The organism is Burkholderia sp. MSHR3999, from assembly GCF_000833595.1.
In the GTDB taxonomy this organism is placed as follows: Bacteria; Pseudomonadota; Gammaproteobacteria; order Burkholderiales; family Burkholderiaceae; genus Burkholderia; species Burkholderia ubonensis.
The window spans coordinates 677598-733103 of sequence record NZ_JRFO01000006.1 but is presented as its reverse complement, the minus strand read 5'-3'; the positions used below and the strand labels follow the sequence as shown (position 1 = coordinate 733103).

The 55506-nt window shown below is 68.2% G+C and carries 53 protein-coding genes (2 of these 53 running past the window's edge); 39 read left to right on the top strand and 14 right to left on the bottom strand.

The genetic code is table 11. From position 1 onward, the window contains the following. The 6 genes from KY49_RS20630 to ptsP (KY49_RS20605) all read left to right on the top strand — a co-directional run. Positions 1-1431 carry the 3' portion of an ammonium transporter gene (locus KY49_RS20630; protein WP_042586395.1) on the top strand. Its footprint begins 81 nt before the window's first position, so the window shows 1431 of its 1512 coding nt (coding positions 82-1512); its start codon lies beyond the left edge, outside the window; the stop codon is at positions 1429-1431. 242 nt (positions 1432-1673) lie between these two features. Continuing rightward, positions 1674-2963 carry a glutamate--cysteine ligase gene (gene gshA / locus KY49_RS20625; protein ID WP_042586394.1) on the top strand — a complete coding sequence of 430 codons (1290 nt, stop codon included), beginning with the start codon at positions 1674-1676 and terminating at the stop codon, positions 2961-2963. Between the two features lie 36 nt (positions 2964-2999). Continuing rightward, the gene (gene gshB, locus KY49_RS20620; RefSeq protein ID WP_042586393.1) at positions 3000-3956 is read left to right on the top strand and encodes a glutathione synthase; all 957 of its coding nucleotides are present in this window, start codon (positions 3000-3002) and stop codon (positions 3954-3956) included. 229 nt (positions 3957-4185) lie between these two features. Next, the gene (locus KY49_RS20615; RefSeq protein WP_010090584.1) at positions 4186-4656 is read left to right on the top strand and encodes a PTS sugar transporter subunit IIA; all 471 of its coding nucleotides are present in this window, start codon (positions 4186-4188) and stop codon (positions 4654-4656) included. Positions 4657-4727: 71 nt separating this feature from the next. Continuing rightward, positions 4728-4997 carry an HPr family phosphocarrier protein gene (locus KY49_RS20610; RefSeq protein ID WP_010090585.1) on the top strand — a complete coding sequence of 90 codons (270 nt, stop codon included), beginning with the start codon at positions 4728-4730 and terminating at the stop codon, positions 4995-4997. Between the two features lie 201 nt (positions 4998-5198). Beyond that, entirely contained in the window at positions 5199-6968 is a 1770-nt protein-coding gene (ptsP, locus tag KY49_RS20605; protein ID WP_042586884.1) for a phosphoenolpyruvate--protein phosphotransferase, read from the top strand. A gap of 62 nt (positions 6969-7030) precedes the next feature. Here ptsP (KY49_RS20605) and KY49_RS20600 read toward each other — a convergent pair whose 3' ends face one another. The 3 genes from KY49_RS20600 to gpmA all read right to left on the bottom strand — a co-directional run bounded on the left by KY49_RS20600 (position 7031) and on the right by gpmA (position 10720). Continuing rightward, entirely contained in the window at positions 7031-7783 is a 753-nt protein-coding gene (locus tag KY49_RS20600) for a HesA/MoeB/ThiF family protein (RefSeq protein WP_042586392.1), read from the bottom strand. Positions 7784-8250: 467 nt separating this feature from the next. Continuing rightward, positions 8251-9780 carry a S41 family peptidase gene (locus KY49_RS20595; protein WP_042586391.1) on the bottom strand — a complete coding sequence of 510 codons (1530 nt, stop codon included), beginning with the start codon at positions 9778-9780 and terminating at the stop codon, positions 8251-8253. A gap of 193 nt (positions 9781-9973) precedes the next feature. Then, positions 9974-10720 (bottom strand): 2,3-diphosphoglycerate-dependent phosphoglycerate mutase, encoded by a 747-nt coding sequence (gene gpmA / locus KY49_RS20590; protein ID WP_010090589.1) that lies wholly within the window; start codon positions 10718-10720, stop codon positions 9974-9976. 135 nt (positions 10721-10855) lie between these two features. On the opposite strand from gpmA, the gene KY49_RS20585 reads away from it, so the two are divergent. The 5 genes from KY49_RS20585 (at position 10856) to KY49_RS20565 (ending at position 13736) form a co-directional block, all read left to right on the top strand. After that, the gene (locus KY49_RS20585) at positions 10856-11278 is read left to right on the top strand and encodes a rhodanese-like domain-containing protein (protein WP_042586390.1); all 423 of its coding nucleotides are present in this window, start codon (positions 10856-10858) and stop codon (positions 11276-11278) included. Beyond that, the gene (gene grxC / locus KY49_RS20580) at positions 11275-11535 is read left to right on the top strand and encodes a glutaredoxin 3 (RefSeq protein WP_010090591.1); all 261 of its coding nucleotides are present in this window, start codon (positions 11275-11277) and stop codon (positions 11533-11535) included. The genes KY49_RS20585 and grxC overlap by 4 nt, the downstream gene beginning before the upstream one ends. A gap of 100 nt (positions 11536-11635) precedes the next feature. Then, positions 11636-12118: a protein-export chaperone SecB gene (gene secB / locus KY49_RS20575; RefSeq protein WP_010090592.1), complete on the top strand. Its 483-nt coding sequence runs from the start codon at positions 11636-11638 to the stop codon at positions 12116-12118. A gap of 26 nt (positions 12119-12144) precedes the next feature. After that, positions 12145-13143, top strand: a complete 999-nt coding sequence (locus KY49_RS20570; protein ID WP_042586389.1) for an NAD(P)H-dependent glycerol-3-phosphate dehydrogenase — start codon at positions 12145-12147, stop codon at positions 13141-13143. Between the two features lie 68 nt (positions 13144-13211). Further along, positions 13212-13736 (top strand): O-acetyl-ADP-ribose deacetylase, encoded by a 525-nt coding sequence (locus KY49_RS20565; RefSeq protein ID WP_042586388.1) that lies wholly within the window; start codon positions 13212-13214, stop codon positions 13734-13736. Positions 13737-13772: 36 nt separating this feature from the next. Here the strand turns inward: KY49_RS20565 and trmL are convergent, their stop codons facing one another. Together trmL and KY49_RS20555 are read right to left on the bottom strand one after the other, a co-directional pair. Beyond that, positions 13773-14243 carry a tRNA (uridine(34)/cytosine(34)/5-carboxymethylaminomethyluridine(34)-2'-O)-methyltransferase TrmL gene (gene trmL / locus KY49_RS20560; protein WP_010090595.1) on the bottom strand — a complete coding sequence of 157 codons (471 nt, stop codon included), beginning with the start codon at positions 14241-14243 and terminating at the stop codon, positions 13773-13775. A gap of 109 nt (positions 14244-14352) precedes the next feature. Then, complete coding sequence (locus KY49_RS20555) at positions 14353-15114, bottom strand: phosphoribosyltransferase family protein (RefSeq protein ID WP_042586387.1); 762 nt, start codon at positions 15112-15114, stop codon at positions 14353-14355. 80 nt (positions 15115-15194) lie between these two features. Between KY49_RS20555 and KY49_RS20550 the strand changes: the two genes are divergently transcribed. From KY49_RS20550 to KY49_RS20515, 8 genes are all read left to right on the top strand, one after another. Beyond that, positions 15195-16160 carry a methyltransferase domain-containing protein gene (locus tag KY49_RS20550; RefSeq protein ID WP_042586386.1) on the top strand — a complete coding sequence of 322 codons (966 nt, stop codon included), beginning with the start codon at positions 15195-15197 and terminating at the stop codon, positions 16158-16160. Positions 16161-16355: 195 nt separating this feature from the next. Next, the gene (locus tag KY49_RS20545) at positions 16356-16880 is read left to right on the top strand and encodes a DUF2244 domain-containing protein (protein ID WP_088501136.1); all 525 of its coding nucleotides are present in this window, start codon (positions 16356-16358) and stop codon (positions 16878-16880) included. Positions 16881-16929: 49 nt separating this feature from the next. After that, positions 16930-18513 (top strand): cytochrome c oxidase subunit II, encoded by a 1584-nt coding sequence (gene coxB / locus KY49_RS20540; protein ID WP_042586384.1) that lies wholly within the window; start codon positions 16930-16932, stop codon positions 18511-18513. 43 nt (positions 18514-18556) lie between these two features. Beyond that, a complete protein-coding gene (gene ctaD, locus KY49_RS20535; RefSeq protein ID WP_042586383.1) occupies positions 18557-20164 on the top strand; it encodes a cytochrome c oxidase subunit I in 1608 nt (535 codons plus the stop codon). A 75-nt stretch (positions 20165-20239) separates the two neighbouring features. Further along, on the top strand, positions 20240-20380 hold the full coding sequence (locus KY49_RS38220; protein ID WP_042586883.1) for a cytochrome oxidase small assembly protein: 141 nt from the start codon (positions 20240-20242) through the stop codon (positions 20378-20380). Positions 20381-20403: 23 nt separating this feature from the next. Continuing rightward, positions 20404-21006, top strand: coding sequence for a cytochrome c oxidase assembly protein (locus KY49_RS20525; RefSeq protein WP_042586382.1), 603 nt, complete (start codon positions 20404-20406; stop codon positions 21004-21006). Between the two features lie 16 nt (positions 21007-21022). Next, entirely contained in the window at positions 21023-21223 is a 201-nt protein-coding gene (locus KY49_RS20520) for a DUF2970 domain-containing protein (RefSeq protein ID WP_010090605.1), read from the top strand. Positions 21224-21361: 138 nt separating this feature from the next. Beyond that, entirely contained in the window at positions 21362-22219 is an 858-nt protein-coding gene (locus KY49_RS20515) for a cytochrome c oxidase subunit 3 (protein WP_010090606.1), read from the top strand. A gap of 178 nt (positions 22220-22397) precedes the next feature. On the opposite strand, the gene KY49_RS20510 is transcribed toward KY49_RS20515, so the two are convergent. After that, positions 22398-22607, bottom strand: coding sequence for a twin transmembrane helix small protein (locus KY49_RS20510; RefSeq protein WP_010090607.1), 210 nt, complete (start codon positions 22605-22607; stop codon positions 22398-22400). Between the two features lie 84 nt (positions 22608-22691). Between KY49_RS20510 and KY49_RS20505 the strand changes: the two genes are divergently transcribed. From KY49_RS20505 to KY49_RS20485, 5 genes are all read left to right on the top strand, one after another. After that, on the top strand, positions 22692-23402 hold the full coding sequence (locus tag KY49_RS20505) for an SURF1 family protein (RefSeq protein WP_042586381.1): 711 nt from the start codon (positions 22692-22694) through the stop codon (positions 23400-23402). Positions 23403-23510: 108 nt separating this feature from the next. Beyond that, positions 23511-24101 carry an SCO family protein gene (locus KY49_RS20500; protein ID WP_042586380.1) on the top strand — a complete coding sequence of 197 codons (591 nt, stop codon included), beginning with the start codon at positions 23511-23513 and terminating at the stop codon, positions 24099-24101. A 25-nt stretch (positions 24102-24126) separates the two neighbouring features. Continuing rightward, positions 24127-25239, top strand: coding sequence for a COX15/CtaA family protein (locus tag KY49_RS20495; RefSeq protein ID WP_042586379.1), 1113 nt, complete (start codon positions 24127-24129; stop codon positions 25237-25239). 8 nt (positions 25240-25247) lie between these two features. Next, positions 25248-26150 carry a heme o synthase gene (cyoE, locus tag KY49_RS20490; protein ID WP_042586378.1) on the top strand — a complete coding sequence of 301 codons (903 nt, stop codon included), beginning with the start codon at positions 25248-25250 and terminating at the stop codon, positions 26148-26150. Positions 26151-26168: 18 nt separating this feature from the next. Beyond that, complete coding sequence (locus tag KY49_RS20485) at positions 26169-26786, top strand: SCO family protein (RefSeq protein ID WP_010090612.1); 618 nt, start codon at positions 26169-26171, stop codon at positions 26784-26786. Positions 26787-26900: 114 nt separating this feature from the next. On the opposite strand, the gene KY49_RS20480 is transcribed toward KY49_RS20485, so the two are convergent. Further along, positions 26901-27191, bottom strand: a complete 291-nt coding sequence (locus KY49_RS20480; protein WP_042586377.1) for a YciI family protein — start codon at positions 27189-27191, stop codon at positions 26901-26903. Positions 27192-27383: 192 nt separating this feature from the next. Here KY49_RS20480 and KY49_RS20475 point away from each other — a divergent pair, with 192 nt between their 5' ends. After that, positions 27384-28973 carry a methyl-accepting chemotaxis protein gene (locus KY49_RS20475; RefSeq protein ID WP_042586376.1) on the top strand — a complete coding sequence of 530 codons (1590 nt, stop codon included), beginning with the start codon at positions 27384-27386 and terminating at the stop codon, positions 28971-28973. Positions 28974-29127: 154 nt separating this feature from the next. Then, on the top strand, positions 29128-29943 hold the full coding sequence (locus KY49_RS20470; protein ID WP_042586375.1) for a MetQ/NlpA family ABC transporter substrate-binding protein: 816 nt from the start codon (positions 29128-29130) through the stop codon (positions 29941-29943). Between the two features lie 73 nt (positions 29944-30016). Here the strand turns inward: KY49_RS20470 and KY49_RS20465 are convergent, their stop codons facing one another. Beyond that, a complete protein-coding gene (locus tag KY49_RS20465) occupies positions 30017-30322 on the bottom strand; it encodes a VF_A0006 family four-cysteine protein (protein ID WP_042586374.1) in 306 nt (101 codons plus the stop codon). A gap of 212 nt (positions 30323-30534) precedes the next feature. Here KY49_RS20465 and KY49_RS20460 point away from each other — a divergent pair, with 212 nt between their 5' ends. The 11 genes from KY49_RS20460 (at position 30535) to nagE (ending at position 46566) form a co-directional block, all read left to right on the top strand. Further along, positions 30535-31500, top strand: a complete 966-nt coding sequence (locus tag KY49_RS20460) for an ABC transporter substrate-binding protein (RefSeq protein WP_042586373.1) — start codon at positions 30535-30537, stop codon at positions 31498-31500. A 141-nt stretch (positions 31501-31641) separates the two neighbouring features. Continuing rightward, entirely contained in the window at positions 31642-32538 is an 897-nt protein-coding gene (locus KY49_RS20455) for an ABC transporter permease (RefSeq protein WP_042586372.1), read from the top strand. 1 nt (position 32539) lies between these two features. Then, positions 32540-33334 (top strand): ABC transporter ATP-binding protein, encoded by a 795-nt coding sequence (locus KY49_RS20450; RefSeq protein WP_042586371.1) that lies wholly within the window; start codon positions 32540-32542, stop codon positions 33332-33334. 159 nt (positions 33335-33493) lie between these two features. Next, a complete protein-coding gene (imuA, locus tag KY49_RS20445; protein WP_042586370.1) occupies positions 33494-34201 on the top strand; it encodes a translesion DNA synthesis-associated protein ImuA in 708 nt (235 codons plus the stop codon). Continuing rightward, positions 34134-35612, top strand: coding sequence for a Y-family DNA polymerase (locus tag KY49_RS20440; protein ID WP_042586369.1), 1479 nt, complete (start codon positions 34134-34136; stop codon positions 35610-35612). Before imuA ends, KY49_RS20440 begins: the two co-directional genes overlap by 68 nt. A 6-nt stretch (positions 35613-35618) precedes the next feature. Further along, the gene (locus KY49_RS20435; RefSeq protein WP_042586368.1) at positions 35619-38822 is read left to right on the top strand and encodes an error-prone DNA polymerase; all 3204 of its coding nucleotides are present in this window, start codon (positions 35619-35621) and stop codon (positions 38820-38822) included. A 320-nt stretch (positions 38823-39142) separates the two neighbouring features. Then, the gene (locus tag KY49_RS20430) at positions 39143-39877 is read left to right on the top strand and encodes a GntR family transcriptional regulator (protein WP_042586367.1); all 735 of its coding nucleotides are present in this window, start codon (positions 39143-39145) and stop codon (positions 39875-39877) included. A gap of 98 nt (positions 39878-39975) precedes the next feature. Next, a complete protein-coding gene (gene nagA / locus KY49_RS20425; protein WP_042586366.1) occupies positions 39976-41079 on the top strand; it encodes an N-acetylglucosamine-6-phosphate deacetylase in 1104 nt (367 codons plus the stop codon). Beyond that, positions 41072-42088 (top strand): SIS domain-containing protein, encoded by a 1017-nt coding sequence (locus tag KY49_RS20420; protein WP_042586365.1) that lies wholly within the window; start codon positions 41072-41074, stop codon positions 42086-42088. The genes nagA and KY49_RS20420 overlap by 8 nt, the downstream gene beginning before the upstream one ends. Positions 42089-42104: 16 nt before the next feature. Continuing rightward, positions 42105-44702 (top strand): phosphoenolpyruvate--protein phosphotransferase, encoded by a 2598-nt coding sequence (gene ptsP / locus KY49_RS20415; protein ID WP_042586364.1) that lies wholly within the window; start codon positions 42105-42107, stop codon positions 44700-44702. A gap of 106 nt (positions 44703-44808) precedes the next feature. After that, positions 44809-46566 carry an N-acetylglucosamine-specific PTS transporter subunit IIBC gene (gene nagE, locus KY49_RS20410; RefSeq protein WP_042586363.1) on the top strand — a complete coding sequence of 586 codons (1758 nt, stop codon included), beginning with the start codon at positions 44809-44811 and terminating at the stop codon, positions 46564-46566. Between the two features lie 433 nt (positions 46567-46999). On the opposite strand, the gene KY49_RS20405 is transcribed toward nagE, so the two are convergent. The 6 genes from KY49_RS20405 to rpoH form a co-directional block, all read right to left on the bottom strand. After that, the gene (locus KY49_RS20405) at positions 47000-49483 is read right to left on the bottom strand and encodes a family 20 glycosylhydrolase (RefSeq protein WP_042586362.1); all 2484 of its coding nucleotides are present in this window, start codon (positions 49481-49483) and stop codon (positions 47000-47002) included. A 564-nt stretch (positions 49484-50047) separates the two neighbouring features. After that, positions 50048-50173 carry a cytochrome bd-I oxidase subunit CydX gene (cydX, locus tag KY49_RS34835; protein WP_042586361.1) on the bottom strand — a complete coding sequence of 42 codons (126 nt, stop codon included), beginning with the start codon at positions 50171-50173 and terminating at the stop codon, positions 50048-50050. A gap of 53 nt (positions 50174-50226) precedes the next feature. Next, on the bottom strand, positions 50227-51363 hold the full coding sequence (cydB, locus tag KY49_RS20395; RefSeq protein ID WP_042586360.1) for a cytochrome d ubiquinol oxidase subunit II: 1137 nt from the start codon (positions 51361-51363) through the stop codon (positions 50227-50229). A gap of 31 nt (positions 51364-51394) precedes the next feature. Then, positions 51395-52975 (bottom strand): cytochrome ubiquinol oxidase subunit I, encoded by a 1581-nt coding sequence (locus KY49_RS20390; RefSeq protein WP_042586359.1) that lies wholly within the window; start codon positions 52973-52975, stop codon positions 51395-51397. Beyond that, entirely contained in the window at positions 52965-53237 is a 273-nt protein-coding gene (cydP, locus tag KY49_RS20385; RefSeq protein ID WP_059719449.1) for a cytochrome oxidase putative small subunit CydP, read from the bottom strand. The genes KY49_RS20390 and cydP overlap by 11 nt, the downstream gene beginning before the upstream one ends. A 301-nt stretch (positions 53238-53538) precedes the next feature. Beyond that, the gene (rpoH, locus tag KY49_RS20380; protein WP_042586358.1) at positions 53539-54474 is read right to left on the bottom strand and encodes an RNA polymerase sigma factor RpoH; all 936 of its coding nucleotides are present in this window, start codon (positions 54472-54474) and stop codon (positions 53539-53541) included. A gap of 361 nt (positions 54475-54835) precedes the next feature. Between rpoH and KY49_RS20375 the strand changes: the two genes are divergently transcribed. Together KY49_RS20375 and KY49_RS20370 are read left to right on the top strand one after the other, a co-directional pair. Then, a complete protein-coding gene (locus KY49_RS20375; protein WP_042586357.1) occupies positions 54836-55402 on the top strand; it encodes an acyloxyacyl hydrolase in 567 nt (188 codons plus the stop codon). Between the two features lie 45 nt (positions 55403-55447). Then, on the top strand, positions 55448-55506 hold the start of the coding sequence (locus tag KY49_RS20370; RefSeq protein ID WP_042586356.1) for a nuclear transport factor 2 family protein. Its footprint extends 325 nt past the window's final position; the window shows 59 of its 384 coding nt (coding positions 1-59); the start codon lies at positions 55448-55450; its stop codon lies off the right edge, out of view.

Sequence of the window (55506 nt, the reverse complement as noted above, 5' to 3'; positions counted from 1 at the left end):
GCGTCGGCCGCTTCCGCGCCGGCTGTGTCGGCTCCGGCCGACGCTTCGGCCGCTGCCGCCGCCCCGGCCGCTTCGGCGCCGGCTGCGTCGGAGGCCGCCGCTTCGGCGGCAGCGACCGCGCCGGCTTCGGGCGCCGAGGCATCGGCCGCCGCCGCCGCGTCGGCTCCGGCCGCGCCCGCCGCGCCGACCGCGCCGTTCTCGGTCGATTCGTCGAAGATCAGCGCGGGCGACACCGCGTGGATGCTGACGTCCACCGCGCTCGTGCTGTTCATGACGGTCCCGGGCCTCGCGCTGTTCTACGCGGGCATGGTCCGCAAGAAGAACGTGCTCGCGACCGTGATGCAGAGCTTCGCGATCACGGCGCTGATCACGGTGCTCTGGACGGTGGTCGGCTACAGCCTCGCGTTCACGCCGGGCAATGGCTTCATCGGCGGCCTGTCGCGCGTGTTCCTGCACGGGATGAACTACATCAAGGGCGACAAGGCGACGACGCTGACCGTCAGCCATCTGGCGACGACGATTCCGGAATCGGTCTACTTCGTCTACCAGATGACGTTCGCGATCATCACGCCGGCGCTGATCTGCGGCGCGTTCGCCGACCGCATGAAGTTCTCGGCGATGCTCGTGTTCATGACGCTCTGGTCGCTGATCGTCTACGTGCCGATCGCGCACATGGTGTGGGAGCCGAGCGGCTGGCTGTCGGCCGACGGCGTGCTCGACTTCGCGGGCGGCACGGTGGTGCACATCAACGCCGGCATCGCGGGCCTGATGTCGTGCCTCGTGCTCGGCAAGCGCATCGGCTACGGCCGCGAATCGATGGCGCCGCACAACCTGGTGCTGACGATGATCGGCGGCTCGATGCTGTGGGTCGGCTGGTTCGGCTTCAACGCGGGTTCGGCGGTCGCGGCTGACGGCCGTGCCGGCTTCGCGATGCTGACGACGCAAGTGGCGACGGCCTGCGCGGCGCTCGGCTGGATGTTTGCCGAATGGATCGCGAAGGGCAAGCCGTCGGTGCTCGGCATCGTGTCGGGCGCGGTCGCGGGTCTCGTGGCGATCACGCCGGCCGCCGGCTTCGTCGGCGTGGCGGGCGCGCTCGTGATCGGCATCGCGGCGGGCGTGATCTGCTTCTGGTCGGCGACGTGGCTCAAGTCGAAGCTCGGCTACGACGATTCGCTCGATGCGTTCGGCGTGCACGGCGTGGGCGGGATTCTCGGCGCGCTGCTGACCGGCGTGTTCGCGGTCAAGGACATCGGCGGCGCCGACGGCAGCCTGCTGCTGCAGGCCAAGGGCGTGCTGATCACGCTGGTCTACAGCGGCGTGCTGAGCTTCGTGCTGCTGAAGCTGATCGACCTGACGATCGGCCTGCGCGTGACGGAAGAGGAAGAACGCGAAGGCCTCGACGTGATCCTGCATGGCGAGCACGTCGAATAAGCGGGAACGATGGACGGCGGGCGGCCGCGACGCCGCCCCCGCTACGAATGAGCGCAGCGACTTCGGCCCGCCTTCCCGGCGGGTTTTTTTTCTCCTGCGACGGGGGCCGGCAGCGGATAACCCTGCGCGCTATCGGGTCAATAGCCAGAAACTTCCTCCAAATCCTTGCGATCCCGGGAACAATCCCCAAATGGGCAATGCAATTGCTCTACAATCTTCATTCTCCCGCTCGCGAGTGATTCATGGTTCCCCACCTCGTTACGGCGTTAAACGGTCCGCTGCTTGAACTCGAGCAGAAGATCCTCGACGCCACGCCTGCGATCGAACGCTGGTTCAGGCTCGAATGGCAGGAGCACACGCCGCCGTTCTACTGTTCGGTCGACCTGCGCAACGCCGGCTTCAAGCTGGCGCCCGTCGACGCCAACCTGTTTCCCGGCGGCTTCAACAACCTCCCGTCCGAAGTGCTGCCGCTCGCCGTGCAGGCGGCGATGGCCGCGATCGAGAAGATTTGCCCGGACGCGAAGAACCTGCTCGTGATTCCCGAGCTGCCGACCCGCAACGCGTTCTATCTGGAAAACGTCGCGCGGCTCGCGACGATCATGCGCCAGGCCGGCCTCAACGTGCGCTTCGGCTCGCTCGACCCGAGCATCACCGACATCACGCCGATCACGCTCGCCGACGGCCAGAAGATCGTGCTGGAGCCGCTCGAGCGCACGCCGCGCCGGCTCGGCCTGAAGAATTTCGACCCGTGCTCGATCCTGCTGAACAACGACCTGTCGGCCGGCATCCCGCCCGTGCTGGAAAACCTGCACGAGCAGTACCTGCTGCCGCCGCTGCACGCGGCCTGGGCGGTGCGCCGCAAGTCGACGCACTTCTCCTGCTATGACGACGTCGCGAAGAAGTTCGCGAAGATGGTCGGCGTCGATCCATGGATGGTGAATCCGTATTTCGCGCACGTCGAGGGCGTCGACTGGCAGGGGCATGAAGGCGACCAGGCGCTCGCCGACGCGATCGACGGCGTGCTGAAGAAGATCGCGCGCAAGTATCGCGAGTACGGCATCAGCGAGAAGCCGTACGTCGTCGTGAAGGCCGATGCCGGCACCGCCGGGCGCGGCGTGATGACCGTGCACGACGCGGCCGAGATCGGCCGGATGTCGAAGGCCGAGCGCGCGCAGATGGCCGAGTCGAAGGCCGGGGTCGCGGTGCGCGACGTGATCGTGCAGGAAGGCGTGTACACGTTCGAGCGGATCGGCGACGAGGTCGCGGAGCCGGTCGTCTACATGATCGACCGCTACGTGGTCGGCGGCTTCTACCGCACGCACGGCGGCCGCGAGCGCGACCAGAACCTGAACGCGCCGGGCATGCACTACGTGCCGCTCGGCTTCGAGCACACCGCGCTGCCCGATGCCGGCGCCAAGCCGGGCGCCGCGCCGCCGAACCGGTTCTACATGTACGGCGTCGTCGCGCGGCTGTCGCTGATTGCGTCGTCGATCGAACTGGAAAAGACCGATCCGGAAGCCATCCAGGTGTAACGGCCGCGCTGCCGGCACCGCAAAGACAGGACCCGCATGGACATTCTCTTTATCGCCGACCCGCTCGAGCGCTTCAAGATCTACAAGGATTCGACCTACGCGATGATGGCGGAGGCCGCGCGGCGCGGGCATGCGATCTACGCGTGCGAGCCGCACCAGCTCGCGTGGACGGGGTCGGGCGTCGAGGCGGACGTGCGGCGCGTGACGATCGTCGGCGACGCGGCCGACCTGCACCGTCATCCGTGGCACGAGGCGGCCGCGCACGCGTCGCGCCTGCTGACGTCGTTCGACGCGGTGCTGATGCGCAAGGACCCGCCGTTCGACATGGAGTACGTGACGGCCACGTGGATGCTCGAGCTGGCCGAGCGCGCCGGCGCGCGCGTGTTCAACAAGCCGCAGGCGATCCGCGATCATTCGGAGAAGCTCGCGATCGGCGAATTCCCGCAGTTCGTCGCGCCGACGCTCGTCACCCGCGATGCCGCGCGGCTGCGCGCATTCCATGCCGAGCACGGCGACGTGATCGTGAAGCCGCTCGACGGCATGGGCGGGATGGGCGTGTTCCGCGTGAAGGCGGACGGGATGAATCTCGGCTCGATCATCGAGATGCTCGGCCACGACGGCACGCGTTCGCTGATGATCCAGAAGTTCATCCCCGAGATCAAGGCGGGGGACAAGCGCATCCTGCTGATCGCGGGCGAGCCCGTGCCGTATTCGCTCGCGCGGATTCCGCAGGGCAGCGAGGTGCGCGGCAATCTCGCGGCGGGCGGCGTCGGCGTCGCGCAGCCGCTCACCGCGCGCGATCGCGAGATCGCCGAAACGCTCGGTCCGGTGCTGGCCGCACGCGGCCTGCTGCTGGTCGGACTCGACGCGATCGGCGACTGGCTGACCGAGGTGAACGTCACGAGCCCCACGTGCTTTCGCGAGATCATGGAGCAGACGGGCTTCGACGTCGCCGCGATGTTCGTCGACGCGCTGGAGCGCGCGGCCGCGTAAGCCGCGCGATTCACGCAACGCCGGCGGCGGCCGCGCAGGCCCCCCGCCGCCGGAATGGCTCGGCCGGACAGGCCGACCGGCCTGCTACAATGCCCGCTCGCCCGGCGCCGCGATTCGACGCGCCGCAGGCCCGGCGGCCGGGCCGAACCGTTGCAAGGCTTGAACATGAACCGACCCACTCGATCGCGTTGCTCGTTGCCCGGCTCGGGGCGAACAGGCGGGTGCTGACATGGCAGGGATTCTGATCATCGCGCACGCCCCGCTCGCGACCGCGCTGCGGGACTGCATCGCGCACATCTACGGCGGCGTGCCCGCCCGCATCGGCTGCATCGACGTGCAGGCGGACAGCGATCCCGTCCAGGTGATGGCGTTCGCGCACGCGGAGCTCGCGCGGCTCAAGGAAGAAAACGGCGCAATCGTGCTGACCGACATGTACGGCGCGACGCCTGCGAACATCGCCGGCCAGCTCGCGAAGGTCGCGGACGTGCGGGTGCTGGCGGGCGCCAACCTGCCGATGCTGGTGCGCGCGGTCTGCTACCGCACGCTGCCGCTCGACAAGCTCGTCGACAAGGCGCTGTCCGGCGGCGCGAAAGGCGTCCACGAAGTCGCGGCGGGCACGCCGCCGCCGCCGTCCGAGGTCGGCTGCGGCGCATGCGCGCCGATTCCGCCGGAGCCGTGCCCGCGCACCCGGTCGACGTGACCGGATTGCGTTCCCCGTTTTAGACCCGTTCGCCGGCGCTGGCCGCCGGCGGCCTCGACCGACCGAGAACCATGCTTCAACAAGAAACCACCATCGTCAATAAATTGGGGCTGCATGCGCGCGCATCGGCCAAGCTCACGCAACTGGCCGGCAATTTCCAGTCCGAAGTCTGGATGTCGCGCAACGGGCGCAAGATCAACGCGAAAAGCATCATGGGCGTGATGATGCTCGCGGCGGGCATCGGCAGCACGGTCACGATCGAGACCGAAGGGCCGGACGAGAATGAAGCGATGGACGCGCTGCTCAAGCTGATCGCCGACAAGTTCGGCGAAGGGCAGTGACCCGCAGCACGGAATCGTTGCCGTTTCCAGTGAGAATGCCGCGCCTATCGCGGCATTTTTTTCGCAGGCACGATTGATGCGATCCGCGCAATGCTGCGCTGCACGCAGTCAGCGGCCACGTGTGGAATTTATAATCGCTATCGGGGTCATAAGCGCATCGCAGCGGTGCGCCGCGGCTGTTCATGTAAAGAGGAGGTGCGCGTGTCGTTCACGCTGCATGGCATTCCCGTCTCACGTGGTATCGCGATCGGTCGTGCGTATCTGATCGCGCCGGCGGCGCTCGACGTCGCCCATTACCTGATCGAGGCGAATCAGATCGACGCCGAGGTCGAGCGCTTCCGCGCGGCGCTCGCGGCCGTGCATCGCGAGCTCGAAGCGCTTCGCGCGGACCTGACCGACGATACCCCGACCGAAGTGGGCGCGTTCATCGACGTGCACGCGATGATCCTGAGCGACGCGATGCTCGTGCAGGAAACCATCGACCTGATCCGCACGCGCCGCTACAACGTCGAATGGGCGCTGACCGAGCAGCTCGACCTGCTCACGCGCCATTTCGACGACATCGAGGATGAATACCTGCGCGAACGCAAGGCCGACATCGAGCAGGTGGTCGAGCGCGTGCTGAAGGCGCTCGCGGGCGCGCCGTCCGCGTCGCAGGCGCTCGACGGCGCCGCGAAATCCGGCACCGACGAGATGATCGTCGTCGCGCACGACATCGCGCCGGCCGACATGATGCAGTTCAAGAGCCAGTCGTTCCAGGCGTTCGTCACCGATCTCGGCGGGCGCACGTCGCATACGGCGATCGTCGCGCGCAGCCTCGGCATTCCGGCCGCGGTCGGCGTGCAGCACGCGAGCACGCTGATCCGCCAGGACGACCTGATCATCGTCGACGGCGACCAGGGCATCGTGATCGTCGACCCGGCGCCGATCGTCCTCGAGGAATATTCGTACCGCCAGTCCGAAAAGGCGCTCGAGCAACGCAAGCTGCAGCGTCTCAAGTTCTCGCCGACGCAAACGTTATGCGGCACCAAGATCGACCTGTACGCGAACATCGAGCTGCCCGACGACGCGAAAGTGGCGGTCGAGGCAGGCGCGGTCGGCGTCGGGCTGTTCCGCTCCGAATTCCTGTTCATGCACCAGAAGGCGATGCCGGAGGAAGAGGAGCAGTTCGCCGCTTACAAGCGCGCGGTCGAATGGATGAAGGGCATGCCGGTGACGATCCGCACGATCGACGTCGGCGCCGACAAGCCGCTCGAAGCGCTCGACGAAGGCTACGAGACCGCGCCGAACCCGGCGCTCGGCCTGCGCGCGATCCGCTGGAGCCTGTCCGAGCCGCAGATGTTCCTCACGCAGCTGCGCGCGATCCTGCGCGCGTCCGCGTTCGGGCAGGTGAAGATCCTGATCCCGATGCTCGCGCACGCGCAGGAGATCGACCAGACGCTCGACCTGATCCGCGAGGCGAAGCGCCAGCTCGACGACGCGGGGCTCGCCTACGATCCGAACGTGCGGATCGGCGCGATGATCGAGATTCCGGCCGCGGCGATCGCGCTGCCGCTGTTCCTGAAGCGTTTCGATTTCCTGTCGATCGGCACCAACGACCTGATCCAGTACACGCTCGCGATCGACCGCGCGGACAACGCGGTCGCGCATCTGTACGACCCGCTGCATCCGGCGGTGCTGCACCTGATCGCGTACACGCTGCGCGAAGCGAAGCGCGCCGGGGTGCCGGTGTCGGTGTGCGGGGAGATGGCGGGCGATCCGGCGCTCACGCGCCTGCTGCTCGGCATGGGACTCACCGAGTTCTCGATGCAAACGAGCCAGCTGCTCGTCGTCAAGCAGGAGATCCTGCGCGCGCACCTGAAGGCGCTCGAAAAGCCGACGGCCGACGTGCTCGCGGCGTTCGAGCCCGAGGAAGTGCAGTCGGCGCTGCAGCGCCTGTCGACCGCCGAGCCGCACGCGGACGCGGCCTAGGGCGTGAACACGCCCTAGCCTGTTCTCGCCCACGTTCCCGCACGCGGGGCGTGGGCCGCGCGTCAGTGCCGTCCGCCGCACACCGGGCAGTCCGCCTGGCGCGCGATCTTCATCGTCGTCCATTCCATCCGCAGCGCGTCGAGCATCATCAGCCGGCCGTTCAGCGTTGCGCCGATGCCGCCGATCACGCGCAGCGCCTCGGCCGCCTGCATCGCGCCGATGATGCCGACCGTCGGCGCGAACACGCCCATCGTCGCGCACGCGACTTCCTCGAACGGCTGGTCCTCCGGAAACACGCACGCGTAGCAGGGCGCGTCGGCGCGCCGGAAGTCGAACGTGCTGATCTGGCCGTCGAAGCGCAGCGCCGCGCCCGACACGAGCGGCACGCGGTGCGCGACGCACGCGCGGTTGATCGCGTGGCGGGTCGCGAAATTGTCGGTGCAGTCGAGCACGACGCTTGCCTGCGGCACGTGCGCGTCGAGCCACGCGCCGTCGACGCGCTCGGCGACCGCGTGCACGGTCACGTCGGGGTTGAGCTGCGCGAGCGTGTCGCGCCCCGATTCCACCTTCCTGCGGCCGACCGATGCGGTCACGTGCAGGATCTGCCGCTGCAGGTTCGTGAGATCGACCGTGTCCGCGTCGACGAGCGTGATCGTGCCGACGCCGGACGCCGCGAGGTACATCGCGGCGGGCGAGCCGAGCCCGCCCGCGCCGACGACGATCGCGTGCGCGTCGAGAAAGCGCTGCTGCGCCTCGATGCCGATTTCGTCGACGAGGATGTGGCGGGAGTAGCGGAGAAGTTGATCGTCGTTCATGTGCGGAGGGTGGGCGCAGAGCGGGGCGGACCTGCTTATTCTAGGGTCTGTTTACATACGGAACGCACATGCGTTGCCACGAGAACGGCCGCTCGCGAGGCGTGCGACGCCGCGAATACTGGACGTATTCGCAAGAAGCACAACGCGGCGAGCGGCCGTTCTCGTGGCAACCCCAAATTAAAAAATTCATTCCAGGGGAATGCCCGAAATCGCCCGCATGGCGGCGTCGCGCGTCGCTTGTTTGGCTCGGCCAAACGGCGCTCCTTCCTCCTTGCCCTGCGGGCGATTTCGGGCATTCGCATGTGCGTTCCGTATGTAAACAGACCCTAGGGCCTGCCCGCACGGGCGGCGGGCAGGCGAACGTGCTGTGCCGGCCTGGGCGGCATCGATCCGTGCGCGGTGGCGCGCCCAAACGAAACGGGCCATCGCGGGGTTGCCGCGATGGCCCGTCGGGTGCCGGCCGGCGCTTACTGCGGCGCCGACGCCGGCTTGGCGGCGGATGCCTTCGGCGCCGGCTTCGCAGCCGCCTTGCCGGCCGGGGCCTGCGTGCTCTCGGCGAGCAGCGACTTCGAGGCTTGCACCGGCTTGCCTTCGAGCTTCGCGAGCGCTTGCTGCATCATGAAGTCTTCCGTGCTACCGAACTCGATCGGCTTGCGATCGCGGTCCTTCTGGCGCTGCTCCGGCGTCTTCTTGTCGTTCTGCTCCTCGAGAACGCGGAGCTGGTCCATCCGGCGCTGCTCGCGCTCTTCCTGCTCCTTCTTCTCGTTCGGATCCTGCGTGTTCGCGAGGTGGTTCGTGTAATCGACCTCGCGCGTCACGAGCACGTCGTCCGGATCGCCGTCCGCGTACTGGTCGACCGGCACGTCCGGCGTGATGCCCTTGTTCTGGATCGAGCGGCCGCTCGGCGTGTAGTAGTAGGCGGTCGTCAGGCGCAGCGCGGTATCGGCCGTCATCGGACGGACCGTCTGCACCGAGCCCTTGCCGAACGTCGTCTTGCCCATGATGGTCGCGCGCTTCGAATCCTGCAGCGCGCCCGCGACGATTTCCGACGCGGAAGCCGAATACGCATTCGTCAGCACGACGATCGGCACGGTCTTGAAGACCGGCGGCAGGTTCTTCAGCGGATCGCCGTCGAACGACGGCAGGCGGTAATTGTCGTAGGTATCGCGGTAGACCTGCTTCGAATCGGGGATCTGGCCGTTGGTCGACACGACGACGGAATCCGGCGGCAGGAACGCGCCCGCGACGCCGACCGCGCTCTGCAGCAAGCCGCCGCCGTTGTTGCGCAGATCGAGGATCAGGCCCTTCACGTTCGGCTGCTGGCGCGCGATGTCCTGCAGCCTTGCCGCGAGATCGGGCGTCGTGCGCTCCTGGAAGCTCGTGATGCGGATGTACGCGTAGCCCGGGTCGAGCATCTTCAGCTTCACGCTCTGCACGCGGATCACCGCGCGCGTGACCGTGATCGGGAACGTGCGGTCATCGCTCTTGCGGAAGATCGTCAGCGTGACCTTGGTGCCCGGCTCGCCGCGCATCTGCTTGACCGCCTTGTCGAGCGTCATGCCGCGCACCGGCTTGTCGTTGATGCGGGTGATCAGGTCGCCCGGACGGATGCCGGCGCGAAATGCCGGGGTGTCCTCGATCGGGGAGATCACCTTGACGAGGCCGTCTTCCTGCGAGATCTCGATGCCGAGACCCGCGAAGCGGCCCTTCGTCTGCTCCTGCAGTTCCTCGTAGTCGGTCTTGTCGAGGAACGACGAGTGCGGGTCGAGGCTCGACACCATGCCCTTGATCGCCGCCGTCAGCAGCTTCTTGTCGTCGACCGGCTCGACATACTCGCGCTTGATCTGGCCGAACACCTCGGCGAACAGGCGCAACTGGTCGAGCGGAAGCGGCGCCGTGACGGTCTGTTCGGCCGACGCCGAGATTTGCAGCGTGGCGAACACGCCCGTGGCAAGGCCCGCGGCAATCAGGCCGATGTTCTTCAATTTCATACGCATAGAGATCTGGTGCGGTCGGGAAGCGCGTGGCGGTAGCGGAGATCGAGCGGACAAGTATAACTGTTCGTCCGGCGGGGCAGTGGAATGGACCGAAACCGGTTCGACCGTGCCCGGGCGAAGAGGTTCGCGCGAGCGCTAGGGGTTCGCGCAAGCGCCCGCCGCGCCGGCGCGGGGCCGGCGCGGCGGGGCGGGATCAGCCCGCCTTGCCCTGCTTCGCGACGGCGGCCTGCGCCTTCGCGATCGCGTCCTGGTCGCCGAGGTAATAGCTCTTGAGCGGTTTCAGGTTTTCGTCGAGTTCATAGACGAGCGGCACGCCGTTCGGGATGTTCAGGCCGACGATGTCGCTGTCCGAGATGCCGTCGAGATACTTGATCAGCGCGCGCAGCGAGTTGCCGTGCGCGGCGATCAGCACCTGCTTGCCGCCCTTGATCGCCGGCGCGATCGATTCGTTCCACAGCGGCAGCACGCGCGCGACCGTGTCCTTCAGGCATTCGGTGAGCGGCAACTGCTCGCGCGGCACGCGCGCGTAGCGCGGGTCCGCGTACGGCGCGCGCTCGTCGGTCGGCTCCAGCGCGGGCGGCGGCGTGTCGTAGCTGCGGCGCCAGACCAGCACCTGCTCGTCGCCGAACTTCGCGGCCGTTTCCGCCTTGTTCAGGCCCGACAGCGCGCCGTAGTGGCGCTCGTTGAGGCGCCACGAGTGCACGACGGGCAGGTACATCAGGTCCATGCGGTCCTGCACGTGCCACAGCGTGCGGATCGCGCGCTTGAGCACGGACGTGTACGCGATGTCGAACGTGTAGCCGGCTTCCTTGAGCAGTTCGCCGGCCTGGTAGGCCTCGTTGCAGCCTTGCTCGGTCAGGTCGACGTCGACCCAGCCGGTGAAGCGGTTTTCCTTGTTCCACGTCGATTCGCCGTGGCGGATGAGGACGAGCTTGTACATAGATGCTTGCGGTCGGTAGTGAAGGAAGCGGTGCGCGCCGCACGGCGCCCGGGACGGGCCCGCCATCGCGCAAGACGGTTATTTTATAATGGCCGGATTGTCCTTTTCCGATTTCTCTCTTTCCGGCGGAATTCCGTGAGTTTCTTTACCGATTACACGAACCTGGCCCTCGTCGCGATCCTGCTGGTGTCCGGCGGCCTGCTTGCGTATCCCGCGCTGCGCCGCGGCCGCGGCGGCCTGTCGGCCGCGGAGGCGACCCAGCTCATCAATCGCCGCAACGCGGTCGTGATCGACGTGCGTCCGGCGTCCGAGTTCGCCTCCGGCCACCTGCCGTCGGCGCGCCAGGTCGAAGCCGGCGAGATCGGCGCGAAGATCGCGCAGGTCGCGAAGAACAAGAGCACCCCGGTGCTGCTCGTGTGCCAGAACGGCCAGCAGTCGCAGAAGGCGGCGCGCGCAGTCGAGGCGGCGGGCTACGCCGAGGTGCACGTGCTCGAGGGCGGCGTCGCCGCGTGGCAGCAGGCCGGGATGCCGGTCGTCAAACAAGGAGTGGCGAAGTGAACAAAGTGGTCATGTACAGCACCCAGGTGTGCCCGTATTGCATCCAGGCCGAGCGGCTCCTGAAGCTGCGCGGCGTCGAGCAGATCGAGAAGGTGCTGATCGACAAGGATCCGGCGCGCCGCGAGGAAATGATGTCGCGCACCGGCCGCCGCACGGTGCCGCAGATCTACATCGGCGACACGCACGTCGGCGGCTACGACGACCTGTCGACGCTCGACCGCGCCGGCGGCCTCGTGCCGCTTCTGCAAGCCGCCTGATTAGGGCAGAATGGCCGCCGGTCGCGCGGCCACGCGCGCAGGATCAACCGGGGCGGCCGGCGCAGGCCGGCCGCCTTGTCACCACATTTAGGGAAACAACATGTCCGACGTCGAAAACCAACCGTTCTTCAACATCCAGCGCGTCTACCTGAAGGATATGTCGCTCGAGCAGCCGAATTCGCCGGCGATCTTCCTCGAGCAGGACATGCCGTCGGTTGAGGTCGAAGTCGACGTGAAGGCCGAGCGTCTCGCCGAAAGCGTGTTCGAAGTCGTCGTGTCGGGCACCGTGACCGCGAAGGTGAAGGACAAGGTCGCGTTCCTGATCGAGGCGAAGCAGGCTGGAATTTTTGACATTCGCAACATTCCTGACGAACAGCTCGACCCGCTCGTCGGCATCGCCTGCCCGACGATCCTGTTCCCGTACCTGCGCTCGAACATCGCCGACGCGATCACGCGCGCGGGCTTCCCGCCGATCCACCTCGCCGAGATCAACTTCCAGGCGCTGTACGAGCAGCGTCTCGCGCAGCTCCAGCAGCAACAGGCTGGTGCGGCCGGCGCGCCGAACGGCTCGGCGCTGAACTGAGGAACGAGCAAGGACCGGTGCTGGGTATGAAAGTAGCCGTTCTCGGCGCCGGTGCCTGGGGCACCGCGCTCGCGGGCCACCTGGCCGCGCGGCACGACACGCTTCTGTGGGCGCGCGACGCCGCGCTCATCGCCGGGCTGCAGGCCCGGCACGAGAATTCCCGCTATCTCGACGGCATCGCGCTGCCCGACGCGCTGCGCTACGACGCGGATTTCGCCGCGGCGCTCGCGCACGGCGCCGCGGACGACGCGCTGTGCGTGATCGGCGCGCCCGTCGCCGGCCTGCGCGCGCTGTGCCGCGCGATGCGCGACGCGGGCTGCGTGCCCGCGCACGTGATCTGGGTCTGCAAGGGCTTCGAGGCGGACACGCATCTGCTGCCGCATCAGGTGATCGCCGCCGAGCTGCCCGAACAGCACAGCAACGGCGTGCTGTCGGGCCCGAGCTTCGCGCGCGAGGTCGGCCAGGGGCTGCCGGTCGCGCTGACGATCGCGAGCGCGTCGGCAGCGTGCCGCGAGCGCACGCTTTCGGCATTCCATCACGGCGCGATGCGGATCTATACCGGCGACGACGTGGTCGGCGTCGAGGTCGGCGGCGCGGTGAAGAACGTGCTGGCGATCGCGACCGGCATCGCCGACGGCCTCGGCCTCGGCCTGAACGCGCGCGCCGCGCTAATCACGCGCGGCCTCGCGGAAATGTCGCGGCTCGGCGTCGCGCTCGGCGGCCGCGCGGAAACCTTCACCGGCCTCACGGGCCTCGGCGACCTGATCCTCACCGCGACGGGCGACCTGTCGCGCAACCGCACGGTCGGCATGCAACTGGCCGCGGGCCGCTCGCTGAACGATATCCTCGCCGCGCTCGGCCACGTCGCCGAAGGCGTGCGCTGCGCGCAGGCGGTGCTCGCGATCGCGCGCGAGCACGCGATCGAAATGCCGATCACCGAAGCCGTGTGCGGCGTGCTGTTCGACGGCGTCGCGCCGCGCGATTCGGTCAGCGGGCTGTTGCGGCGGGACGCGCGCGCGGAGTAGCGCGGCGGTCGCATCGCCGCGCAAAGCGGATTACGCTTGAACCATCTCCGGCATTCGAGGAGGCCGTCATGCTGCAGATCGGTTCCACCACGCTCGACGCGCAGGTCGTCGACATCACGACGCTCGCGGTCGACGCGATCGTCAACGCGGCGAACAGCTCGCTGCTCGGCGGGGGCGGCGTCGACGGCGCGATCCATCGCGCGGCCGGCCCGGGCCTGCTCGCCGAATGCCGCACGCTCGGCGGCTGCCAGACCGGCGACGCGAAACTCACGCGCGGCCACGGGCTGCCGGCCCGATACGTGATTCATGCGGTTGGCCCGGTGTGGCACGGCGGCACGCAGAACGAGGCCGAGATGCTCGCGTCGTGCTACCGCCGCGCGATCGAGCTGGCTGAAGAGGTCGCGTGCACGTCGATCGCGTTTCCGGCGATCAGCTGCGGGGTCTACCGTTATCCGGCCGCGCAGGCAGTCGACATCGCCGTCGATACGGTCGTCGACATGCTGCCGCAGGCGCCGAACCTCGCGCGCGTGGTGTTCGCGTGCTTTTCTCCCGACATATACGAGCTGTATCGCTTGCGGCTCGCGCGTCGCTGACGCACGTTCGCGCGAACGACGGTCGATGGTCGACGCTCAGGCGCCGCCTTCGAAGCCGGCCTGGCGCCACGCCTCGAACACGACCACCGCGACCGTGTTCGACAGGTTCAGGCTGCGGTTGCCCGGCCGCATCGGCAGGCGCACGCGCTGCGCGTTCGCGAACCGCTCGAGCAGCGGGGCGGGCAGGCCGCGCGTTTCCGAGCCGAACACGAACCAGTCGCCCGGCTGGAACGCATGGTCGTGGAAGCGGCCCGAGCCGCGTGTCGTGAACGCGAACATCCGCGCGGGATCGGGCGTCTCGGCCGCGACGAACGCATCCCAGTCCGGATGCACGCGCATTTCCGCGTATTCGTGATAGTCGAGGCCCGCGCGGCGCATCTTGGCGTCGTCGAGCGGAAAGCCGAGCGGCTCGATCAGGTGCAGCCGCGCGCCGGTATTCGCGCACAGGCGGATCACGTTGCCGGTGTTCGGCGGAATTTCGGGGGCGACGAGGACGACGTTGAACATGTTTCGGTTTCGGATGGCGGTTTCCGGCGCGGCCCCGCTGCGGGGCGGCGGCCGGACCGGCCGGTTTGTCACGATCGCGGCCGCGGGCGGGCGGCCGGCTTCTCACTAATTAATCCCTGGCGGTGCGCAGCGCAACCAGATTCGTCACGCGCGCGGCGCCCGCCGCCTTCAGCGCATGCGCCGCGGCGGCCAGCGTCGCGCCCGACGTCATCACGTCGTCGACGAGCGCGACATGGCGACCCGCAACGTCGCGCGCGACCGCGAAGGCCGATGCGACGTTGTCGCGCCGCGCGCGCCGGTCGAGCCGCGACTGCGGCGCCGTTTCCACCACGCGCGCGAGCAGCGTCGCGTCGGCCGGCACGCCGAGCCGGCGCGCGAGCGGTCGCGCAATCGCCCACGCCTGGTTGTAGCCGCGCGCGGCGAGCCGAGCATGCGCAAGCGGCACCGGCGCGATCACGTCGAAGCCGCCGCCCGCGCCGTGCGTGTCGGCGAGCAGCCGGGCGAGCCGGCCGGCGAATTCCGCGCCGAGCGCGAGCCGCGCGTGGAATTTCAGTCCGCGCGCCAGGCCGTCGAGCGGCGCCCGGTAATCGGCGAGCGCGAGTGTCGCATCGAACGGCGGCGGCGTGGCGCGGCATGCGTCGCACCGGTAGCCGGCCGCGCGCCGCGCGTGCCCCGGCGCGAGCGGCGCCGCGCAGACCGCACAGCGCAGGCGCGCTTCGTTCCAGTACGCGGCATCGCATCCGGCGCAGATCACCGTATGTGACATATTGCCGCACAGTGCGCAGCGGTTCGGTAGCGCGATTGCCGCGATCTGCGCGAAAGCCTGCGACATAACGACGCGGATCGACTCCGGAAACGGACGGCGAATCATCGGCAGGCTCCTCAATATGGCCTCAATGAAGCTTCCGGGGCGAGCGAGTATACTTCGGGCTCTTCGCCAGTTTGCCCGACATGTCCCCACCTTCGACCCTCTCCGGCCGTCCGGCCTATGACGCGAGGCGCCTGCGTCGGATCTTCGACCGCCGCGCGGCCACGTTCGACGCGGTTGCGTTCCTGCCGCGCGAGATTGCACACCGGATGTGCGAGCGTCTCGAATACATCAAGGTGAGCCCCGCCGCCGTGCTGGACGCGGGCTGCGGCGCGGGCGACGACCTGCCGGCGCTGCGCACGCGCTTTCCCGAGGCGCCGGTGTTCGGCGTCGACCTGTCCGGCGCGATGCTCGCGCGGGCGGGGCAGCGCGAGGTCGAGCAGACGAGCTGGCGCCGCTGGCTGCCTGCGTCGCTGGGCAAGGCGCTCGGCCAGCGCGGCCCGCGCGTCGCGCAGGCGGACTTCTCGGCGCTGCCGTTCGCGGCGGGCGCATTCGACCTGATCTGGTCGAATCTCGCGCTGCACTGGCATTCCCGTCCCGACACGGTGCTGCCCGAGTGGCAGCGTGTGCTGCGCGTCAACGGCCTGCTGATGTTCAGCACGCTCGGCCCCGACACGCTGCGCGAGCTGCGCGCGGCCTGCGGCGAGGCCGAGGCCGCGCTCGGCATGGCGAGCGCCGCGCCCCGCGTGATCGATTTCGTCGACATGCACGACCTCGGCGACATGCTCGTCGAGAGCGGCTTCGAGATTCCCGTGATGGACCAGGAAGTGCTGACCGTCACCTACAAGTCCCCCGATTCGCTGCTGGCCGACGTGCGCCGCTGGGGCGCCTATCCGTTCGAGCGCGCGGCGCCGCAGCGCGCGACGCGGCGCTTTAGGCAGGCGCTCTGCGACGCGCTCGACGCGCGCCGGCGCGCGGACGGCACGATCCCGCTGACCTTCGAGGTGATCTACGGCCACGCGTGGAAAGCCGTGCCGCGCACGACCCCGGAAGGGCACGGCATCGTCCGCATCGAGGACATCGGAAAGGGGCGTCCGAAGAATCGGTAAAGCGGTAAAGAGGGGTTTTGTTATGTCTGAAATTAGCAGCGCAAGGCCGGGTCAAAATTGCCCCGAAAATGGCCGGAAAGCTTGTCGCGCTTGGCTCGCGGGGCGATAGGCGTTTGCTTGTGGATGCCATTGAACCCGCCTATAATGCGTCAGCTTGTCGCCCCGGGGTCCCCGCAATACGGGGTGGCGAGTCCGATGCAGGCATGCATCGCATGCCATTCGCGTGAGGCGGCGATGGAAGCAGCGTGTGTTTCGACTGATGCGGCGGATGCGGAACCTGTCCTCGAGGACTGGCTCATGAAGCGCAACTGTTCGATGTCGCCGCGCCAGTTCGTGCTGTTTTACGCGTCGCTCGCAGGCTTTTCGCTGGCGATCGCGGCAATGCTGATGTGGCAGGGGGCGTGGCTCGTCATGCCTTTCACCGGAGTCGAGCTGCTGGCGGTAGGCGTCGCGTTTGCGATCTACGCGCGGCATGCGGTCGATTACGAGCGCATCAGGCTGTTTCCGCACCGGCTCGTGATCGAGCGGATGAATGCGGAGCAGCTCACGCAGATCGAATTCAACCCGCGCTGGGTGCGGGTCGAGCCGGGTGCGACGCCACGCGATCCGATTCGGCTGGTATCGCGCGGGCAGACCGTCGTGATCGGGCAGCATCTCGCGCAGTACAGGCGCGCACAGTTCGCCGACGAACTGCGCGCGGCGCTCCGGCGCTGCGGCTGAGCAGGTAGGCCGGCGCAGCGCAGGCGGCTGGCGACGGGGGAGGGTTTGAATGGAAATTTTGGGTAAGGATGCTATGAAAACAATCAAGCGAGCCCTCACGGGCGTGCTGGCATGCAGCGGACTGCTCTTTGCCGGTGCCGCTCTGGCGGTCGGTGACAGCCCGGGCGGTCCCCGCGTCAACGAGATCAACTTTCAGCCGCCTGTCACGAAGATCGCCGAGGAGCTCTACGACCTCCACACGATGATGCTGATCCTCTGTACGGTGATCTTCGTCGGCGTGTTCGGCGTGATGTTCTATTCGATCTTCGCGCACCGCAAATCCAAGGGCCACAAGCCCGCCAATTTCCATGAAAGCACGACCGTCGAAATCATCTGGACGATCGTGCCGTTCATCATCGTCGTGCTGATGGCGCTGCCGGCCACCAAGGCCGTCGTCGCGATGAAGGACACGACGAACGCCGATCTCACGGTCAAGGTCACCGGCTACCAGTGGAAGTGGGGCTACGACTACGTGAAGGGCCCGGGCGAGGGCATCAGCTTCCTGTCGACGCTGTCGACCCCGCGCGACGCGGTGATGGGCAAGAAGCCGATCAGCGACACCTACCTGCAGGAAGTCGACAACCCGCTCGTCGTGCCGGTCAACAAGAAAGTCCGCATCATCACGACCGCGAACGACGTCGTCCACTCGTGGTACGTGCCCGCGTTCGGCGTGAAGCAGGATGCGATTCCGGGCTTCGTGCGCGACACGTGGTTCAAGGCCGACAAGGTCGGCACCTTCCGCGGCTTCTGTACCGAACTGTGCGGCAAGGAGCACGCGTACATGCCGGTCGTAGTCGAAGTGCTGTCGGACGAAGACTACGCGAAGTGGGTCAGCGCGCAGAAGGCCAAGCTGGCCGGCGCGGCAGTCGACCCGAACAAGGTTTACACGATGGCCGAGCTGGTGTCGCACGGCGAGGAAGTCTACAAGGCGAACTGCGCGGCCTGCCACCAGCCGAACGGCAAGGGCGTCGGCGCGTTCCCGGCGATCGACGGCGGCAAGATCTCCAACGGCCCGATCGCCGGCCACCTCGAGCAGGTGCTGAAGGGCAAGGGCGCGATGCCGTCGTGGGCGTCGCTGTCGGACCTCGACATCGCGTCGGTCATCACCTACGAGCGCAACTCGTGGAGCAACCACAAGAACGACCTGCTGCAACCGAAGCAGGTGGCGGACGCGCGTAACGGCAAGCTGCCGGAAGACGCCGCGAATACCGCGGACGCAGCGCCGGCGCAAGCGGCTTCGGCGCCGGAGCAGGCGGCCTCGGGCGCAGCCGCGCCGGCGGCCGCGCTGTCGACGATCTATTTCGAAACGGGCAAGGGCACGCTGCCGGCCGACGCACAGTCGGCGATCGCGGCGGCGGCGGACTATGCGAAGGCGCATCCGGACGCGAAGCTCGCGCTGTCGGGCTTCACCGACAAGTCGGGCTCGGCCGGCGCGAACGCCGAACTGGCCAAGCGCCGCGCGCAAGCCGTGCGCGACGCGCTGAAGGCGGCGGGCGTGGCGGAAGACCACATCATTCTGAAGAAGCCGGAAACGATCACGGGCGGGGCGGACGCGAAGGAAGCCCGGCGTGTCGAGATCGGCCCGGCGGCCTGACGTGTCGCTGTGTTTGTCGACGTATTCGCATTAGGAGATTCTCATGTCTAGCATCGGGCACGACGTAGCCGCGGGCCACGCGCACGACGACCACGCGCACGAAACCCCGCACGGCTGGCGGCGCTGGCTGTTCGCCACCAACCACAAGGACATCGGTACGCTGTACCTGCTGTTCTCGTTCATCATGTTCCTGTCGGGCGGCGTGATGGCGCTCGCGATCCGCGCCGAGCTGTTCGAGCCCGGCCTGCAGATCATGCGTCCGGAGTTCTTCAACGAGCTCACGACGATGCACGGCCTGATCATGGTGTTCGGCGCGATCATGCCGGCGTTCGTCGGCTTCGCGAACTGGATGATCCCGCTGCAGATCGGCGCATCCGACATGGCGTTCGCGCGGATGAACAACTTCAGCTTCTGGCTGCTGCCGGTCGCAGCCGTGCTGCTGGTCGGCTCGTTCTTCGCGCCGGGCGGCGCGACGGCCGCGGGCTGGACGCTGTATGCGCCGCTGTCGACGCAGATGGGCCCGGGCATGGACTTCGCGATCTTCGCGGTGCACATCATGGGCGCGTCGTCGATCATGGGCGGCATCAACATCGTCGTGACGATCCTGAACATGCGCGCGCCGGGCATGACGCTGATGAAGATGCCGATGTTCGCGTGGACGTGGCTGATCACCGCCTACCTGCTGATCGCGGTGATGCCGGTGCTCGCAGGCGCGATCACGATGGTGCTGTTCGACCGCCACTTCGGCACGTCGTTCTTCAACGCGGCAGGCGGCGGCGACCCGGTGATGTACCAGCACATCTTCTGGTTCTTCGGCCACCCCGAGGTGTACATCATGATTCTGCCGGCGTTCGGGATCGTGTCGCAGGTGATCCCGGCGTTCGCGCGCAAGACGCTGTTCGGCTACAGCTCGATGGTGTACGCGACGGCTTCGATCGCGATCCTGTCGTTCATGGTCTGGGCGCACCACATGTTCGCGACCGGCATGCCGGTGACGGGCCAGCTGTTCTTCATGTACGCGACGATGCTGATCGCGGTGCCGACGGGCGTGAAGGTGTTCAACTGGCTCGCGACGATGTGGCGCGGCTCGATGACCTTCGAAACCCCGATGCTGTTCGCGATCGGCTTCCTGTTCGTGTTCACGTTCGGCGGCCTGACGGGCCTGATGCTGGCGATGGCGCCGCTCGACATCCAGTACCACGGCACCTACTTCGTGGTCGCGCACTTCCACTACGTGCTGGTGGCGGGTTCCCTGTTCGCGCTGTTCGCGGGCTGGTACTACTGGTCGCCGAAGTGGACGGGCTGGATGTACAGCGAGACGCGCGGCAAGATCCACTTCTGGGCGTCGATGATCTTCTTCAACCTGACGTTCTTCCCGATGCACTTCGTCGGTCTCGCGGGCATGCCGCGCCGCTACGCGGACTACCCGGCGCAGTTCACGGACTTCAATCAGGTCGCGACGATCGGCGCGTTCGGTTTCGGTCTCGCGCAGGTGTACTTCCTGTTCGCGGTCGTGCTGCCGGCCTACCGTGGCGGCGGCGAGCTGGAGAAGGCGTCCGACAAGCCGTGGGACGGCGCGACGGGCCTCGAGTGGACGGTGCCGAGCCCGGCTCCCTTCCACACGTTCGAGCAACCGCCGCACGTCGAGTAATTCGTTTCACCGGATGTTCCGCCAATGCCCGCCGCCGCAGGCGGGCGAGGCGGAACGTTCCACAGCAGGTTTCAGATGAACCGGAATCCACAACAAAGACGCACGCCCGAGCAGATCCGCGCGGGCAACAAGCGGCTCGGCCTGATTCTGCTTGCGATCGCCGCCGTCTTTTTTGTGGGTGTCGTGATCAAGCAGTGGTGGCTGTCCACTCACTGACGCAGTAGCGAGGAAGTTGTCGTATGTCGAAGCCGGAAGCGGAGCACACGGACCGCGGGTTCAACCGTTCGATGCTGGTGAAGCTCTTCGTCGTGGCCGGGCTGATGTTCGGCTTCGGTTTCGCGCTGGTGCCGATGTATCGCGCGATCTGCCAGATCACCGGCATCAACAACCTCGTGCAGCGCGACGTCAGCGAGCGCGAGGCGAAGAACACGCAGGTCGACAAGAGCCGCACCGTGTCGGTCGAGTTCGACGCGAACGCGCGCGGCCCGCTGGGTTTCAAGCCGGAGCATAACAGCCTCGACGTGCATCCGGGCGAGTTGACGACGATCGTGTACGACGTGACGAACGGCCAGAGCCGTCCGGTCGTCGCGCAGGCGATCCCGAGCTACGCGCCGAAGCAGGCGACGGAGTTCTTCAAGAAGATCGAGTGCTTTTGCTTCACGCAGCAGACGCTGGCCGCGAACGAGTCGCGCAAGATGCCGGTGGTGTTCGTGATCGATCCGAAATTGCCGAAGGACGTGAAGACGATCACGCTGTCGTACACGTTCTTCGAACTGAATACGCCGGCCCAGGCGGCAGCCGGTGCGGCGAAGCAGTCCGGCTCGACGAAGCCGGGCGCATGATGATGGAGGCAGGGCGATGACGGAGGTCAAGCGTAGCGGCTCGTTCGGCCAGGCGTTGAAGGCGGTGCTGTGGTCGTTCTTCGGCGTGCGCAAGCGGCGCGACCTGGAAGCCGACGCGACGCAACTGAATCCGCTGCACGTGCTGATCGTCGCGCTGATCGCGGCCGGCGTGTTCATCGGCGTGCTGATCCTGATCGTGCGCGCCGTCGTGGGCTGAGGCCCGCGGCAGCAACGGAATGCAAGCGGCGCGCCCCTGGCGGGCCGCGAAGGAAAGAGCGGCGGCCGTCGCGCCGCGCGAGAAATAAAGCCGGAGTGGTTTCCGGGACACAAATTGGACTGAAGTGGAGAATCAAGCATGAGCGGTCAAAACCAGACCCCGTACTATTTCGTGCCGCATCCGTCGCAGCATCCGATCAGCGCGGCCGTCGGCCTGCTGGTCATGCTCGGATCGTTCGCACTGTGGATCAACGGTCACGACTGGGCGCCGTATACCGCGCTGCTCGGCCTGCTGTGGTTCCTCTTCACGCTGTACCACTGGTTCGGCGATGCGATCGCCGAGTCCGAAGGCGGGATGTACGGCAAGCGGGTCGACGTGTCGTACCGCTGGAGCATGAGCTGGTTCATCTTCTCCGAAGTGATGTTCTTCGGCGCGTTCTTCGGCGCGCTGTTCTATGCGCGTGAAATTGCGCTGCATCAGCTCGGCAGCCTCGACTACAAGCTGATCTGGCCGGATTTCTCGGCCGTGTGGCCGAACGAAGGCCCGGCCGCGCTCGCCGGCCACTTCAAGACGATGGGCCCGTGGCCGATCCCGACGCTGAACACCGCGCTGCTGCTGTCGTCGGGCGCGACGCTGACGATCTCGCACCACGCGCTGCGCGACGATCACCGCCGCAAGGCGATCGCGTGGCTGGCCGCGACCCTCGTGCTCGGCGTCTGCTTCCTGTTCACGCAGGGCTTCGAATATTTCCACGCGTACAACGAACTGAACCTGACGCTCGGCTCGGGCATCTACGGTTCGACGTTCTTCCTGCTGACGGGCTTCCACGGCTTCCACGTGTTCCTCGGCGGCACAATGCTCGCGGTGGTGCTGGTGCGGCTGATCCGCGGCCACTTCAAGCCGGAACACCACTTCGCGTTCGAAGGCGCCGCGTGGTACTGGCACTTCGTCGACGTCGTCTGGCTCGGCCTGTACGTCGTCGTCTACTGGCTGTAAATGAAAGACGGCCCGCGCAGCGATGCGCGGGCCGTTCGTATCGAGGCAGCCGGGCGGCGCGAGCGCGCTACCGGCAGCCGGCATCACCGAGGCGCCGCCGCGACTTTGTCAGGCGGCGCTTTTGCTTGGTGGTCCGGCCATGTGGCGAAATGCCGCATCGGCCGCGGCGGAAACCGCGTCAGCGCCCGATCGGAATGCCGGTCGAATGGATCCAGCCCATCCAGTTCGCGAACAGGATGAACAGGAACAGCGAGATCGACAGGCCGACGCGGGTGGCGAGCGACCAGACCATGCGCTTCGTGTGGCCGCGGTCGTGCATCATGAAATAGAGTGCCGAGACCATGCTGGCAATGATGAGGACGAAGGCGATAGGGACGAGGATGTGCATGGAGCGGACCGGACGACGACAATTCGAAAGGAAGAGGATAATTATCGCACTTCGCTTTCGCGACAGCCTCTGCGAGGCGGCGCGATGAAGATTCGCTGGCTTCCCGCGCTGCTCGTGCTGGCGGTGGTCGCGGTCACGATCCGGCTCGGTTTCTGGCAGCGCGAGCGCGCGCACCAGAAGGAGGCGCTGCAGGCGAGCATCGTGCGCTACGAGCACGCGGCGCCCGTCGAGGTCGGCGCGCAGCCGATTCCGCTCGCGTCGATCGAGTTCCATCGGGTGCGCGCGACCGGGCGCTTCATGCCGGAGCTCGCGGTGTTTCTCGACAATCGGCCGTATAACGACCAGCCGGGCTTTTACGTCGTGATGCCGTTTAAACTCGCGGGCGGCGGCTACGTGCTCGTCAATCGCGGCTGGCTGCCGCGCAACATCGCCGAGCGCACCGCGATCGAGCCGTTCGCGACGCCGGCGGGTGACGTCGAGCTGGAGGGCATCGCGCGCGCCGACGCGACGCGCGCGTTCGAGCTCGGCGAAGGCGGCTCGGCGCCGCACCAGAAGATTCGGCAGAACCTGGACGTCGCCGCGTTCGCGAAGGAAACCGGCCTGCCGCTGCAGCCGTTCGTGATCCAGCAGACGAGCGACGACGGCGACAAGCTGGTGCGCGACTGGCCGGCGCCGACGACCGGCGTCGAGCGCAATTACGGTTACATGTTTCAGTGGTGGGGCATGGCGGCGGCCGCGCTCGGTTTCGGCTTGTACGCGGCGCGGCGCGCGGCGAAGAAGCCGTCCGGCGCATGAGCGGCGCGATGCCGGTGCGCGGCGGCGACGCCGCGAGTACGTTTCGAGAGGTCTGATTTGTCCATCCAATCTTCCCGTCAGGGTCCGGCTTCCAGTCAGGGGGCGCCCATGTCGCCGGGCGCCAGAAAGCGCGGCCGCTGGACGCTCGTGCTGCTCGGGCTCGTTTGCGCGGCGCCGATGATCGCGTCGTATTTCACCTATTACGTGATCAAGCCGAAGGGCGGCTCGACCAACTACGGTACGCTGGTCGAGCCGCAGCGGCCGATTCCGCCGGACCTGATGGTGACCGACGAAACCGGCAAGACGATGCCGCTCGCGTCGCTGCGCGGCGTGTGGCTGTTCGTGATGACCGACCGCAGCGCGTGCGACGAAGCGTGCGCGAAGAAGCTTTATTTCATGCGCCAGGTGCGCGTGACGCAGGCCGGCGAACGGCACCGGCTCACGATGGTGTGGCTGCGCAGCGATGCGGGTGCGATTCCGGACAAGATCACCGCCGCGTACCCGGACACGCGCAGGCTCGTCGCCGATCCGGCCGCGGTCGCCCGGTGGCTGCCGGCCGACGCCGGCACGCAGGACTCCGACCACCTCTACCTGGTCGACCCGAACGGCAACCTGATGATGCGCTTCCCGAAGGACCCGAACCCCAGCAAGATCAAGGGGGATGTCACGAAGCTGCTGAAGTGGTCGAGCATCGGCTGACGCGAGAGAACGAGGCAATAATCCGATGTCGTATCTACTGCAACTCGGCCTGATCGGCTTCTGCATCGCGCTGCTGCCGCTGTCGTACGTGTGGGTGAAGGCCGACGACGACAAGTTCCGCAAGCTGGTGTGGATCACCACGTTCCTGACCCTCGATCTCGTGATGTTCGGCGGCTTCACGCGGCTGACCGATTCGGGCCTCGGCTGTCCGGACTGGCCGGGCTGCTACGGCACGTCGTCGCCGTTCATCGCGCATGCGGCGATCACGGCCGCGCACCAGGCGATGCCGAGCGGCCCCGTCAGCATGACGAAGGCGTGGATCGAGATGATCCACCGCTATTTCGCGATGGCGATCGGCGTGCTGATCATCGCGCAGACGGTGATCGCGTGGGCCGCGCGGCTGCGCCGCCGGCCGCTGCATGTGTCGCCGTGGTGGCCGACGAGCCTGCTGCTGCTGATCCTCGTGCAGGGTGCGTTCGGCGCGTGGACGGTGACGATGAAGCTGCAGCCGGTGATCGTCACGATCCACCTGCTGCTCGGCCTGACGCTGCTCGGCACGCTCGGCTGGCTCGCGGCGCGGCAGACGCCGCTGCCCGCGCACGATCCGCAGGCCGGGCGCCATCGCGCGGCGGCGCTCGCGGCGCTCGTGCTGCTGGTCGTGCAGATCGCGCTCGGCGGCTGGGTCAGCACCAACTACGCGGTGCTCGCGTGCACCGACTTCCCGACCTGCAACGGCCAGTGGATTCCGCCGATGGATTTCGAGCACGGCTTCCATCTGTGGCGCGCGCTCGGGATGACGAAGGACGGCGACGCGATCACGCAGGACGCGCTCGTCGCGATCCACTGGACGCACCGCACGTTCGCGTTCGTCGTCGTCGCGTACCTGGTCGCGTTCGCGCTGAAGATGCGCCGCTTCGAATCGCTGCGGCGGCCCGCGAACGGCGTGCTGCTGGTGGTCGTGCTGCAGTTCGTGACGGGTTTGACGAATATCGTGTTGCAGTGGCCTTTGCCGGTCGCGGTGGTCCATAACGGGGGGGCCGCGGTCCTGCTGCTGCTCGTCGTCATGTTAAACTTTCGCATCCTTTCAAGCCGCCCCGGCCGTGTCGCGCTGCCTGCGCGCGACGCCGCCCCGGCGTGACCGTTCCCATGCAAAGCACCCTTTCCCGATCGCCCGGCAGCCGGTTTTCCCAGTACATGGCGCTGACGAAGCCGCGTGTCACGCAGCTCGCGGTGTTCTGCGCGGTGATCGGCATGTTCCTCGCGACGCCGGGCATGGTGCCGTGGCGGGTGCTGGTCGGCGGCACCATCGGCATCTGGCTGCTGGCGGGCGCGGCGTTCGCGATCAACTGCCTCGTCGAGCAGAAGATCGACGCGATGATGCGCCGCACCGCGTGGCGTCCGTCCGCGCGCGGCGAGATCACGACCGCGCAGATCCTGCTGTTCTCGGGCGTGCTCGGCAGCCTCGGCGCATGGACGCTCTACACGTTCACGAACGCGCTGACGATGTGGCTGACGATCGCGACCTTCGTCGGCTACGCGGTGATCTACACGCTGCTGCTCAAGCCGATGACGCCGCAGAACATCGTGATCGGCGGCGCGTCGGGCGCGATGCCGCCGGCGCTCGGCTGGGCCGCGGTGACGGGCGCGGTGCCCGGCGACGCGTGGATCCTCGTGCTGATCATCTTCGTGTGGACCCCGCCGCATTTCTGGGTGCTCGCGCTGTACCGCCGCAAGGACTACGAGAACGCGGGCCTGCCGATGCTGCCGATCACGCACGGCGAGAAGTTCACGCGGCTGCACATCCTGCTCTACACGGTGATCCTGTTCGCGGTCACGATGATGCCGTTCATCTCGGGGATGAGCGGGGCCGTCTACCTGACGAGCGCGGTGCTGCTCGGCGCGGTGTTCCTCGCGTATGCATGGAAGATCCACCGCGAGTATTCGGACGAACTGGCCCGCAAGGCCTTCCGCTACTCGATCGTCTACCTGTCGCTGCTGTTCGCGGCGCTGCTCGTCGACCACTATGCACGTCCGCTGCTCGGCGTGTAACCGCACGGTTTGAATACGATGCTTCGTTCATGGTTCGGGCGCCGCGCGCGCCAAGGCTGGATGCTCGGCTGCGCATTCGCGGCGGCGATGCTGCTCGCGGCGTGCGACAACGCGCCGAAATTCCAGAATCTCGACATCACCGGCAACACGCAGTTCGGCAGCGATTTCGCGCTGCCCGACACGGCCGGCAAGATGCGCACGCTCGGCGACTTCAAGGGCAAGGCCGTCGTGATGTTCTTCGGCTATACGCATTGCCCGGACGTCTGCCCGACGACGATGGCCGAACTGTCCGAAGCGCTCAAGCAGCTCGGGCCGGACGCCGCGAAGCGCGTGCAGGTGCTGTTCGTCACCATCGATCCGGAGCGCGACACGGCCGCGCTGCTCGGCCAGTACGTGCCGGCGTTCGATCCGTCGTTCATCGGCCTGCGGCCGGCGGACGAAGCGCAGCTGAAGAAGGTGACGAAGGATTTCCGCGTCTATTACGCGAAAGTGCCGGGCAAGGCGCCTGGCAGCTACACGATGGATCACACCGCCGCGAGCTACGTGTTCGACACGAACGGCAAGCTGCGCCTGTTCGTGCGTGACGGCCAGGGCCCCGGCCCGTGGTTGCACGACCTGAAACTGCTGCTCGGCTGAGCCGCAGGGCGGGGCGGCGCGCGCCGTCCCGCGTCTTTTCTTTTCCCGTCTGCTCTCCGTATCGCCTGCGCGGGCCGCCGCCCGGCAGGCGCCGGCGCATCATGTCACGTCAAGTCACGGCAGTGCCGGCAGGACGACGCCCGGCGCGGCGCGCGTCATCCGGAATTCGGTCACGCGGTAGTTCGCGAGGCCTTCGGTGACGAACGGATCGGTCTGCAGGATCGCTTCCAGTTCGTCGCGATCGATGCGCGCCGCGAGGATCATGCCGCCGTCGCGCGGCACCTTCGGCCCCGCCGCGATGAAAATCCCCTTGTCCAGCAGCGGCTGCAGATACGCGCGATGGCGCTCGAGCGCGTCGTCGATGCGATCGAGCGGCGCGATGTAGTGAATGTCGATGACGTACATGAGTGGCCTCGGAATGTCGCCGGTACGCGGTGCGCCGGCCAGGCGATCTTGTAGCACAGGCCGCCTTGCGTGTCGCGTTGCATTCAAGTTGTAAGCGTCGCTGCCGTCATTACGTGTGCAATCGATTGCGCGCGGCGGGCCGTTCGCGCGCGCGTTGCGTCACCCATCGACATCGATAACAAGGCACGCACGATGAGCAGAATGAGTTTGAACCGCAAGCTGTGGCTCGCACTGGCGCTGGTATGGATCGGCCTGCTGGGCGTCGGCGCATGGAGCGCGTTCGAGACGCGCGCGACGATGCTCGCGGAGCGCAAGGAGGGCATGGCCAACCTCGTCGAGGCGGCGGCCGGCATCGCGAAGTCGTACCACGCGCTCGCGCAGGCCGGCACGCTGCCCGAGGCCGACGCGAAGCGCGATGCGCTCGCGAGCCTCGCCGCGATGCGCTACGGCGAGTCGGGCTACGTGTTCGTGATGGATTCGAAGCCGGTCGTGCTGATGCACCCGACGCTGCCGAAGCTGGTCGGCACCGAGGTCGGCGACTACAAGGACCCGGACGGCAAGCCGCTGTTCGTGACGATCCTGAACGCCGCGAAGGCCACCGGCAGCGGTTTCGCCGAATATCGCGGGCGCCTGCCGCACAGCGAGACCGCGGTGCCGAAGATCAGCTACGTCACGCGCTTCGCGCCGTGGGACTGGAACATCTCGAGCGGCGTGTACGTGAAGGACATCGATACCGTCTACTACGAGACGCTGCTCGGCCACCTCGCCGTGGTGCTCGTGATCGGCCTCGTGATCACCGCGGCGATGGTCGTGATCATCCGCAACGTGCGCGGCAGCCTCGGCGGCGAGCCGGACGAAGCCGCGGCGCTTGCGGCGCGCATCGCGGGCGGCGACCTGACGCAGCCGGTGCCGGTGCGCGCAGGCGACCGCACGAGCATGATGGCGGCGATGCATGCGATGCAGGATCGCCTGCAGGCGACGATCGGCGGCATCCGCCAGTCGGCCGAATCGATCGCGTCGGCGAGCCGCCAGATCGCATCCGGCAACGACGACCTGTCGCAGCGCACCGAGGAGCAGGCGGCGTCGCTGGAGGAGACGGCGGCGAGCATGGAGCAGCTGACCGCGACCGTGAAGCAGAACGCCGACAACGCGCGGCAGGCGAGCGGGCTCGCGAACAACGCGTCGGACATCGCGCGCGCCGGGCACGACGTCGTGAACCGCGTGATCGGCACGATGGGCGAGATCGACGACAGTTCGCGCAAGATCGCCGACATCATCGGCGTGATCGAAGGCATCGCGTTCCAGACCAACATCCTCGCGCTGAACGCGGCGGTCGAGGCAGCGCGCGCGGGCGAGCAGGGCCGCGGCTTCGCGGTGGTCGCGGGCGAAGTGCGCTCGCTGGCGCAGCGCAGCGCGACGGCCGCGAAGGAGATTCGCGCGCTGATCGTCGATTCGGTCGACCGGGTGCGCAACGGCTCGACGCTGGTCGGCCAGGCCGGTGCGACGATGGGCGAGATCCTGCAGGCGGTCGCGCGCGTGACGGACATCATGGGCGAGATCGCGGCGGCGTCCGAGGAGCAGGCGAGCGGCATCACGCAGGTCGGCCGCGCGGTCACGCAGATGGACCAGGTGACGCAGCAGAACGCGGCGCTCGTCGAGGAAGCGTCCGCGGCCGCCGCGTCGCTGCAGGAGCAGGCGGCGCGGCTGCGCGACGCGGTGGGGGCCTTCCGGGTCGGCGACGCCGGCGCGGAACCGGCGGACAGCACAAGCCGGTGCAACTAACGGCCTGCCTTGCCGTCCTCCGCTTAGCGCATACCCATATGAGCGGGATGTATTTCACTTCCCGCCGATCCTGTGACACCATTTGCCCCTTTCCCGCGAGTCGGGACATACCCGCATCGCCCCCTTTTATAGTTAGCAAGAAAGCGAGAAACAGATGAAGCTTCGCAGTCTCCTGAAAGTGTTTTCCGTGCTGGCAACCGGCGCCGCGCTGACGATGTCGGCGGGTGCGCATGCCGAGGACAAGGTGATCAAGGTCGGCACGGTGGCCGGTCCGGACGCGGAAGTGTGGCAGGTCGTGCAGAAGGTCGCGAAGGAGAAGGAAGGCCTGAACGTGAAGGTCATCGAGTTCAACGACTACGTGCAGCCGAACGCGGCGCTCGACGCGGGCGACCTCGACGCGAACAGCTTCCAGCACCAGCCGTACCTCGACAGCCAGGTGAAGCAGCGCGGCTACAAGCTCGTCAGCGCGGGCCTGACCTACATCTCGCCGATCGGCGTCTACTCGAAGAAGGTGAAGGCGCTGAAGGACCTGCCGCAAGGCGCGAAGCTCGCGGTGCCGAACGATCCGTCGAACGAGAACCGCGCGCTGCTGCTGCTGCAGGCGCAGGGCCTGATCAAGCTGAAGGCCGGCGCGGGCACGGGCGGCAACAACGCGACGGTGCTCGACATCGCCGACAACCCGAAGAAGCTGAAGATTTCCGAGCTGGACGCGGCGCAACTGCCGCGCGTGCTGTCGGACGTCGACGCGGCCGTGATCAACACGAACTACGCGATCGCCGCGAACCTGCAGCCGACCAAGGACGCGATCGCGCTCGAATCGCTGACGAGCCCGTACGCGAACCTGATCGCGGTGCGCGCGAAGGACAAGGACCAGCCGTGGGTGAAGAAGCTGGTCAAGGCGTACCAGTCGACGGAAGTGCGGGAATTCATCAAGAAGCAGTTCAAGGGCTCGATGGTCGCGTCGTTCTGAACGCGCCGGATGGACTCCGGAATGCCGAACGGGGCCTGCGCAAGCAGGCCCTTTTTTTCGTGCGCGGCGGGCGCTACATCTCACCGCGCCGCGAGCAGATCGTCAGGATCTCCCGGATCGCGACGTTGTCCCGGACGCCGGGCAGCGATTGCAGGATGCATTCGTGATACCGCCTTTCGCGCGGCAGCAGCATCGCGTTGTTCAGATAGATCGCGTCGCAGGACTGCCGGATCAGGCGTGCCGCCACGCCGTTCCAGCTTTCGCGCAGCGACTGCAGCACGCATTCGTCGTATTGCGCGTAGCCGTCGGTCAGTGCGAACGCGGCGGCCGGCATCGCGAGCGCGACGACGCTCGCGATCGAGCGGGCAGTCCACGACATGTTGTCTCCCGTCGGTCGGATAGCTGCAACCAGCATAGCGCATCGGCACCGCTTCATCCGGGGGGTATGCCGCCCCGGCGCGCGTAAGCGGGCGGTCAGGAAGTGGTCTGCGGAAATGGTATGCTCGCGTTCGGCGCCGCGCACCGTTGCAGGTGCGCCGGCCGCGGCGGAGACATCACCAACCAGAACCGAGAATACGGGGAGACACATCCATGAAGCGTTTCAAGACTTTCGCGATCCGTTCGATCACGGCCGGCGTCGCCGCGCTGGCGCTCGCCGGCGCCGCGCACGCGCAGACCGTCAAGGTGCTGTCGATCGTCGATCACCCGGCGCTCGACGCGATCCGCGACGGCGTGCGCGCGGAACTGAAGGCCGAAGGCTACGGCGACGACAAGCTCAAGTGGGAATACCAGAGCGCGCAGGGCAACACGGGCACCGCCGCGCAGATCGCGCGCAAGTTCGTCGGCGACCAGCCCGACGTGATCGTCGCGATCGCGACGCCGGCCGCGCAGGCGGTCGTCGCGTCGACGAAGAGCGTGCCGGTCGTCTACTCGGGCGTGACCGACCCGGTCGCGGCACAGCTCGTGAAGGGCTGGGGCCCGGCGGGCACCAACGTGACGGGCGTGTCCGACAAGCTGCCGCTCGACCGCCAGGTCGCGCTGATCAAGCGCGTGGTGCCGAAGGCGAAGACGGTCGGCATGGTCTACAACCCGGGCGAAGCGAATTCGGTCGTCGTCGTGAAGGAGCTCAAGGAGATCCTCGCGAAGCAGGGGATGACGCTCAAGGAAGCGGCCGCGCCGCGCACCGTCGACATCGGCCCGGCCGCGAAGAGCCTGATCGGCAAGGTCGACGTGATCTACACGAACACCGACAACAACGTCGTGTCCGCGTACGAAGCGCTCGTGAAGGTCGCGAACGAAGCGAAGATCCCGCTCGTCGCGGGCGACACCGACAGCGTGAAGCGCGGCGGCATCGCGGCGCTCGGCATCAACTACGGCGATCTCGGCCGGCAGACCGGCAAGGTCGTCGCGCGCATCCTGAAGGGCGAGAAGCCGGGCGCGATCGCGTCGGAGACGAGCAGCAACCTCGAGCTGTTCGTGAACACGGGCGCGGCCGCGAAGCAGGGCGTGACGCTGTCGCAGGATCTCGTCAAGGACGCGAAGACGGTCATCAAGTAAGCCGTCGCCGGCCAGGCGCCGGGCTCGAAGGCCCCGACCGGGCCTGAACGAAACCGCTGGACGGACGGCCCTTGCCGGGGCCGTCCATCCGTTTCGCCCGGCCGCATCCGTCCGGCCGGGAAGCAACAGGATTTCCCCACCATGTCTCTGTTCTCGTTTCTGGGCGCACTGGAGATCGGCCTGATCTTCAGCCTCGTCGCGCTCGGGGTGCTGATCTCGTTCCGCATCCTCAACTTTCCCGACCTGACCGTCGACGGCAGCTTCCCGCTCGGCGGCGCCGTGGCCGCGACGCTGATCTCGGCCGGCTTCGACCCGTTCGCGGCGACCGGCTTCGCGATCGTCGCGGGCGCCGCGGCCGGCTTCGTCACCGGCTGGCTCAACGTGCGCCTGAAGATCATGGATCTGCTCGCCAGCATCCTGATGATGATCGCGCTCTATTCGGTGAACCTGCGGATCATGGGCCGGCCGAACGTGCCGCTCATCACCGAGCCGACGCTCTTCACCGTGCTTCAGCCGGACTGGCTGCCCGACTACGTGCTGCGCCCGGCGCTGCTCGCGATCGTCGTCGTGGTCGCGAAGCTCGGCCTCGACTGGTTCTTCTCGTCGCAGCTCGGCCTCGCGATGCGCGCGACCGGCGCGAACCCGCGGATGGCGCGCGCGCAAGGCATCGCCACCGGCCGCGCGACGCTCGCCGGGATGGCGCTGTCGAACGCGCTCGTCGCGCTCGCGGGGGCCCTGTTCGCGCAGACGCAGGGCGGCGCGGACATCTCGATGGGGATCGGCACGATCGTGATCGGGCTGGCCGCGGTGATCATCGGCGAGACGCTGCTGCCCGCGCGCCGGCTGGTGCTGACGACGCTCGCGGTCGTGCTCGGCGCGATCGTCTACCGCTTCTTCATCGCGCTCGCGCTGAACAGCGAATTCATCGGCCTGAAGGCGCAGGACCTGAACCTCGTGACCGCCGCGCTCGTCACGATCGCGCTGGTGCTGCCGGCGACGCGCAAGAAGCTGTTTGCGCGCAAGAACGGAGGGGCATGACATGCTGTCCGCACAAGACCTGAAACTCACGTTCAATCCCGGCACACCGATCGAGACGCGTGCGCTGCGCGGGCTGTCGCTCGACATTCCGGACGGCCAGTTCGTCGCGGTGATCGGCTCGAACGGCGCGGGCAAGTCGACCTTCCTCAACGCGATCAGCGGCGACCAGGCGGTCGATGCGGGCCGCATCACGATCGACGGCGCGGACGTCACGCGCCAGCCGGCATGGGACCGCGCGCACCTCGTCGCGCGCGTGTTCCAGGACCCGATGGCCGGCACCTGCGAGGCGCTGACGATCGAGGAGAACATGGCGCTCGCGATGGCGCGCGGCGCGCGGCGCGGCTTCAAGGCCGCGCTCGACCGGCCGTCGCGCGAGCTGTTCCGCGACAAGCTGCGGCTCTTGAACCTCGGCCTCGAGAACCGGCTGACCGACCGGATCGGGCTGCTGTCGGGCGGCCAGCGGCAGGCCGTGAGCCTGTTGATGGCGTCGCTGCGGCCGTCGCGAATCCTGCTGCTCGACGAGCATACGGCCGCGCTCGACCCGAAGACGGCCGCGTTCGTGCTGGAGCTGACCGCGCGCATCGTCGCCGAGAGCCGGCTGACGACGATGATGGTCACGCACAGCATGCGGCAGGCGCTCGACTACGGCGAGCGCACGGTGATGCTGCACCAGGGGCAGGTCGTGCTCGACGTGTCGGGCGACGCGCGCCGCGGGCTCGACGTGCCGGACCTGCTGCAGATGTTCGAGAAGGTGCGGCACGAGCAGCTCGACGACGATGCATTGCTGCTTGGCTGACGGGTAGCGCGTGGGCCGGGCGCGCCGCATCGTGACGCCCGGCCCGGCTTGCCCCGTCTTCCCCGTCCTTCATCTGACGAAAAACCGGTTTCGCACCGGCGCTGTGCGACGCGAGCGCATTGCCATATACTGTATATCCATACAGTTGTGGGTGGCATCATGCTCGCATCCTCCATTTCTCCTGAATCCCTTCATCCGTCGCTCTGGCGCGGCTCGCAGCTCGCGCGCGGCGGTCCGCGCACGATCGACACGGGTTTCGCGTCGCTGTCGGCCGAGCTGCCGGGCGGCGGCTGGCCGGTCGGCGGGCTCGTCGAGCTGCTGGCCGCGCAGCCGGGCTGCGGCGAGATGCGGCTGCTCGCGCCCGCGCTCGCGCACACCGTCAGCGCCCGGCGGCCGCTCGCGCTCGTCGCGCCGCCGCAGTCGCCGCATGCGAGCGCGCTCGCCGGTCTCGGCGTGCCGGCCGACGCGCTGCTGTGGCTGCGCGCCGGCAGCCGCACGGACGCGCTGTGGGCCGCCGAGCAGGCGCTCAAGACCGGCTGCTGCGGCGCATTGCTGCTCTGGCAGGATGCGCGGCCCGAGGCGCTGCGGCGCCTGCATCTCGCGGCCGCGCGCACGGGCGACACGCTGTTCGTGATGCTGCGCCCGCTGCAGGCCGCGCGGCAGCCGTCGCCCGCCGTGCTGCGCGTCGCGCTGCATCCAGTGCCGGGCGGCGTGTCGCTCGACATCGTCAGGCGTCGCGGGCCCGCGCGCGGCGAGCCGCTCGTGCTCGACCTGCCGTCGCCCATCGTGGAGAGCCGCTATGCGCGTCTTGCTCGGCATCCATCTGCCGCGCCTGCCGCTCGACGTGTGCGCCCCGCCGCCGTCTGACGGCGAGGCCGGCTGCGCGGTGCTCGAGCAGGGCGTCGTGCTGATCGCCGACGCGGCCGCGCACCGACAGGGCGTGCGCGCGGGCATGAAGCGCGGCGGCGTGCTGACGCTCGCGCCGCACACGCAGCTCGTCGAGCGCGATCCCGCGCGCGAGGCCGATGCGCTACGCGCGGTCGCGCTCGCGCTGCTGCGTTTCTCGCCGTGCGTCGCGCTCGACGACGAAGCGACGCTCGTCGTCGACGTCGGCCCGAGCCTGCGCCTGTTCGGCGGCCTGCCGTCGCTGTGCCGCCAGGTGCGCGCGACGCTCGCGGCGCTCGGCTATGCGGCGCGCCTGTCCGCCGCGCCGACGGGGCGCGGCGCGTGGCTGCTCGCGCGCGCGTCGGCCCGCTCGCGCAGCCGGCGCCGGGTGGCCGGCCATGCGTCGCTCGTCCGCGCGCTCGACGCGCTGCCGTGCGTGCTGCTGCCCGACGCGCGTCCGTATGCGGACTGGTTTGACGGCCTCGGCTGCCGCACGCTGGCCGATCTGCGCGGCCTGCCGCGCGCGGGGCTGCAGCGCCGCTGCGGTCCCGCGCTGCTGGCCGCGCTCGACCGCGCATACGGCGATGCGGTCGAGCCGCTTGCGTGGATGCCGGTGCCGCCCGTGTTCGACGTGCGGCTCGAATTGCCGGAGCGCGTCGAATATGCGGAGGCCGTGCTGTTCGCCGCGCGGCGGCTCGTCGTGCAGCTGTGCGGCTGGCTGGCCGCGCGGCAGCTGTCGCTGGCCGCGATGACGTTCGGCCTCGAGCACGAGCGCGGCCGCCAGGCGGTGCCGCCGACGTCGCTCGAGCTCGCGTTCGCGTCGCCCGCGCGTGACGACGCGCACTTCATGCGGCTGCTCGGCGAGCGGCTCGCCCGCGTCGAGCTGCCCGCCGCGGTGATCGCGGTGCGCCTGACGGCCACGCGCGTCGAGTCGGTCGCGCCGCCGGCCGATGATCTGTTTCCCGAGCCGGGCGGCACGCGCGAGACGCGTGCGCGGCTCATCGAGCTGCTGGTCGCGCGGCTGGGCGCGGAGAACGTATTGCGCGCGGCGCCCGTCGCCGATTACCGGCCCGAGGCCGCGAATCGCTGGCTGCCGCTCGACGCGCCGGCCGGCAAGCCGTGCGCCGGCCTGCCGGCCGCGCCGCCGCGTCCCGTGTGGCTGCTGGCCGAGCCGCAGCCGCTGCTGATGCGCGAGAACCGGCCGGTGTTCCATACGCCGCTCAGGATGATGTCGTCGCCCGAGCGGATCGAGGCGGGGTGGTTCGACGCTCAGCTGGCCGAGCGCGACTACTACGTCGCGCAGGACGAAGAGGGGGCGTGCTACTGGGTATTCAAGGAGCGGACGAGCAGTCAGGCGGACCCGCACTGGTTCCTGCACGGCCTGTTCGGGTGAGCGGCGATGGTTGCGGAATTCAGCGGGTTGCCCGATTACGCGGAGCTGTTCTGTCGCTCGAACTTTTCGTTCCTGCATGGCGCGTCGCATGCGGAGGAGCTGGTCGAGCGCGCGGCCAAGCTCGGCTATCGCGGGATCGCGATCACCGACGAATGCTCGCTCGCGGGCGCGCCGCGGATGCATGTCGCGGCCAAGGCGAAAGGGCTGCCGCTGATCGTCGGCGCGTACTTCGAGGTGACGCCGGACGATGTTCCGCCCGGCCACGATCCGGGCCCCGGCGCGTTCGGGCTCGTGCTGCTCGCGCAGAACCGCGAAGGCTACGGCAACCTGTCCGAGCTGATCTCGTGGCGGCGGATGGAAGCACCGAAGGGGACGTACACGCTGACGTCGCGGATGCTGTCGGCGCCTCCCGCGAAATTCGCGCACTTGCGCGGGATGCCCGACTGCTTCGCGATCCTCGTGCCGGCCTATCCGGTGCGCGCGAACGTACTCGATGCGCAGGTCGCATGGTTTCGGGCGACGTTCGGCGAGCGCGCGCGGCTCGGGCTCGTGCAATTGCAGCGCGCGCTGGACGGTGCGCAGCGCGAGGAAATTCGTGCGGCCGGCGAGCGGCGCGGCGTGCGCGTCGTCGCGCTCGGCGACGTGACGATGCACAAGCGTTCATGCAAGCCGCTGCAGGACGTGATGACGGCGATCCGCGTCGGGATGCCGGTCTCGGAATGCGGCTATGCGCTCGCGCCGAACGCGGAGCAGCATCTGCGCGCGCGGAACCGGATCGCGAAGCTGTTTTCGCCGGACGAGATCGCGCAGACGTGCGCGATTCTCGACGCGTGTCATTTCAAACTCGACTCGCTGCGCTACGAGTATCCCGACGAGATCGTGCCGAAGGGGCACACGCCGACGAGCTATCTGGAGCAGGAAACCAGGGCAGGGGCGGCCGAGCGCTATCCGCAGGGTGTGCCGGAGAAAGTGGAGAAGCAGATCCGCCATGAGCTCGACCTGATCGCCAGGCTGAGCTACGAACCGTTCTTCCTGACCGTCTACGACATCGTCAAATACGCGCGCAGCCGGAACATCCTGTGCCAGGGGCGCGGCTCGGCGGCGAACTCGGTGGTCTGCTATTGCCTCGGCATCACCGAGGTGAATCCCGAGCAGAGCACGATGCTGTTCGAGCGCTTCATCAGCGCGGAGCGTGGGGAGCCGCCCGACATCGACGTGGACTTCGAGCATCAGCGTCGGGAAGAAGTGATTCAGCACATCTACGAAAAATACGGCAAGGACCGCGCCGCGCTCGCGGCCGCCGTGTCGACGTATCGTCCGCGCGGCGTGCTGCGCGAAACCGGCAAGGCGCTCGGCGTCGATCCGATGCTGATCGACCGCGTCGCGAAAGGATACCGCTGGTTCGACGGTAGCCGCGACCTGCTTCAGCAATTCGCGACGACCGGGCTCGATCCCCAGGCGCCGCTCATCCAGGCGTGGGCCGAACTCGCCGCGCGACTGCTCAATTTTCCGCGCCATCTGTCGCAGCACTCGGGCGGCTTCGTGATCAGCCGCGGCAAGCTCACGCGGCTCGTGCCCGTCGAGAACGCGGCGATGGACGGCCGGCGCGTGATCCAGTGGGACAAGGACGACCTCGAAGCGCTCGGACTGATGAAGGTCGACGTGCTGGCGCTCGGCATGCTGTCGGCGCTGCACCGCGCGTTCGACCTGCGCACCGCGTGGCGCGGACCGCCGGAGCCGGACGGCAAGCCGTTCACGCTGAAGCACATTCCGCAGGATGACGAAGCGACCTACGACATGATCTGCCGCGCCGACACGGTCGGCGTGTTCCAGATCGAATCGCGCGCGCAGATGTCGATGCTGCCGCGTTTGCGGCCGCGCACTTACTACGATCTGGTGATCGAGGTCGCGATCGTGCGGCCGGGGCCGATCCAGGGCGGCGCGGTGCATCCCTATCTGAAACGGCGGCAGGGGATCGAAAAGGTCAGTTACCCGAAGGAGGATCTGAAGCCGGCGCTCGAACGCACGCAGGGCGTGCCGATCTTCCAGGAACAGGTGATGCAGGTCGCGATGATCGCGGCGGGCTTCACGCCCGGCGAAGCCGACGAGTTGCGGCGCGCGATGGCCGCATGGAAGCGCAAGGGCAATCTCGAGAAGTATCACCGCAAGATCGTCGACGGCATGCGCGAGCGCGACTATCCGCCCGAATTCGCCGAACAGATCTTCGAGCAGATCAAGGGCTTCGGCGATTACGGTTTCCCCGAGAGCCATGCGGCGAGCTTCGCCAAGCTGGCCTACGCGAGCAGCTGGCTCAAGTGCCACGAGCCGGCGATCTTTCTCGCCGCATTGCTGAACAGCCAGCCGATGGGATTCTATCCGCCGTCGCAACTCGTGCAGGACGCGAAGCGGCACGGCGTGCAGGTCCTGCCGATCGACGCGACGAAGAGCGGCTGGGATGCGTCGCTCGAAGCGCTGCCGGGCCAGCCGCGTCCACACGGGCAGCCCGCCGTGCGGCTCGGCCTGTCGCTCGTGCGCGGCCTCGGCGAAGCCGCCGCGCGCCGGATCGAAGCCGCGCGCGCGGCCGGTCCGTTCGAAAACGTCGACGCACTCGCGCGCCGCGCGCAGCTCGAACGCCGCGATCTCGAAGCGCTCGCCGCCGCGAATGCGCTCGCGACGCTCGCCGGGCATCGCCGCGATGCGCTGTGGCAGGCCGTCGCCGCGGCGCCGGAGCGCGACCTGCTCGCGGTCGCGCCGATCGACGAGCCGGAGATGCCCGCGCTCGGCGCGCCGTCGGAGGCCGACGACGTCCTCGCCGATTACCACACCACCGGCCTCACGCTGAACCGCCATCCCGTCGCGCTGCTGCGGCCCGCGCTGCGCGCGCGGCGGCTGTCGTCCGCGGCCGAGTTGCACGACCGCCCCGACGGCCGGCTCGCGCGCGCCTGCGGGCTCGTGACCGCCCGCCAGATGCCGGGCACCGCGAAAGGCGTGATGTTCATGACGCTCGAGGACGAAACGGGCTGCGTGAACCTGATCGTCCGGCCCGAGCTGCTCGCGCGGCAGCGTCGCGAGACGCTCGATTCGCGGCTGCTCGCGGCGTCGGGCGTCTGGCAGGTCGTGAGCGACGTGCGGCACCTCGTCGCGCAGCATTTCGAGGACCTGACGCCGCTGCTCGGCGGCCTGCGCACGTCGAGCCGCGAGTTCCACTGAGCATCCGCCGCCCCGCCTCGGCCGGCGCGTTGCACGATGCATACCTGTGCGCGGAATTGGTTCTATTCCGGTCTCATTTCAATCGCGATTCTCCCGTCCGACGGCACCGCGAAACGGTCCCCTTGCATACCACTTCGGGTAAATCCCTATCCCGCATCACCTTGTAAACAAAGGCTTTGTCGCAGCTAAAACGCTTGCGGGGCAAGGCTTTCGGCGATTTCGACGACACTAATACCAGTTCGTTGACTGGTATTATTGTGGTTATATAATGCCTTCACTTTCCGACGGCCCGCGTCCGTCGTCCGACTCCCCGGAGGCTCATGGAAACCGGCTGTTCCGAACTGGCGCCCGATCCTCGCCGCGATACACCGCTCTATCTGCAGCTCGCGCGCAATCTGGCGAGCGCGATCCACGACGGCGCATGGCAGGCCGGCGAGGCGCTGCCGTCGGAGCGGGTGCTGTCGGCGTCGGTCGGCGTGTCGCGGATCACCGCGCGGCGCGCGCTGGCGCTGCTGGTCGAGCAGGGCCTGGTCACACGGGCGCGCGGCGCGGGCACCTTCATCACGCCGCGCGTCACCGATCCGCTGTCGCGCCTGGTCGGCTTCACCGCGAAGATGCGCCAGCGCGGCTTCGCGCCGGATTCGGTGTGGCTGTCGCGCAAGCTGCGCGCCGCGAGCCGCGACGAGATCACTCATCTCGGCCTCGCGCCCGGCGCGCTGGTCGCGCGGCTCGAGCGGCTGCGCCGCGCGGACGGCATCGTGATGGCGGTCGAGCACTCGACGCTGCCGGCCGCGGTGGTGCCCGATCCGCACGCGCTCGGCGCGTCGCTGTACGAGCACCTCGAAGCGCGCGGCCAGGTCGTGGTGCGCGCGCTGCAGCACTTTCGCGCGGTGAACGCGACGCGCGACATCGCGAAATGGATGGCGGTGGCGCCGGGCGCGGCGCTCCTCGTGATCACGCGCATCGGCTACGGCGCCGACGAGCGCGCGATCGAAATGACCGAAACGTATTGCCGCGACGATTACTACGACTTCGTCGCCGAACTGAAACGCTGACGCGGGAGACTGCACCGGCGCGCGACGACCGGCGCACCCTGCGGATTTCGTATATCGCGACGCGGCTCGCCGCGTCACCAGATCATCAAGAGAATGTCATGCTGACTGGAAACATCCTCACCCCCGACGGCTGGATTCACGGCGCGCTCGATTGCGAGAACGGGCGCATCACGACGCTCGACGGCGCCCCGGCCGATCCCGCGAAGAACGACGCGCCGTACATCCTGCCCGGCTTCATCGACCTGCACGTGCACGGCGGCGGCGGCGCCGACGTGATGGAAGGCGGCGACGCGATCGAGACGATCGCCCGCACGCACGCGCAGTACGGCACGACGAGCCTGCTCGCGACGACGATGACCGCGCCGCGCGACGAGCTGATGAAGGTCGTCGGCAACCTCGGCAGCGTCGCGCGCACCCGCACGCCGGGCGGCGCGCGCGTGCTCGGCGTGCACCTCGAAGGGCCGTACATCAACCCCGGCAAGCTCGGCGCGCAGCCGGACGCGGCCGTGTCGGCCGTGCTCGACGAAGTGCTGAAGTACCTGTCGATCGCGCCGATCCGCGTCGTCACGCTCGCGCCGGAAATCGCCGGCCACATCGAGATCATCGGCGAGATGGCCGCGCGCGGCGTGCGCGTGCAGCTCGGCCACTCGCTCGCGACCTACGACGACGCGGTCGCCGCGCTCAAGCACGGCGCGTGCGGCTTCACGCACCTGTTCAACGCGATGTCGCCGCTGCATCACCGCAACCCGGGCCTCGTCGGCGCGGCGCTCGCGCACGCCGAATACGCGGAGATCATCCCCGACCTGCTGCACGTGCATCCGGGCGCGATCCGCGCGGCGCTGCGCGCGATCCCGCGCCTGTACGTCGTGACCGACAGCACGTCGGCCACCGGCATGCCCGACGGCGAATACCGGCTCGGCAGCCAGCACGTGACGAAGTGCCTCGGCGGCGTGCGGCTCGCCGACGGCACGCTCGCCGGCAGCACGCTGACGATGGACCAGGCGCTGCGCAACCTCGTGTCGCTCGGCCTGCCGATCGCCGACGTGTCGAACCGGATGTCGCGCTACGCGGCCGACTATCTCGGCATCGCCGATCGCGGCCGCCTCGCGCGCGGCGCGTGGGCCGACGTCGCCGTGTTCGATCGCGACCTGAACCTCACCGCGACCTACGTCGAAGGAGAATCGATTGTCGAATATGCTTAACGAAGCGCGCGAGTCCGCCCAGGTCGTCGCCGCGCAGCTCGCCGACACCGCGCGCGTCGAAGCGCTCGCCGGCCAGTTGACGGATCATCCGCCGGCCGTCGCGCTGACGGTCGCGCGCGGCAGCTCGGATCACGCCGCGAGTTATTTCGCGAGCCTGACGATGAGCCGCCTCGGCGTGCCGGTCGCGTCGCTGCCGATGTCGGTCGCGACGCTGCAGCAGGCGCCGCTGAAGGTGCAGGACCAGCTGGCGATCGCGTTCTCCCAGTCCGGCAAGAGCCCCGATCTCGTCAATACGATGGCCGCGCTGCGCGAAGCCGGCGCGCGCACCGTCGCGGCGGTCAACGTGCTGCCGTCGCCGCTCGCCGACGCCTGCGAGCACCAGCTGCCGCTCCTGGCCGGCCCGGAACTGTCGGTCGCGGCCACCAAGAGCTACATCGCGATGCTGTCGCTGTCCGCGCAGATCGTCGCGTTCTGGCAGCGCGACGCGGCGCTCGTGGCCGCGCTGCGCGGCCTGCCCGACGTGCTCGCGCAGGCGGGCGCGCTCGACTGGTCGCCGGCCGTCGCCGCGCTGGCCGACGTCGAGCGGATGATCGTGATCGGCCGCGGCCTCGGCCTCGCGATCGCGCAGGAAGCCGCGCTGAAGCTGAAGGAAACCTCCGGCATCCAGGCCGAGGCGTTCTCGAGCGCCGAGGTGCGTCACGGCCCGATGGAGCTGATCGACCGCGACTACCCGCTGCTCGTGTTCGCGCCGCCGGGGCCGGAGCAGGCGGGCCTGCTGCAGCTCGCGGCCGACATGCGCGCGCGCGGCGCCGCGGTGCTGCTCGCCGCGCCGGCCGGCACGCCCGGCCTGTCGGGCACGGTGCTGCCGCTCGCGCAGTCCGCCCATGCGGCGCTCGACCCGATCGCCGCCATTCTGTCGTTCTACGTGATGGCGGCGGATCTCGCCGTCGCGCGCGGCCGCAATCCCGATACGCCGCGCCACCTGAACAAAGTCACCGAAACGCATTGATGAGCCGAGAACGCCGATGAGACGCGCCGAGGAGTCCCAGTTGAAGAGCCCCACCCACGATCAGATCGTTCTGCTTGCCCCGTTGACGGGGCCGATCGTCGCGCTGGCCGACGTGCCCGATCCGGTGTTCTCCGGCGGGATGTTCGGCGACGGCATCGGCATCGACCCGCTCGCCGGCAAGCTCGTCGCGCCGTGCGCCGGCATCGTGTCGCATCTCGCGCGCACCGGCCACGCGGTGACGATCACGACGCCGCAGGGCGCGGAAGTGCTGCTGCACATCGGCATCGACACCGTCGAGCTGAACGGGCAGGGTTTTACCGCGCGCGTCGAGGCCGGCGCGCGCGTCGAGGCGGGCGACCTGCTGATCGAGTTCGACCAGGACGCGGTCGCGCGCAGCGCGCATTCGCTCGTGTCGGTGATCGCGATCGCGAATTCCGATGCGTTCGAGATCGTCGCACGCGCGCAAGGCTCCGCGACGGCCGGCGAGACGCCGCTTCTCACGCTGCGCGGCAAGGGCGAAGCAGCGGTGCAGGCGGCCGAGGCGGGCGCCGCGGCGCACAATGAAGCGCGCCGCACGATTCGGCTGACGCAGCCGGGCGGCCTGCACGCGCGGCCGGCCGCGCGGGCGCGCGAGGCGGCGCGCGGGCTCGACGCGCACGTCGACGTGCATTTCGAAGGCCGCAAGGCGCCGATCCAGAGCGTGGTCGGGCTGCTCGGCCTCGGGGCCGGCGAACAGGCGGCGATCGAGCTGGTCGGCCGCGGCGCGCAGGCGCAGCAGGCGGTCGACGCGGTCGCGCACGAGCTGCTGCGCGAGGTGCACGGCGAAGTCGAGGAGAAGCCGGCGCGCACGTTGTCGCCCGCGCCGCAGGCGGTCGTGCGCAACGTCGGGGCACCGCGCGCTGGCGCGCCCCTCGACCCGCACACGCTCGCGGGCGTGTGCGCGGCGCCCGGCATCGCGGTCGGCACGCTGGTGCGCCTCGACGATGCGGACCTCGCGCCGCCCGAGCAGGCGAGCGGCACGCCCGCATCGGAAAGCCGCCAGCTCGACCAGGCGCTGAAGGCCGTCGACGCCGAGCTCGACGTCACCGTGCGCAACGCATCGGCGCGCGGCGCGGTCGGCGAGGCGGGAATCTTCGCGGTGCATCGCGTGCTGCTCGAAGACCCGACGCTGATCGACGCGGCGCGCGACCTGATCAGCCTCGGCAAGAGCGCGGGCTTCGCGTGGCGCGCGACGATCCGCGCGCAGATCGACACGCTGTCGAAGCTCGACGACGCGCTGCTCGCCGAGCGCGCGGCCGACCTGCGCGACATCGAGAAGCGCGTGCTGCGCGCACTCGGCCACACGAGCGGCGCGGCGCGCGCGCTGCCCGACGAGGCCGTGCTCGCGGCCGAGGAGTTCACGCCGTCCGAGCTGTCGTCGCTCGATCGCGAGCGCGTGACCGCGCTCGTGATGGCGCGCGGCGGCGCGACGTCGCACGCGGCGATCATCGCGCGCCAGCTCGGCATTCCGGCGCTCGTCGCGGTCGGCGACGCGCTGTACGCGATTCCGGACGGCACGCAGGTCGTCGTCGACGCGAGCGCGGGCCGTCTCGAACACGCGCCGACCGCGCTCGACGTCGAGCGTGCGCGGCACGAGCGCCAGCGTCTCGCCGGCGTGCGTGAAGCGAACCGCCGGACCGCGGGCGAAGCCGCCGCGACCGTCGACGGCCGCGCGATCGAGGTCGCCGCGAACATCGCGACGCTCGACGACGCGAACACGGCCGTCGACAACGGCGCGGACGCGGTGGGCCTGCTGCGCACCGAGCTGATGTTCATCCATCGCCAGGCGGCGCCGACCACCGTCGAGCACCAGCAGAGCTACCAGTCGATCGTCGACGCGCTGCAGGGCCGCACCGCGATCATCCGCACGCTCGACGTCGGCGCGGACAAGGAAGTCGACTACCTGACGCTGCCGCCCGAGCCGAACCCGGCGCTCGGCCTGCGCGGGATCCGCCTCGCGCAGTTGCGCCCCGATCTGCTCGACGACCAGCTGCAGGGGCTGCTCGCGGTGAAGCCGTTCGGCGCGGTGCGCATCCTGCTGCCGATGGTGACCGACGCGGGCGAGCTCGTGCGGCTGAAAAAGCGCATCGACGAATTCGCGCGCGCGATGGGCCGCGCCGAGCCGATCGAAGTCGGCGTGATGATCGAGGTGCCGTCGGCGGCGTTGCTGGCCGACCAGCTCGCGCAGCATGCGGACTTCCTGTCGATCGGCACCAACGACCTCACCCAATACACGCTCGCGATGGACCGCTGCCAGGCCGATCTGGCCGCGCAGGCGGACGGCCTGCATCCGGCCGTGCTGCGCCTGATCGACATCGCGGTGCGCGGCGCCGAGAAGCACGGCAAGTGGGTCGGCGTGTGCGGCGCGCTCGGCGGCGATCCGCTCGCGGTGCCGATCCTCGTCGGCCTCGGCGTGACCGAGCTGTCGGTCGATCCGGCGTCGGTGCCGGGCATCAAGGCGCGCGTGCGCCGTCTCGATTACCAGTTGTGCCGCCAGCGCGCGCAGGATCTGCTCGCGCTCGACTCGGCGCAGGCGGTAAGGGCAGCAAGCCGCGAGATCTGGCCGCTCGACTGAGCGTCGGCGGGGACTCGCGTGCGGTTTCAGCAGCAACGCAAGTTCACTACGAAAGCAATCAGGTCAACGAAGAAGGTCAACGAAGAGACAAGGATTGGAGGACTGAATGGACGGGAATCCGTTTCTGAAGATACAGAGCCTGGGAAGGGCGCTGATGCTGCCGATCGCGGTGCTGCCGGTCGCCGGCATCCTGCTGCGGCTCGGCCAGCCGGACGTGTTCAACATCAAGATGATCGCCGACGCGGGCGGCGCGATCTTCGACAACCTGCCGCTCTTGTTCGCGATCGGCGTGGCGGTCGGCTTCGCGAAGGACAACAACGGCGTCGCGGCGCTCGCGGGCGCGATCGGCTACCTGATCGAAACCGCGATCATGAAGGACATCGATCCCAAGCTGAACATGGGCGTGCTGTCCGGGATCATCGCGGGCGTGGTGGCCGGCTTGCTGTACAACCGCTACAAGGACATCAAGCTGCCCGACTACCTCGCGTTCTTCGGCGGCAAGCGCTTCGTGCCGATCATCACCGGCCTGGTATGCGTGGTGCTCGGCATCGTGTTCGGCTACGTGTGGCAGCCGGTTCAGCATGCGATCGACGCGGCCGGCCAGTGGCTGACGACCGCGGGCGCGATCGGCGCGTTCGTGTTCGGCTTCCTGAACCGGCTGCTGCTCGTCACGGGCCTGCACCACATCATCAATTCGCTCGCGTGGTTCGTGTTCGGCAACTTCACGCCGCCGGCCGGCGGCGAGCTCGTGCACGGCGACCTGCACCGCTTCTTCGCGGGCGACCCGAGCGCGGGCACCTTCATGGCCGGCTTCTTCCCGATCATGATGTTCGGCCTGCCGGCCGCGTGCCTCGCGATGCTGCACGAGGCGCCGAAGGAGCGCCGCGCGGTGGTCGGCGGCCTGCTGTTCTCGATGGCGCTCACGTCGTTCCTGACCGGCGTGACCGAGCCGATCGAATTCAGCTTCATGTTCCTCGCGCCGGTGCTGTACGTGATCCACGCGGTGCTGACGGGGCTGTCGCTCGCGATCTGCCAGATTCTCGGCGTGAAGCTCGGCTTCACGTTCTCGGCGGGCGGGATCGACTACGTGCTGAACTACGGGCTGTCGACGAAGGGCTGGGTCGCGATTCCGCTCGGCATCGCGTACGGCATCGCGTACTACGGGCTGTTCCGCTTCTTCATCCGCAAGTTCGACATGGCGACGCCGGGCCGCGAGCCGGCGACGGCCGAAGGCGCGGCCGAGCCGTACCAGCCGGGCGGCTACGTCGCGCCGGCCGCGAGCGCCGCGGCGCCGCGCGCGCAGCGCTACATCGCCGCGCTCGGCGGCGCGGGCAACCTGACGGTCGTCGACGCGTGCACGACGCGCCTGCGGCTGACCGTCGCCGATCCGGACAAGGTGTCGGAGCCGGACCTGAAGGCGATCGGCGCGCGCGGCGTGCTCAAGCGCGGCGGCAACAGCGTGCAGGTGATCATCGGGCCCGAGGCGGACATCATCGCCGACGAAATGCGCGCGGCGATCGGCGGCGGCGCGACGGCGAGCGCATCGACCGGCGCCGCCGCGGCGCCGGCCGCGACGGCAGACGGCGCGGCGGGGCCGCTCGATCCCGATCCGGCGCGCTGGCTCGCGGTGTTCGGCGGCGCGACCAACGTCGCGTCGCTCGACGCGGTGGCGACCACGCGGCTGCGCGTCGCGGTGGTCGATCCGTCGGCGGTCGATCGCGAGCGGCTCGCGTCGCTCGACGTCGCGTGGGTCGGGGCCGATACGTTCCACATCGTCTGCGGTGCGTCGGCTTCGCGCTACGCGCAGTTGCTGACGGCGCGCCTGCCTTCGGCGGGCGGGAGCGCGGCGGCCCAGCCCGCGTAATGTGACCGGCGACCGGCGCCGGCGTGAATCCTAGGGTCTGTTTACATACGGAACACGCATGCGAATGCCCGAAATCGCTCGTAGGGCAAGGAGGGAGGAGCGCCGTTTGGCCGAGCCAAACAAGCGACGAGCGACGCCGCCATACGGGCGATTTCGGGCATTCCCGTGGAATGGTTTTTTAAAATTTGGGGTTGCGACGAGAACGGCCGCTCGCCGCGTTGCGCTCCTTGGCGATACGTCCAGTATTCGCGGCGTCGCGCGCCTCGCGAGCGGCCGTTCTCGTCGCAACGCATGCGTGTTCCGTATGTAAACAGACCCTAGTGACGGGTTCGTGCCGGCAGGGAGACGAAAAAACGGCTTGCGATGATTGCAAGCCGTTTTTGTTTGGAGTGAACGACCGGGGGCGCACGCGAAGCGCGCCCCCGGCCGCCGCTCACTCGTTCGTCAACGTGAACGTCGGCTTCCGATAGCCGATCCCCGCGCGTTCGAGCTTCGGCAGTTCGCGCTGCTGGAGCAGCGTCGCGAAGCCCGCCCAGTCGCGCTGCAGCGCGGCCGTGTCGACGTGATGCGTGTCGTCGCGCTTGTAGCGCACGCCCGCCGCATACGGCAGTTCCCAGTCGGCCTTGTGCCATGCGCGCTCGGCGAGCGCGAGCAGCCGCGGATACACCATGTATTCGAGCAGCCGGTCGTTGCGCATCACTTCGCCCCACGCTTGCCCCTGGATTCCTTCGAGGCGCGGTGCGGGGCCGGCGCTCGTCACCTCGAACGGATTGCCGTCGCGGTCGCCCATCACCTCGGCGTTCTGCGGCAGGTTCTCCGGCGCGAGCGAGAACACCTTGTACTCGTCCGTCGCATGCGAGCCCCAGTAATAGCCGCGCTCGCGTGGATTGAGCGTGTACGGGAAGTCGAAATACAGGTAGTCGGGCAGCGCGAGCACCGTCCGGTATCCCTTCGCGCTCAGGTCGCGCGCGCTGTCCGACGCGCCCCAGAAGATCGTGTCCCACAGCGACACCATCACGTTGCGCGTGCTGAAGTCCTGCGGACCGTTCGCGTGCTTGATGCCGTCCTGCCACGCGGCCATCGTGCCGATCCCGTTCGCGTTCACGACCGCGCTGACCTGCTTCGCGAAGCGCGTCGGCAGCTCGTCGATCGACTTCACTTCGCCGCGTTGCAGCAGCGCGGTGCACGCCGGCGAGCGCGCCCACGGCTTGTCCTGCGCGGCGAGATCGACGCGGCCCTTGCCCGGATCGGCGCCGTTGAGCGGCTGGAAGCCCGCGCCGAGCAGGATGTTCTTCGCCTCGTCGCCGCCGTAGTGCCAGGTGCGCAGCGGCACTTGCGCGTCCGCGTGCATCGACGCGATTTCGCGGATCACCTTCGACGCGAAGTTGAGCGCGCCCGGCACGCACGGGTTCAGGTCGCTGCGCCGGTCGTAGAACTGCACCGTCAGCAGGTTCGACGTGTCCTGCGGATCGAGCAGCCGGTACGCGTTCGCGTCATGCTCGCGGCCCGCCGCGTGCAGGCGGCGATAGCGCGCCTCCATCGACACGACGGCCGCGCGCGAGTGCGCGGGCATGTCGATCTCGGGAATCACCTCGACGAAGCGGTCGGCCGCATAGCGCAGCAGCGCCACGTAATCGGCGCGCGTCAGGTAGCCGCCGCCCGACTGGTCGTTGGGCCCCGAGCCGAGCTGCGGCAGCAGGCAGCGCGTTTCGGACGGATCGTGGCAGCGGCGCGCGCCGACGTCGGTCAGCTCCGGCAGGCCGGGAATCTCGATGCGCCAGCCCTCGTCGTCGGACAGGTGCAGGTGCAGCCGGTTGAGCTTGTACGCGCTCATCTGGTCGATCAGGCGGCGCAGCGTCGCCGGATGCTTGAAGTTGCGCGCGAGGTCGACGTGCATGCCGCGATGGACGAAGCGCGGCGCGTCCTCGACGAGCATCGCGGGAAGCGTGCCGCCGCCGGCCGGCGCGAGCGAGAACAGGGTCTGCACGCCGTAGTAGAGGCCGGCGCGATCGTAGGCCTCGATGAACGCGCCGCGCGGCCCGATCGCGAGCCGGTAGCCGCCGGGCGTCGCGATATCGGCCGGCAGCCGGCGAGGTGCGACGACGCCCCACACCGGCGCGCGCGCGCCGTCGAGCCCGAGCGTGCCCGCGCGCTCGCGCAACGCCGCCACTTGCGCGGACGGGAGCTCCGGCAGCGCGAGGTCGATGCCGCGCAGCTCGAGCGTGCCGCCCAGCATGCGCTGCCGCTTCACGCTCGGCAGCGCGCGGCCGGCGTCCGGCCGCGCGGCGACGGGCGGTGCGTTGCCGGGGGAATTGTTCTGCGCGTCGGCGGGCAGCGATTCGACATAGCGCAGCTCGTCGTCGGTGTCGTTGTAGCGCAGCACCGCGGGCGGCGCGCCGTCGACCACCACGTAGGGCCGCGGAATCACGTCGCTGTAACGGCGCAGCCAGTATTCGGCGACGACCGGCAGCTCGAGGCGCTCGCCCGGCGCGAGCCTGAGCGAACCCGGCTGCGGCGTCAGTTCGTACAGGTCGCCCGTCAGGCGGCGCAGCGCGAAGCCCGGCCGGTCGACCCGCAGCAGGCGGCGGATGCTGTGCAGGTAGAGCCGCCAGCCGCCGTCGGCGATCGGCTGGTGGCCGCGGTTCTGCAGGATCAGGCGGCCCGTCGCGCAGCTCGCCCAGTCCGCGCCGAGATCGGCGCAGGGCACGCCGGCCGACGCCGCGTGATTGTTGTCGACGGCGACGCGCAACGCGAGGCCGTTCGACAGCAGCGTCGCGAGCCCGGCGGGCGTCGGCGGGGCGGCGTTCGCGCTCGCGCCGGGCGTCGCGCGCGCGGGCGTCTGCGCGGGCGACGCGGCCGGCGACAGCGCCGCCGCGATCAGCGCGCCGGCGCACAGGGAATGCAGGATTCGATTCATGGGGATTCCTCAAAAAAAGTTCGGCGATACGACGCCGTGGGATTACGTCGCTGCGATCGGGTCTTTCAAGGAGGCTGCGGGGAAAGGCTGGGGCCGCGCGCGGGCGAGGGGGCACGAAGAAGTGCGCAAGGCGTGCATAAGGCCGCGCATAAGGCGCGCGGTGCCGAGCGCTACGGATCAGGTTCGCGGCACGCGCGCCGGCCGTGCGCGTTCATGAGCGGCGCGTGTCGTTGGGCGCGGCGGCGCGGCCGGTCCCCGGACGCTCACGGTTCGGCGTGGCGCCGCGGGGGCCCAAGCGGTGACCTTTCATGTCTCCTCCACCCAAGTGGACGCGGCCCGTGGACGGCCGCGTGAAAGATCATATGAAACCTTTGAATGGTATTCAAGTGGTATTAATTTGGTTCCAGAGTGGCATTGAATTTTGAGGTGGGGGCGACGCGAGGCGGCGGGCGCAGGCAAAAAAAAACCTCGCACGAGGCGAGGTTGGCTGCTGCGGGACGGACGATCCGTCCGGCGCGCCCGGCGCATGTCGTCCGGGCGTGCGCGGCGGCGGCCGCCGCGGCGTCAGGCCCGGTCGGCTTTCGCGCCGGCCGGCGCGACGCGCTTCGGCTGCGCTTCGAGCCACATCGCGTTGACGATGCCGAACGCGAGCGCGACGCCGATACCGAGAATCCAGCTGAAGTACCACATGATCCGACTCCTTGCGAAACGTGGGGCGGGGGCGCGTGCGCGCCCTGCCGGGTTCAATACATCGAGTGCTTGTTTTCGTCGAGCGCCTCGCGCGTGACCTTGCCGCGCATCACGCGGTACACCCAGCCCGTGTAGAGCAGGACGATCGGCAGGAACACGATCACGGCGAACAGCATCACCTGCAGCGTCATGTGGCTCGACGTCGAGTCCCACACGGTCAGGCTGCTCTTCGGGTCGAGCGACGACGGCATGATGAACGGGAACATCGAGAAGCCCGCGGTCAGGATCACGCCGACGATCATCAGGCCCGTGCAGAAGAACGCGGTCTTCTCGAGGCGCGAGCCCGCGAGCAGCAGCGCGAGCACGCCGCCGGCGATGCCGACGACCGGCGCCGCGACCATCCACGGATACTCGCCGTAGTTCGCGAGCCACAGGCCCGAGCCTGCGGCGACGTCCTTCAGCAGCGGGTTCGCGACCGTGTCGGCGGGCGCCGCGTGCGTGATGTGATAGCCGCCGACATACGACGCGATCAGCACGCCCGCGAGCACGAACAGCACGACGGCGAGGAATGCCGACACGCGCAGCGCGACCGACGCGCGGCGCGCGATCACGCCGTCCGTCTTCATCTTGATGAACGCGGCGCCGTGCGCGACCAGCATCGTCAGGCTGACGAGGCCGCAGAGCAGCGCGAACGGGTTCAGGAGCGCCCAGAAGCTGCCGTGGTAGCTGACGCGCAGGTCGGTGTCGAACTGGAACGGCACGCCCTGCAGCAGGTTGCCGAACGCGACGCCGAACACCAGCGCCGGCACGAAGCCGCCGGCGAACAGGCCCCAGTCCCAGCCTGCGCGCCAGCGCGGGTCCGGCCGCTTGCTGCGGTAGTCGAAGCCGACCGGCCGGAAGAACAGCGCGAACAGCACGAGCAGCATCGCGAAGTAGAAGCCGGAGAACGATGCCGCATAGACGAGCGGCCACGCGGCGAACATCGCGCCGCCGGCGGTGATGAGCCACACCTGGTTGCCTTCCCAGGTCGCGCCGACCGTGTTGACGATGATGCGGCGCTCCTCGTCGGTCTTGCCGAGGAACGGCAGCAGCGCGGTCGCGCCCATGTCGAAGCCGTCGGTGACGGCGAAGCCGATCAGCAGCACGCCGACGAGCAGCCACCAGATCAGCTTGAGAGTTGCGTAGTCCATAGCGATTCCTTGTTCGGTATCTGGGCCGGGCTCAGGCCGGGGCGCGCTCGCCGGCGGCCGCCAGCTCGTGGTGGTAGCGGCCGGTATGCAGCGACGACGGGCCGAGGCGCGCGTACTTGAACATCAGCGTGATCTCGATGATGAAGAGCGCCGTGTAGAACAGGATGAAGCCGGCCAGGCTCAGGTACAGGTCGGTCGGCGTCAGGCTCGACGCGGACAGGTGCGTCGGCAGGACGCCCGCGATCGTCCACGGCTGGCGGCCCAGTTCGGCGACGATCCAGCCGAATTCGATCGCGATCCACGGCAGCGGGATCGCCCACACCGCATAGCGCAGGAACCAGCGGCGGTTGTCCTGCAGCAGCTCGCGGCGCGCGCAGAACCAGAACGCGGCGACGAACGTCGCAAGGAACAGGAAGCCGAGGAACACCATGATCCGGAACGAGAAGAACACCGGCGCGACAGGCGGGATGGTCTTCTTCGCGGCGGCCTTGATCTGCTCCGGCGTCGCGTCGGTGACCTTCGGCGTGAACTGCTTGAGCATCAGCCCGTAGCCGAGGTATTCCTTGTGCTTGTCGAACAGCTCGCGGGTCGCGGCGCTGGTGTCGCCTTCCTTGATCTTCTGCAGCGCGCCGTAAGCGATCATCCCGCTCTGGATGTGCTCTTCGCTGCGCTTGGCGAGCTCACGCAGGCCGATCACCGGCTCGTCGATCGAGCGCGTCGCGATCAGGCCGAGCGCATACGGGATCTTGATCGCGTAGTCGGTGCGTTCTTCCTGCTGGTTCGGCAGCCCGATCAGCGTGAACGCCGCCGGCGCCGGTGCGGTCTCCCATTCGGATTCGATCGCGGCGAGCTTCATCTTCTGCACTTCGCCGGTCGTATAGCCGGATTCGTCGCCGAGCACGATCACGCAGAGCGTCGACGCGAGGCCGAAGCCGGCCGCGACCGCGAACGAGCGCAGCGCGAAATCGGTGTCGCGCTTCTTCAGCAGATACCACGACGACACGCCGAGCACGAACATCGCCGCCGACACGTAGCCGGCCGACACGGTGTGCACGAACTTCACCTGCGCGACCGGGTTGAACACCACGTCGAACAGGTTCGTCATTTCCATCCGCATCGTCTGGTAGTTGAACTCGGCGCCGACCGGGTTGTTCATCCAGCCGTTCGCGACGAGGATCCACAGCGCGGACAGGTTCGAGCCGAGCGCGACGAGGAACGTGACCATCAGGTGCTTGACCTTCGACAGGCGGTTCCAGCCGAAGAAGAACAGGCCGACGAACGTCGATTCGAGGAAGAACGCCATCAGGCCTTCGACCGCGAGCGGCACGCCGAAGATGTCGCCGACGTAGTGCGAGTAGTACGACCAGTTCGTGCCGAACTGGAATTCGAGCGTGATGCCGGTCGTCACGCCCATTGCGAAATTGATGCCGAACAGCTTGCCCCAGAACTGGGTCATGTCCTTGTAGACCTGCTTGCCGGTCATCACGTAGACGGCTTCCATGACGACGAGCAGCCAGGACAGGCCGAGGGTCAGCGGTACGAACAGGAAGTGGTAGAGCGCTGTGATGCCGAACTGCAGACGCGACAGATCGACGACTTCGCTACTTATCATGGTGGTCTCCCTCGGTAGAGGCGGGGGCCGGCACCGAGAGCAGCTTCTCGGCGACGGCGGCAGGCGGCAACGACATGTGCCTGGCCTGCGGGTGATTGAAGAATGCGTATTTGAGCGCCATCAGCAGGGCCAGCTTGACGAGCAGCACGATGGTGATGTCGCGGGCGAGCGTCGGGCCGCGGGCCCACGCGGCGAGGCGACCGCGCCAGCCGGTCGCGCCGCCCGTGGGCGCGGGCTTTTTATCGATCGAGATCAAGGCCATTATCCAGAATCGGTTTAAAGCAGGTTTGGGGCGACTCCACGTCGGATTGATGACGGCCGTTAAGCAGTTTTAAATCCTGTTGCGCCTGATGCATCAATTTTAAGAGGACGCTCGCGACGTGCCAGTGCCGCGCTGCGACGGACCGTCGCGAAGGGATCGTCGAAACTTGAGCTAGATCAAGCATCGGCGGAACAGGCGGCGTTTTGGTGAATACCCGATTGAATTGGTCAAATTATGGGCGAAAAAAAACCGCTGCCGGGCGGGCAGCGGTTTTCGATGAAGCGTTTTAATTCAGCGGGCGTTACGCGTATTCGGCGAGCGCCGTGCGCATTTTCTTCATCGCGCTCGCTTCGATCTGGCGAATGCGCTCCGCCGACACGCCGAACTCGGCGGCGAGATCGTGCAGCGTCGAGCCGCCCGAGCCGTCGTCGCCGACGTGCAGCCAGCGCGCCTCGATGATGCGGCGGCTGCGCGCGTCGAGCGCGTCGAGCGCCTGCGCGATGCCGTCCGTCTGCAGCATGTCGCGCTGGCGCGCAGCGAGCACGGCGGTCGGCTCGTTGTGCGAATCGGCGAGATACGCGATCGGCGCGTAGCTTTCCTCGCCGTCCTCGACCTGCCCTTCGAGCGCGATGTCGCCGCCCGACAGGCGGGTTTCCATCTCGGTGACTTCCTCGCGCTTGACGTTGAGCTCCTGCGCGAGGCCGTCGATTTCCTCGGGCGTCATCGCCTGCATGCCCTTCTTGTGGCTGCGCAGGTTGAAGAACAGCTTGCGCTGCGCCTTCGTGGTCGCGACCTTCACCATGCGCCAGTTGCGCAGGATGTATTCGTGGATCTCGGCCTTGATCCAGTGGATCGCATAGGACACGAGGCGCACGTTCTGCGCCGGATCGAAGCGCTTCACGGCCTTCATCAGGCCGATGTTGCCTTCCTGGATCAGGTCGCCGTGCGGCAGGCCGTAGCCGAGATAGTTGCGCGCGATCGACACGACGAGCCGCAGGTGCGACAGCACGAGGCGGCGGGCCGCGTCGAGGTTGTTCTGCTCGCGGAACTCGGTGGCGTACTGGCGCTCTTCCTCGGCCGTCAGCAGCGGAATACGATTGACTGCCTGGATATAGGCGTCGATATTGCCCAGCTGGCCCGGCAACATCGAATGGGACGCGAGCGCCAGCGAGCCTGCCGATTCGGCCTTAGCAGACGCCGGGCTCAGGGTGTTCGGAAGGGTCAGTGCGTTGCTCACTTAAGAAAACTCCTTTGGAATCAGGGATGAACCCCGGTCTCGGATGATTCCGCGGTCAATCTTAGCACTCCCGCCAACTGAGTGCTAATTCCTTAGAGGGGATGCGGGCTTTGGAGTTCCCGTTTTTCTATCGATTTGGCGGTATTGATAGTATTAGGCATGACCGCTCGAATGCCCGCAAGTTCCGTAACCTGTTGTTTTTCATGAGAATCAGTAGACGATTCTGATTTTTGTAGTTTCGGCAGCAAACCATTTCGTTTCGTGATGCCGATCCGAAAAGTCCTTTACCATACCATTCTGTTCGCTCGAGCCCAGTCGCCTGGCGGCTGGCTCCGTTCAACCCACAAAGTTGGAGTGTCAGATGAACAATAAGAACGGTCGGCGGCGGAGCCGGCTTGCGTTGCATGCGCTCCTGGCGGCGTCGCTGCTGGGCGGTTCAGGGGTGGCGCTGGCGGATCGCTGGGGGATTCAGGCGGGCGGCGGGTTTTCCGATCGCCACGGCATCGACAAGGGTAACCTCGGCGTGGTCTGGGATCCGGGCTGGACCTGGTGGGAAATCGGCGGCTGGCACTTCGCGTTCGTGATGGAGGGCAACGTCAGCTACTGGCATACGAACGGCAACGTCCACACGAGCATCTGGGAGTTCGGCGCGACGCCGATGCTCCGTTTCATCAAGAGCGCGGGCGCGGTCCGCCCGTACGTCGAAGCCGGCGCCGGCATCCGCCTGCTGTCTCATCCGACGATTTCGAACGATCTGTCGATGTCGACCGCTTTCCAGTTCGCCGACGTGGCGGGCGTCGGCGTGCAGTTCGGGCAGCGGCAACAGTACCAGGTCGGCTACCGCTTTCAACATGTGTCTAACGCGGGTATCAAAGAGCCGAATCCTGGTATAAATTTCCACCAGTTCTATCTGCAGTACAACTTCTGATCCGCACGCCCGCGCACGGCGTGCGCGTTGCCGAGGAGTCAGGCGATGGCGAAGGTGGTCGATGCGATCCGCGCGCTCGAGCGCGATCGGTTCCGGGCGATGGT

What these genes read in the sequence shown, in the direction of transcription:
- gpmA (WP_010090589.1), bottom strand. Translation starts at nt 10,720, where the DNA reads ATGTACAAGCTCGTCCTCATCCGCCACGGCGAATCGACGTGGAACAAG.
- KY49_RS20525 (WP_042586382.1), top strand. Translation starts at nt 20,404, where the DNA reads ATGTCGAAGCCGGAAGCGGAGCACACGGACCGCGGGTTCAACCGTTCG.
- cydX (WP_042586361.1), bottom strand. Translation starts at nt 50,173, where the DNA reads ATGTGGTACTTCAGCTGGATTCTCGGTATCGGCGTCGCGCTCGCGTTC.
- KY49_RS20420 (WP_042586365.1), top strand. Translation starts at nt 41,072, where the DNA reads ATGCTTAACGAAGCGCGCGAGTCCGCCCAGGTCGTCGCCGCGCAGCTC.
- KY49_RS20405 (WP_042586362.1), bottom strand. Translation starts at nt 49,483, where the DNA reads ATGAATCGAATCCTGCATTCCCTGTGCGCCGGCGCGCTGATCGCGGCG.
- KY49_RS20610 (WP_010090585.1), top strand. Translation starts at nt 4,728, where the DNA reads ATGCTTCAACAAGAAACCACCATCGTCAATAAATTGGGGCTGCATGCG.
- gshA (WP_042586394.1), top strand. Translation starts at nt 1,674, where the DNA reads ATGGTTCCCCACCTCGTTACGGCGTTAAACGGTCCGCTGCTTGAACTC.
- KY49_RS38220 (WP_042586883.1), top strand. Translation starts at nt 20,240, where the DNA reads ATGAACCGGAATCCACAACAAAGACGCACGCCCGAGCAGATCCGCGCG.
- KY49_RS20465 (WP_042586374.1), bottom strand. Translation starts at nt 30,322, where the DNA reads ATGTCGTGGACTGCCCGCTCGATCGCGAGCGTCGTCGCGCTCGCGATG.
- KY49_RS20500 (WP_042586380.1), top strand. Translation starts at nt 23,511, where the DNA reads ATGTCGCCGGGCGCCAGAAAGCGCGGCCGCTGGACGCTCGTGCTGCTC.
- nagA (WP_042586366.1), top strand. Translation starts at nt 39,976, where the DNA reads ATGCTGACTGGAAACATCCTCACCCCCGACGGCTGGATTCACGGCGCG.
- KY49_RS20485 (WP_010090612.1), top strand. Translation starts at nt 26,169, where the DNA reads ATGCTTCGTTCATGGTTCGGGCGCCGCGCGCGCCAAGGCTGGATGCTC.
- nagE (WP_042586363.1), top strand. Translation starts at nt 44,809, where the DNA reads ATGGACGGGAATCCGTTTCTGAAGATACAGAGCCTGGGAAGGGCGCTG.
- KY49_RS20480 (WP_042586377.1), bottom strand. Translation starts at nt 27,191, where the DNA reads ATGTACGTCATCGACATTCACTACATCGCGCCGCTCGATCGCATCGAC.
- KY49_RS20555 (WP_042586387.1), bottom strand. Translation starts at nt 15,114, where the DNA reads ATGATTCGCCGTCCGTTTCCGGAGTCGATCCGCGTCGTTATGTCGCAG.
- KY49_RS20565 (WP_042586388.1), top strand. Translation starts at nt 13,212, where the DNA reads ATGCTGCAGATCGGTTCCACCACGCTCGACGCGCAGGTCGTCGACATC.
- KY49_RS20600 (WP_042586392.1), bottom strand. Translation starts at nt 7,783, where the DNA reads ATGAACGACGATCAACTTCTCCGCTACTCCCGCCACATCCTCGTCGAC.
- cydP (WP_059719449.1), bottom strand. Translation starts at nt 53,237, where the DNA reads ATGGCCTTGATCTCGATCGATAAAAAGCCCGCGCCCACGGGCGGCGCG.
- KY49_RS20450 (WP_042586371.1), top strand. Translation starts at nt 32,540, where the DNA reads ATGCTGTCCGCACAAGACCTGAAACTCACGTTCAATCCCGGCACACCG.
- secB (WP_010090592.1), top strand. Translation starts at nt 11,636, where the DNA reads ATGTCCGACGTCGAAAACCAACCGTTCTTCAACATCCAGCGCGTCTAC.
- KY49_RS20495 (WP_042586379.1), top strand. Translation starts at nt 24,127, where the DNA reads ATGTCGTATCTACTGCAACTCGGCCTGATCGGCTTCTGCATCGCGCTG.
- KY49_RS20390 (WP_042586359.1), bottom strand. Translation starts at nt 52,975, where the DNA reads ATGATAAGTAGCGAAGTCGTCGATCTGTCGCGTCTGCAGTTCGGCATC.
- KY49_RS20440 (WP_042586369.1), top strand. Translation starts at nt 34,134, where the DNA reads ATGCGCGTCTTGCTCGGCATCCATCTGCCGCGCCTGCCGCTCGACGTG.
- cydB (WP_042586360.1), bottom strand. Translation starts at nt 51,363, where the DNA reads ATGGACTACGCAACTCTCAAGCTGATCTGGTGGCTGCTCGTCGGCGTG.
- KY49_RS20595 (WP_042586391.1), bottom strand. Translation starts at nt 9,780, where the DNA reads ATGCGTATGAAATTGAAGAACATCGGCCTGATTGCCGCGGGCCTTGCC.
- ptsP (WP_042586364.1), top strand. Translation starts at nt 42,105, where the DNA reads ATGAGACGCGCCGAGGAGTCCCAGTTGAAGAGCCCCACCCACGATCAG.
- KY49_RS20460 (WP_042586373.1), top strand. Translation starts at nt 30,535, where the DNA reads ATGAAGCGTTTCAAGACTTTCGCGATCCGTTCGATCACGGCCGGCGTC.
- gshB (WP_042586393.1), top strand. Translation starts at nt 3,000, where the DNA reads ATGGACATTCTCTTTATCGCCGACCCGCTCGAGCGCTTCAAGATCTAC.
- KY49_RS20520 (WP_010090605.1), top strand. Translation starts at nt 21,023, where the DNA reads ATGACGGAGGTCAAGCGTAGCGGCTCGTTCGGCCAGGCGTTGAAGGCG.
- imuA (WP_042586370.1), top strand. Translation starts at nt 33,494, where the DNA reads ATGCTCGCATCCTCCATTTCTCCTGAATCCCTTCATCCGTCGCTCTGG.
- KY49_RS20435 (WP_042586368.1), top strand. Translation starts at nt 35,619, where the DNA reads ATGGTTGCGGAATTCAGCGGGTTGCCCGATTACGCGGAGCTGTTCTGT.
- KY49_RS20550 (WP_042586386.1), top strand. Translation starts at nt 15,195, where the DNA reads ATGTCCCCACCTTCGACCCTCTCCGGCCGTCCGGCCTATGACGCGAGG.
- KY49_RS20430 (WP_042586367.1), top strand. Translation starts at nt 39,143, where the DNA reads ATGGAAACCGGCTGTTCCGAACTGGCGCCCGATCCTCGCCGCGATACA.
- KY49_RS20455 (WP_042586372.1), top strand. Translation starts at nt 31,642, where the DNA reads ATGTCTCTGTTCTCGTTTCTGGGCGCACTGGAGATCGGCCTGATCTTC.
- ctaD (WP_042586383.1), top strand. Translation starts at nt 18,557, where the DNA reads ATGTCTAGCATCGGGCACGACGTAGCCGCGGGCCACGCGCACGACGAC.
- cyoE (WP_042586378.1), top strand. Translation starts at nt 25,248, where the DNA reads ATGCAAAGCACCCTTTCCCGATCGCCCGGCAGCCGGTTTTCCCAGTAC.
- KY49_RS20375 (WP_042586357.1), top strand. Translation starts at nt 54,836, where the DNA reads ATGAACAATAAGAACGGTCGGCGGCGGAGCCGGCTTGCGTTGCATGCG.
- KY49_RS20505 (WP_042586381.1), top strand. Translation starts at nt 22,692, where the DNA reads ATGAAGATTCGCTGGCTTCCCGCGCTGCTCGTGCTGGCGGTGGTCGCG.
- KY49_RS20615 (WP_010090584.1), top strand. Translation starts at nt 4,186, where the DNA reads ATGGCAGGGATTCTGATCATCGCGCACGCCCCGCTCGCGACCGCGCTG.
- KY49_RS20510 (WP_010090607.1), bottom strand. Translation starts at nt 22,607, where the DNA reads ATGCACATCCTCGTCCCTATCGCCTTCGTCCTCATCATTGCCAGCATG.
- KY49_RS20545 (WP_088501136.1), top strand. Translation starts at nt 16,356, where the DNA reads ATGCAGGCATGCATCGCATGCCATTCGCGTGAGGCGGCGATGGAAGCA.
- coxB (WP_042586384.1), top strand. Translation starts at nt 16,930, where the DNA reads ATGGAAATTTTGGGTAAGGATGCTATGAAAACAATCAAGCGAGCCCTC.
- KY49_RS20475 (WP_042586376.1), top strand. Translation starts at nt 27,384, where the DNA reads ATGAGCAGAATGAGTTTGAACCGCAAGCTGTGGCTCGCACTGGCGCTG.
- KY49_RS20470 (WP_042586375.1), top strand. Translation starts at nt 29,128, where the DNA reads ATGAAGCTTCGCAGTCTCCTGAAAGTGTTTTCCGTGCTGGCAACCGGC.
- KY49_RS20515 (WP_010090606.1), top strand. Translation starts at nt 21,362, where the DNA reads ATGAGCGGTCAAAACCAGACCCCGTACTATTTCGTGCCGCATCCGTCG.
- trmL (WP_010090595.1), bottom strand. Translation starts at nt 14,243, where the DNA reads ATGTTCAACGTCGTCCTCGTCGCCCCCGAAATTCCGCCGAACACCGGC.
- KY49_RS20570 (WP_042586389.1), top strand. Translation starts at nt 12,145, where the DNA reads ATGAAAGTAGCCGTTCTCGGCGCCGGTGCCTGGGGCACCGCGCTCGCG.